Annotated in this window: 51 protein-coding genes (2 of these 51 only partly in view); 24 read left to right on the forward strand and 27 right to left on the reverse strand. The window is 72.8% G+C overall.

Going from position 1 to position 56,692, the window contains the following annotated elements; translation table 11 throughout:
* A protein-coding gene (locus tag B100_RS0105995) for a LysR family transcriptional regulator (RefSeq protein WP_024883537.1) crosses the window boundary here: on the forward strand, nt 1-401 show its 3' portion. Its footprint begins 484 nt before the window's first position; the window shows 401 of its 885 coding nt (coding positions 485-885); its start codon lies beyond the left edge, outside the window; it ends in the stop codon at nt 399-401.
* 24 nt (nt 402-425) lie between these two features.
* Here the strand turns inward: B100_RS0105995 and B100_RS0106000 are convergent, their stop codons facing one another.
* The 5 genes from B100_RS0106000 to B100_RS0106020 all read right to left on the reverse strand — a co-directional run bounded on the left by B100_RS0106000 (nt 426) and on the right by B100_RS0106020 (nt 5,731).
* Entirely contained in the window at nt 426-1,205 is a 780-nt protein-coding gene (locus B100_RS0106000; protein WP_024883538.1) for an SDR family oxidoreductase, read from the reverse strand.
* A 117-nt stretch (nt 1,206-1,322) separates the two neighbouring features.
* A complete protein-coding gene (locus tag B100_RS36915; RefSeq protein WP_158686705.1) occupies nt 1,323-1,499 on the reverse strand; it encodes a hypothetical protein in 177 nt (58 codons plus the stop codon).
* A gap of 71 nt (nt 1,500-1,570) precedes the next feature.
* Nucleotides 1,571-3,712, reverse strand: a complete 2,142-nt coding sequence (locus B100_RS0106010) for an EAL domain-containing protein (protein ID WP_024883539.1) — start codon at nt 3,710-3,712, stop codon at nt 1,571-1,573.
* Nucleotides 3,709-4,521, reverse strand: coding sequence for an SAM-dependent methyltransferase (locus B100_RS0106015; RefSeq protein WP_024883540.1), 813 nt, complete (start codon nt 4,519-4,521; stop codon nt 3,709-3,711). Before B100_RS0106015 ends, B100_RS0106010 begins: the two co-directional genes overlap by 4 nt.
* Nucleotides 4,522-4,804: 283 nt before the next feature.
* The gene (locus B100_RS0106020; protein ID WP_024883541.1) at nt 4,805-5,731 is read right to left on the reverse strand and encodes an SCO0930 family lipoprotein; all 927 of its coding nucleotides are present in this window, start codon (nt 5,729-5,731) and stop codon (nt 4,805-4,807) included.
* Between the two features lie 667 nt (nt 5,732-6,398).
* On the opposite strand from B100_RS0106020, the gene B100_RS37495 reads away from it, so the two are divergent.
* Both B100_RS37495 and B100_RS0106030 read left to right on the forward strand, forming a co-directional pair.
* Nucleotides 6,399-6,527 carry a hypothetical protein gene (locus tag B100_RS37495; RefSeq protein WP_037722489.1) on the forward strand — a complete coding sequence of 43 codons (129 nt, stop codon included), beginning with the start codon at nt 6,399-6,401 and terminating at the stop codon, nt 6,525-6,527.
* A gap of 45 nt (nt 6,528-6,572) precedes the next feature.
* Nucleotides 6,573-7,337: a bestrophin-like domain gene (locus B100_RS0106030; RefSeq protein ID WP_078540742.1), complete on the forward strand. Its 765-nt coding sequence runs from the start codon at nt 6,573-6,575 to the stop codon at nt 7,335-7,337.
* Between the two features lie 66 nt (nt 7,338-7,403).
* Here B100_RS0106030 and B100_RS34790 read toward each other — a convergent pair whose 3' ends face one another.
* Nucleotides 7,404-10,802 (reverse strand): S8 family serine peptidase, encoded by a 3,399-nt coding sequence (locus B100_RS34790; protein ID WP_024883543.1) that lies wholly within the window; start codon nt 10,800-10,802, stop codon nt 7,404-7,406.
* 223 nt (nt 10,803-11,025) lie between these two features.
* Between B100_RS34790 and B100_RS0106040 the strand changes: the two genes are divergently transcribed.
* Nucleotides 11,026-12,009: a helix-turn-helix domain-containing protein gene (locus B100_RS0106040; protein ID WP_024883544.1), complete on the forward strand. Its 984-nt coding sequence runs from the start codon at nt 11,026-11,028 to the stop codon at nt 12,007-12,009.
* A 111-nt stretch (nt 12,010-12,120) separates the two neighbouring features.
* Here the strand turns inward: B100_RS0106040 and B100_RS0106045 are convergent, their stop codons facing one another.
* Nucleotides 12,121-12,618 (reverse strand): hypothetical protein, encoded by a 498-nt coding sequence (locus B100_RS0106045; RefSeq protein ID WP_024883545.1) that lies wholly within the window; start codon nt 12,616-12,618, stop codon nt 12,121-12,123.
* A gap of 335 nt (nt 12,619-12,953) precedes the next feature.
* Between B100_RS0106045 and B100_RS0106050 the strand changes: the two genes are divergently transcribed.
* Nucleotides 12,954-13,619, forward strand: a complete 666-nt coding sequence (locus B100_RS0106050; protein WP_024883546.1) for a class F sortase — start codon at nt 12,954-12,956, stop codon at nt 13,617-13,619.
* Between the two features lie 30 nt (nt 13,620-13,649).
* Here the strand turns inward: B100_RS0106050 and B100_RS0106055 are convergent, their stop codons facing one another.
* A complete protein-coding gene (locus B100_RS0106055) occupies nt 13,650-14,486 on the reverse strand; it encodes a polysaccharide deacetylase family protein (protein ID WP_024883547.1) in 837 nt (278 codons plus the stop codon).
* A gap of 147 nt (nt 14,487-14,633) precedes the next feature.
* On the opposite strand from B100_RS0106055, the gene B100_RS0106060 reads away from it, so the two are divergent.
* Together B100_RS0106060 and B100_RS0106065 are read left to right on the forward strand one after the other, a co-directional pair.
* The gene (locus B100_RS0106060) at nt 14,634-15,095 is read left to right on the forward strand and encodes a universal stress protein (RefSeq protein ID WP_024883548.1); all 462 of its coding nucleotides are present in this window, start codon (nt 14,634-14,636) and stop codon (nt 15,093-15,095) included.
* 107 nt (nt 15,096-15,202) lie between these two features.
* Nucleotides 15,203-16,639, forward strand: a complete 1,437-nt coding sequence (locus B100_RS0106065; RefSeq protein ID WP_024883549.1) for an amino acid permease — start codon at nt 15,203-15,205, stop codon at nt 16,637-16,639.
* On the opposite strand, the gene B100_RS0106070 is transcribed toward B100_RS0106065, so the two are convergent.
* A complete protein-coding gene (locus B100_RS0106070) occupies nt 16,636-17,451 on the reverse strand; it encodes an alpha/beta fold hydrolase (protein WP_024883550.1) in 816 nt (271 codons plus the stop codon). The two genes, B100_RS0106065 and B100_RS0106070, sit on opposite strands and share 4 nt — an antisense overlap.
* Before the next feature lie 57 nt (nt 17,452-17,508).
* On the opposite strand from B100_RS0106070, the gene B100_RS0106075 reads away from it, so the two are divergent.
* The 5 genes from B100_RS0106075 (at nt 17,509) to B100_RS0106100 (ending at nt 22,349) form a co-directional block, all read left to right on the forward strand.
* Nucleotides 17,509-17,982: a MarR family transcriptional regulator gene (locus B100_RS0106075; protein ID WP_024883551.1), complete on the forward strand. Its 474-nt coding sequence runs from the start codon at nt 17,509-17,511 to the stop codon at nt 17,980-17,982.
* A 206-nt stretch (nt 17,983-18,188) separates the two neighbouring features.
* Nucleotides 18,189-19,235, forward strand: a complete 1,047-nt coding sequence (locus B100_RS0106080; RefSeq protein WP_024883552.1) for a cupin domain-containing protein — start codon at nt 18,189-18,191, stop codon at nt 19,233-19,235.
* A gap of 3 nt (nt 19,236-19,238) precedes the next feature.
* Nucleotides 19,239-19,919 carry a DUF1275 family protein gene (locus tag B100_RS0106085; RefSeq protein ID WP_024883553.1) on the forward strand — a complete coding sequence of 227 codons (681 nt, stop codon included), beginning with the start codon at nt 19,239-19,241 and terminating at the stop codon, nt 19,917-19,919.
* Nucleotides 19,916-21,121: an Nramp family divalent metal transporter gene (locus B100_RS0106090; protein WP_024883554.1), complete on the forward strand. Its 1,206-nt coding sequence runs from the start codon at nt 19,916-19,918 to the stop codon at nt 21,119-21,121. The genes B100_RS0106085 and B100_RS0106090 overlap by 4 nt, the downstream gene beginning before the upstream one ends.
* A 199-nt stretch (nt 21,122-21,320) precedes the next feature.
* Nucleotides 21,321-22,349: a DUF3533 domain-containing protein gene (locus B100_RS0106100; protein WP_486585592.1), complete on the forward strand. Its 1,029-nt coding sequence runs from the start codon at nt 21,321-21,323 to the stop codon at nt 22,347-22,349.
* A 206-nt stretch (nt 22,350-22,555) separates the two neighbouring features.
* Here B100_RS0106100 and B100_RS0106105 read toward each other — a convergent pair whose 3' ends face one another.
* Nucleotides 22,556-23,731 carry a CapA family protein gene (locus tag B100_RS0106105; RefSeq protein WP_024883556.1) on the reverse strand — a complete coding sequence of 392 codons (1,176 nt, stop codon included), beginning with the start codon at nt 23,729-23,731 and terminating at the stop codon, nt 22,556-22,558.
* Nucleotides 23,732-23,942: 211 nt separating this feature from the next.
* On the opposite strand from B100_RS0106105, the gene B100_RS0106110 reads away from it, so the two are divergent.
* The 3 genes from B100_RS0106110 (at nt 23,943) to B100_RS0106120 (ending at nt 25,971) form a co-directional block, all read left to right on the forward strand.
* Nucleotides 23,943-24,488: a sigma-70 family RNA polymerase sigma factor gene (locus B100_RS0106110; RefSeq protein ID WP_024883557.1), complete on the forward strand. Its 546-nt coding sequence runs from the start codon at nt 23,943-23,945 to the stop codon at nt 24,486-24,488.
* A gap of 134 nt (nt 24,489-24,622) precedes the next feature.
* Nucleotides 24,623-25,141, forward strand: a complete 519-nt coding sequence (locus B100_RS0106115) for a hypothetical protein (RefSeq protein WP_024883558.1) — start codon at nt 24,623-24,625, stop codon at nt 25,139-25,141.
* Between the two features lie 173 nt (nt 25,142-25,314).
* On the forward strand, nt 25,315-25,971 hold the full coding sequence (locus B100_RS0106120; protein WP_024883559.1) for a zf-HC2 domain-containing protein: 657 nt from the start codon (nt 25,315-25,317) through the stop codon (nt 25,969-25,971).
* Nucleotides 25,972-25,987: 16 nt separating this feature from the next.
* Here B100_RS0106120 and B100_RS0106125 read toward each other — a convergent pair whose 3' ends face one another.
* Both B100_RS0106125 and B100_RS0106130 read right to left on the reverse strand, forming a co-directional pair.
* Nucleotides 25,988-26,851, reverse strand: coding sequence for a DNA-formamidopyrimidine glycosylase family protein (locus B100_RS0106125; RefSeq protein ID WP_024883560.1), 864 nt, complete (start codon nt 26,849-26,851; stop codon nt 25,988-25,990).
* A gap of 31 nt (nt 26,852-26,882) precedes the next feature.
* Complete coding sequence (locus tag B100_RS0106130; RefSeq protein WP_024883561.1) at nt 26,883-28,997, reverse strand: SpoIIE family protein phosphatase; 2,115 nt, start codon at nt 28,995-28,997, stop codon at nt 26,883-26,885.
* 184 nt (nt 28,998-29,181) lie between these two features.
* Between B100_RS0106130 and B100_RS0106135 the strand changes: the two genes are divergently transcribed.
* Entirely contained in the window at nt 29,182-30,603 is a 1,422-nt protein-coding gene (locus B100_RS0106135) for a lipase maturation factor family protein (protein WP_024883562.1), read from the forward strand.
* On the opposite strand, the gene B100_RS0106140 is transcribed toward B100_RS0106135, so the two are convergent.
* The 3 genes from B100_RS0106140 to B100_RS0106150 form a co-directional block, all read right to left on the reverse strand.
* Entirely contained in the window at nt 30,546-31,589 is a 1,044-nt protein-coding gene (locus tag B100_RS0106140; protein ID WP_024883563.1) for an aldo/keto reductase, read from the reverse strand. The genes B100_RS0106135 and B100_RS0106140 overlap by 58 nt on opposite strands.
* 69 nt (nt 31,590-31,658) lie before the next feature.
* A complete protein-coding gene (locus B100_RS0106145; RefSeq protein ID WP_024883564.1) occupies nt 31,659-34,673 on the reverse strand; it encodes a glycoside hydrolase family 38 N-terminal domain-containing protein in 3,015 nt (1,004 codons plus the stop codon).
* 127 nt (nt 34,674-34,800) lie between these two features.
* The gene (locus B100_RS0106150) at nt 34,801-35,232 is read right to left on the reverse strand and encodes a DUF3291 domain-containing protein (protein WP_024883565.1); all 432 of its coding nucleotides are present in this window, start codon (nt 35,230-35,232) and stop codon (nt 34,801-34,803) included.
* 87 nt (nt 35,233-35,319) lie between these two features.
* On the opposite strand from B100_RS0106150, the gene B100_RS0106155 reads away from it, so the two are divergent.
* Nucleotides 35,320-35,979, forward strand: a complete 660-nt coding sequence (locus B100_RS0106155) for a MerR family transcriptional regulator (RefSeq protein ID WP_024883566.1) — start codon at nt 35,320-35,322, stop codon at nt 35,977-35,979.
* A gap of 221 nt (nt 35,980-36,200) precedes the next feature.
* The gene (locus B100_RS0106160) at nt 36,201-36,596 is read left to right on the forward strand and encodes a VOC family protein (protein ID WP_024883567.1); all 396 of its coding nucleotides are present in this window, start codon (nt 36,201-36,203) and stop codon (nt 36,594-36,596) included.
* Nucleotides 36,597-36,606: 10 nt separating this feature from the next.
* On the opposite strand, the gene B100_RS0106165 is transcribed toward B100_RS0106160, so the two are convergent.
* The 6 genes from B100_RS0106165 to B100_RS0106190 all read right to left on the reverse strand — a co-directional run bounded on the left by B100_RS0106165 (nt 36,607) and on the right by B100_RS0106190 (nt 44,615).
* The gene (locus B100_RS0106165; protein WP_024883568.1) at nt 36,607-37,089 is read right to left on the reverse strand and encodes a GNAT family N-acetyltransferase; all 483 of its coding nucleotides are present in this window, start codon (nt 37,087-37,089) and stop codon (nt 36,607-36,609) included.
* Nucleotides 37,090-37,150: 61 nt separating this feature from the next.
* Complete coding sequence (locus tag B100_RS36345; protein ID WP_106966952.1) at nt 37,151-37,324, reverse strand: hypothetical protein; 174 nt, start codon at nt 37,322-37,324, stop codon at nt 37,151-37,153.
* Nucleotides 37,325-37,738: 414 nt separating this feature from the next.
* Nucleotides 37,739-39,232, reverse strand: coding sequence for an SDR family NAD(P)-dependent oxidoreductase (locus tag B100_RS0106175; RefSeq protein WP_024883569.1), 1,494 nt, complete (start codon nt 39,230-39,232; stop codon nt 37,739-37,741).
* Between the two features lie 104 nt (nt 39,233-39,336).
* A complete protein-coding gene (locus B100_RS0106180; RefSeq protein WP_024883570.1) occupies nt 39,337-40,764 on the reverse strand; it encodes a wax ester/triacylglycerol synthase family O-acyltransferase in 1,428 nt (475 codons plus the stop codon).
* 766 nt (nt 40,765-41,530) lie between these two features.
* Nucleotides 41,531-43,381 (reverse strand): glycoside hydrolase family 3 protein, encoded by a 1,851-nt coding sequence (locus tag B100_RS0106185; protein WP_024883571.1) that lies wholly within the window; start codon nt 43,379-43,381, stop codon nt 41,531-41,533.
* Nucleotides 43,382-43,697: 316 nt separating this feature from the next.
* The gene (locus B100_RS0106190) at nt 43,698-44,615 is read right to left on the reverse strand and encodes a LysR family transcriptional regulator (protein WP_024883572.1); all 918 of its coding nucleotides are present in this window, start codon (nt 44,613-44,615) and stop codon (nt 43,698-43,700) included.
* A 93-nt stretch (nt 44,616-44,708) separates the two neighbouring features.
* Between B100_RS0106190 and B100_RS33705 the strand changes: the two genes are divergently transcribed.
* A complete protein-coding gene (locus B100_RS33705; RefSeq protein WP_106966954.1) occupies nt 44,709-45,719 on the forward strand; it encodes an EamA family transporter in 1,011 nt (336 codons plus the stop codon).
* Between the two features lie 188 nt (nt 45,720-45,907).
* Here B100_RS33705 and B100_RS0106200 read toward each other — a convergent pair whose 3' ends face one another.
* The 3 genes from B100_RS0106200 to B100_RS0106210 form a co-directional block, all read right to left on the reverse strand.
* A complete protein-coding gene (locus B100_RS0106200) occupies nt 45,908-47,146 on the reverse strand; it encodes an MFS transporter (RefSeq protein ID WP_024883573.1) in 1,239 nt (412 codons plus the stop codon).
* Nucleotides 47,147-47,314: 168 nt separating this feature from the next.
* Entirely contained in the window at nt 47,315-48,115 is an 801-nt protein-coding gene (locus B100_RS0106205) for a sugar phosphate isomerase/epimerase family protein (RefSeq protein WP_024883574.1), read from the reverse strand.
* Between the two features lie 193 nt (nt 48,116-48,308).
* On the reverse strand, nt 48,309-49,058 hold the full coding sequence (locus B100_RS0106210) for a helix-turn-helix domain-containing protein (protein WP_486585593.1): 750 nt from the start codon (nt 49,056-49,058) through the stop codon (nt 48,309-48,311).
* Between the two features lie 364 nt (nt 49,059-49,422).
* Here B100_RS0106210 and B100_RS0106215 point away from each other — a divergent pair, with 364 nt between their 5' ends.
* Together B100_RS0106215 and B100_RS34795 are read left to right on the forward strand one after the other, a co-directional pair.
* Nucleotides 49,423-50,397 carry an alpha/beta fold hydrolase gene (locus tag B100_RS0106215; RefSeq protein WP_024883576.1) on the forward strand — a complete coding sequence of 325 codons (975 nt, stop codon included), beginning with the start codon at nt 49,423-49,425 and terminating at the stop codon, nt 50,395-50,397.
* 97 nt (nt 50,398-50,494) lie between these two features.
* On the forward strand, nt 50,495-51,016 hold the full coding sequence (locus B100_RS34795; RefSeq protein ID WP_024883577.1) for a hypothetical protein: 522 nt from the start codon (nt 50,495-50,497) through the stop codon (nt 51,014-51,016).
* 351 nt (nt 51,017-51,367) lie between these two features.
* Here the strand turns inward: B100_RS34795 and B100_RS0106225 are convergent, their stop codons facing one another.
* Nucleotides 51,368-52,414 (reverse strand): LacI family DNA-binding transcriptional regulator, encoded by a 1,047-nt coding sequence (locus tag B100_RS0106225; RefSeq protein ID WP_024883578.1) that lies wholly within the window; start codon nt 52,412-52,414, stop codon nt 51,368-51,370.
* Between the two features lie 289 nt (nt 52,415-52,703).
* On the opposite strand from B100_RS0106225, the gene B100_RS0106230 reads away from it, so the two are divergent.
* Genes B100_RS0106230 through B100_RS0106240 form a run of 3 tightly spaced genes read left to right on the forward strand, consistent with a single transcriptional unit; the run spans nt 52,704 to nt 55,839 of the window.
* Nucleotides 52,704-53,855 carry a Gfo/Idh/MocA family protein gene (locus B100_RS0106230; RefSeq protein WP_024883579.1) on the forward strand — a complete coding sequence of 384 codons (1,152 nt, stop codon included), beginning with the start codon at nt 52,704-52,706 and terminating at the stop codon, nt 53,853-53,855.
* A complete protein-coding gene (locus B100_RS0106235) occupies nt 53,852-55,009 on the forward strand; it encodes a dihydrodipicolinate synthase family protein (RefSeq protein ID WP_024883580.1) in 1,158 nt (385 codons plus the stop codon). The genes B100_RS0106230 and B100_RS0106235 overlap by 4 nt, the downstream gene beginning before the upstream one ends.
* Entirely contained in the window at nt 55,006-55,839 is an 834-nt protein-coding gene (locus B100_RS0106240) for a sugar phosphate isomerase/epimerase family protein (protein WP_024883581.1), read from the forward strand. The genes B100_RS0106235 and B100_RS0106240 overlap by 4 nt, the downstream gene beginning before the upstream one ends.
* A 229-nt stretch (nt 55,840-56,068) precedes the next feature.
* Here the strand turns inward: B100_RS0106240 and rbsD are convergent, their stop codons facing one another.
* Together rbsD and B100_RS0106250 are read right to left on the reverse strand one after the other, a co-directional pair.
* A complete protein-coding gene (rbsD, locus tag B100_RS0106245; RefSeq protein ID WP_024883582.1) occupies nt 56,069-56,458 on the reverse strand; it encodes a D-ribose pyranase in 390 nt (129 codons plus the stop codon).
* Nucleotides 56,455-56,692, reverse strand: partial view of a ribokinase gene (locus B100_RS0106250; RefSeq protein WP_024883583.1) — the end only. It continues 668 nt past the right edge of the window; the window shows 238 of its 906 coding nt (coding positions 669-906); its start codon lies beyond the right edge, outside the window; it ends in the stop codon at nt 56,455-56,457. Before B100_RS0106250 ends, rbsD begins: the two co-directional genes overlap by 4 nt.

Genomic DNA, 56,692 nt, shown 5'->3' on the forward strand with positions numbered 1-56,692 from the left:
TGCTGCGCGAGGACCTGGTGGTCGTCTCCTCACCGGACGCCCCGCGCCCGGGTGGGGGGCGGCGCACCGTGCGCATCGCCGACCTGGAGGGCGAGCGCCTGGTGATGTTCCGGCACGGCTACGACCTGCGGGAGCTGACGGTGGCCGCGTGCCGGGCGGAGGGCTTCGAGCCGGGGTTCGCGGTGGAGGGCGGGGAGATGGACGCGGTGCTTGGCTTCGTCCGGGCGGGGCTGGGCGTCGCGGTGGTGCCCCGCATGGTGGCCGCCCGCTCCGGTCACGGCCTGCGCGTCACCCCCCTGGCCCGCCCGGGACTGCACCGCACGATCGCCCTGGCCCACCGCAGCGACGTGGCACCGCCGCGGGCGGCCAGGGAGCTGCAGCGGATGCTGCTGGAGCGGTGAGCGTCCCGGCCCCGCCCGAGACGCTCACCAGGTGGGGATGAAGCCTCCGTCGATGATCAGATCGCTGCCGGTGATGTTGCGGGACTGGTCGCCGGCGAGGAAGAGCACGAGGCCTGCGATCTCGGCGGGCCGGGAGAAGCGGCCGGTGACGGTGGCCTTGGACGCCTGGGCGACCACCTCCTCCGCGGTGATGCCCGCGGTGCCCGAGACCGTCCGCGCCACTCCCTCACCGCCCAGCCACAGCTCCGTCTCGACCGGGCCCGGGCTGACGGTGTTGACCCGAATGCCCTTCGGGCCGACCTCCTTCGACAGCGCCTTGGAGAACGCCACCAGGGCGGCCTTGCCCGCGCTGTAGTCGATCACCAGCGGATCCGGGAGGGTGGCGTTGACGGAGCCGACCGTGATCACCGAGGCGTCGCCGGCGTCCAGCATCACGGGCAGCGCGGCCCGAGTGACCCGTACGGCCGCCAGCAGGTTGAGGTCGATCGTGCGCCGCCAGTCCTCGTCAGTGACCGACAGGAAGCCGCCGGTGCGGGCGGGTGCCGTGCCGACGTTGTTGACCAGGACGTCGATGCGCCCGCCCGCCGCGCCGACGAGCTCTTCGGCCGCCCGCGGCTCGGCGAGGTCGACCGGCACCCAGGTCACCGAACCCTCCTTCACCAGGCTCTCCAGCCGCTCGGAGGTGGTGCGCGACCCCGCCACGACCTGAGCGCCGGCCTGTGCGAGTGCCTCGACGACCGCCAGGCCGATGCCCTTGCTCGCTCCCGTCACGACGGCGGTCCTGCCCTGCAGTTCCGTGCTCATGCTGTCCCACTCCGATCGGACCCGGGTGCCCCCTTGGGACATGCTGCCCCTTGTGGGGCAGGCCCGCCGCCCGAACGCCGGTCACCGGCGCACCGCCGACGCCCGTCGCACGCCGTGTCAGCCGCGGACGGTCAGCAGGTCCGGCATGCCGATGCGTTGGTAGGACTCGGCACGGACGGCGTCGGCGACGTCGCTGAACCGCTCTGAGCCGTCGTCGGCCGGGGCGATGGTGGTCCGGAACGGCCGTTCGCCCTTCGGGATGCCGACGACACGGACGGCGGCGCGGGCGACCACCGGACGTCGGCGTCGTCCGGTGCCAGGGCCGCCAGCGCCTGGCCCACGTCGTCCATGAGCCCGCCGTAGCCTCACCCCGTCGCGTCCACCAGCGCCAGGTCGTGCAGCCGCTCCGGTGGGCCCGGGCGGGCGTAGTACCAGCCCTGTGCCGTGTCGCAGCCGAGGATGCGGAGCTGTTCGGCCTGGGCGCCGGTCTCCACGCCCTCCACGGTGACCGCGAGGTCGAGGGAGTGGGCCAGCGAGACGATGCCCTCGACGATCTTGAGGTCGACCGGGTCGGCGGGGAACCGCTGCATGCTCTGCGTGAAGGAGCGGTCCAGCTTGAGGACGCTCACCGGGAGCCGGCGCAGGTTGGCGAGGTTGGAGTAGCCGGTGCCGAAGTCGTCCAGGGCGATGTCGACGCCCATCTCGGCGAGCCTGCGCAGCGGCTTGAGGAGGTCGTCGTCGGCGCCGATGAGCGCCGACTCGGTGACCTCCAGGCACAGCGCGTCGGGCGTGACGCCCGTGCGTTCCAGGATCTCGACGGTGTCCTGCACCAGGCCCGGGTGGGTGAGCTGGCAGGGCGAGAGATTCACGTTGATGCGCAGCGGGCCGAGCCGCTCGCCACCGTGGGCGTCGCGCCAGGCGCGGGCCTGCCGCACCGACTGCTCCAGCACCCAGCGGCCGAGCGGCACGATGAGGCCGGTGTGCTCGGCGAGCGGGATGAAGCGGTCCGGGGACAGCACCCCGTGCTGCGGGTGCAGCCAGCGCACCAGCGCCTCGGCGCCCCGGACGCTGCCGTCGCCGAGGTGCACCAGGGGCTGGTACTCGATGAAGAACTCGCCCCGGTCCAGGGCCGTGGGCAGCGCCGTGGTGAGTCCGTGCCGGGTGATGGCGCGGGCGTCGGCCTCCGGGTCCGCCAGCTCGAAGCGGTTGCCGCCGGCCGCCTTGGCCCGGTACATGGTGATGTCGGCGCTGCGCAGCACCTCCGCCGCGCTGCGTTCCCCGGCCGGGCCCTCGACGACGCCGATGCTGCCGCGCACGGTGAGGTCCCGGCCGTCGATGCTGATCGGCGCCAGCAGCGCGTTCATGATCCGGCCGGCCAGCTCGTCGACCGTGCGCCGGGTGTCGGGGCCGGTGGTGAGGGCCACGAACTCGTCGCCGCCGAGCCGGGCCACCATCTCGCCGGGCGCGGTGGCGCAGGACTGCAGCCGGTCGGCGACCTCGACGAGCAGGCGGTCGCCGGCCGCGTGGCCGAGGCTGTCGTTGACGGTCTTGAAGCCGTCCAGGTCGAGGTAGCACAGCCCGAACCGCTGGTCCCGGCCGGCCGAGAGCGCCTTCTCCAGGCGTTCGAAGAAGAACGTGCGGTTGGGCAGCCCGGTGAGCGCGTCGTGCGTGGCCTCGTAGCGCAGCCGGAGGTTGAGCAGCCGCCGCTCGGTGGTGTCCTCCATCAGCGCGAGCTGGTACTGCGGTGCGCCGTCGGCGTCGCGCAGCAGGGAGACCGTCAGGTTGGTCCACAGGACCGTTCCGTCGGGGCGGTAGAAGGCCTTCTCGAGGTGGTAGTGCTCGCGCTCGCCGCCGACCAGTTCCTCGTAGAGGCGCCAGGTCTGCGGGGCGTCGTCGGGGTGCGTCCAGTCCTTGACGTTGCGGCCGAGCAGCGCCTGCTCCGACAGTCCGAACATGCGCCGCAGCGCGTTGTTGACCTGGAGGATGTTGCCGTCGAGGTCGGCGATGCCGATGCCTATGGCGGCGCCCTCGAAGACCGCGCGGAACCGGGTCTCGGTGGCGTGCAGCGCCTGCGCCACCACGCCCTGCGCCTCCAGCGCGGCCTGGGCGATGGCCTCCTGCTCGGCCAGCGTCCGCTCGCGCAGGGCCTGCGCGAAGCCCGCGGCCATGGCGTGCTGGAGGCGGGAGCTGCGGGCCCTGAGGGTCTCCCGGTCGCCGTCCTCGCCGCAGTACAGGACCAGGTAGGCGTCCACGCAGTCCAGGGTGCGGCTGAGCGCCTCCGGGTCGGTGCAGTGGGCCGCCACCAGCGCGGCGCCGGCCGCGCGGCCCGTGTCCGCGTCGAAGGAGCGCGCCCGCAGCGCCTCGCTCAGCAGCCGGGCCACCGGCAGCAGCCGCTCCTCGAACTCCGGCCGGGTCGAGGCGGTCGAGGTGACCGGGTAGACGGCCCGGCTCCAGATCGTCGCGAACCGGCGCAGTCTGTCCTCCGGCCCGTCCGGCTCGCCGCTCACGCCGTACGCCCCACTCCCGCGAGACCGGAGAAGGCGTAGGGATCCTCGTCCTCCGGTGCGGTGTCCGGGCGCCAGCGCGGCATCGGCACCAGTCCGGGTTCCACCATGTCGTACCCCTCGAAGAACCGCGCGATGTCGTCGCGCGTGCGCATGATCAGCGGGTTGCGCATGTCTCGGTACACGTCCACCGCCCCCTCGGCCCGCTCCGGCGGCAACGGGATTCCCTCGTACGTGGCATGGCTGAGCACCAGCATGCTGCCGGGTGCCAGGGCCTCGCGCAGTTCGGCCACCGCCCCGTACGGGTCGTCCGCGTCTTCCACGAAGTGAAGTATGGCAACGAGAAGCAGCGCCACCGGCCGATTCAGGTCGATCAGCCGCGCGACTTCGTCACTGCCGAGGATCTCCTGCGGCTTGCGGAGGTCGGCGGCGAGGATGCCGGCGCCGTCGTTGCCCTCCAGCACCACCTTGCTGTGCGCGACCGCGACGGGGTCGTGGTCGACGTACATCACCCGGGCCCGGGGGTCGGCCGCCTGGGCCACCTCGTGCACGTTGCCGAAGGTGGGGATGCCGGAGCCGATGTCCAGGAACTGGGTGACGCCCTCGGCGACGGCGAACCGTACCGCCCGTCGCATGAACGCCCGGTTCGCCTGCATGACCTTGGGCAGTCCCGGCATGAACTCCATGGCCCTGCGGGCCGCTTCCCGGTCGACCTCGAAGTTGTGCGAACCGCCCAGGTAGTAGTCGTACATCCGGGAGACACTGGGCACCGTGATGTCGATGTTCCGAGGGGCCCAGGCGGGACGCTCCATCTAGCTCTCCAAGACGTAGGCGATCCGGTGTTCGAGCAGAGGCTACTGATCGCCCGCCAACAGGGCGACCCCAAACGGAAATTGACCATCCGTTCCCGGTCACTGCCTCTGGCACGTGCCGCTTTGCGGAAGCACAGGATTGTTACGTGTCGTGCCCGCACCGCTCCGGAGCGTTCCGGGGGACGCGGAGAGAACAGGGGAAAACGGCCCGCCCCTCCGCGGGCGGCGGAGGGGCGGGCACGGGGCCGGCGGTGTCGGAGTGGACGACACCCTGGGGAGGTTGCTACTTCTCCGACGCGCCGACCGGCTTTCCGTCGGGCCGTACGGCGTACCAAGTACCGCCGACGCCCTGACCGTTGGTGTCGCCGGGGGCCTTGTCACCGGCGAAGGTGTAGATGGGCCAGCAGTTGATCGTCTGCTGGTCGGCGCCGTCGGGACGGGTGAAGGTCATGTAGCCCTTCCTCTGGATGCCCTTGGTGTCACCGAAGGCGACCGGCGAGACCACCGGCCACTTCTTCAGGCAGTCGCCGGTGCAGGCCGACACGGGCTTCGGCCACGCCTCGTCCTTCATGAACCGGTAGACGGTCATGCCGTTCTTGTCGACGACGATCTCGCCGAGCTCGGAGTCCTCCCGGGTGGAGAGTCCGGGCTGGTCGGCCGACCGCGCCTTCTTCCCCTCGGGGGTGAACGCGAACCACTTGCCGCCGACACCCTGCCCCTTGACGTCACCGGCGTTGACGTCCTTGACGTACCGGTAGGCGGGCCAGCCGTCGACGGTCAGCTGCTTGGTGCCGTCGGCCCGGGTGACTTGGCCCAGCAGCGCCTTGTCGATGCCCTCGCCGGCCGAGGCGTCGTCCGCGGGCACCGGCGGCCAGGTCTTCGCGCAGTCCCCGTCGCAGTTGGTCTTCGGCGGGTTCGCCGAGTCCTGGTCGAAGCGGTAGAGCGTGAGACCCAGTTCGTCGGTCACGACCTTGCCGAGCTTGGCGTCGGTCGCCACGTTGAGCCGGCCCGCCGTGTTGGCCGGCTGGCTCGGGGCCGGGGAGGTCTGGCCCGCCTGCGCACCGCTGCCGACGCCGCCCAGGTCGCCCGGCGCCGTGACCCCCACGTTCTGGCTGGAGGGCGGCTGGCCGTCCTGACCGCACGCCGTCGTCAGGGTCAGCACCGCCGCGGCGCTCACCACCAGTGAGGCGGTCCGCCAGGAGGTATTCATCGTCAGCTCCAGATGATCGCAGAGGTGTTGCAGCGCCCTGCTGCGCCGCCGCTCGACGATGGGTACGCACGGGGGCACAGGTTGTGTTCAACGGCGGCCCGTATTTCTTTTCTTAACTCCTTCGGGGCATTCCCCGGGCTCCCGCGCGTGGCCGGGTCCCTGACGACTCATGATCTTCGTCGTGCAAGCACTCGTACCGACCCAAACCCGTACGGCGGCGCGCGCGTTGGCCGTGGCCGCGCTGCTGTGGGCCGTCGCCGGCGCACCCGGTCCTGCGGCGGCCGACGCCTGCGCGTACGCCTCGACGGGACCGGGCGGCACGGAGGCGGTGGCGATCGCGGGCAATGTCGCCTGGACGGACTTCCCGCCCTGCTCCCCGCCTCCGCCCTCCCCGACCCCTACGCCCACCCCCACGCCGACGCCGACCCCGCCGCCTCCTCCCCCACCACCGCCGCCCCCTCCGGAGCCGACCCCGCCACCGCCGCCGCCGAAGCCCAGCCCCACCCCGACTCCGACACCGCCGCCGCCCGCGGCCCGCCCGGCACCGCCCCCGCCCCGGCCCGCGCCGGCCGTCACGCCGACGCCGCGCCCGGTGCGCCCGGCACCGCCGCCGCCGAAGGCCCCGAAGCCGTCGGCCACCCCGGCGCCGCGCCCGTCGGTGCGGCCCGTGACCTACCCGCGCCACCGCGCGGTCGAGGTGAAGCGGCCGGCCCGGAGCACGACCTCGCCGCTCGTCTTCGTCCTGCTCATCACCCTCCCCGCGGTCGTCGCCGTCGCCGCTCTCCGCCCGCGCTGACGACCGCCCCGCCACCGACCGACCCTCTCTTCCTGGAGGCACCTCTTGCCGGAATGGCTTGTTCTCACCCTCGCCATGCTCGCCGCCTGTGCCGTCGTGGTGATCATCACGCTCCTACGGCACCGGAGGGCGGCCGAGGACGAGGACCCCAGCGAGACGCCGGACGTCATCGAGTACATGACGATGTGGATCGGCGTGGTGTACGCCATCGTCCTGGGACTCGCCATCGCCGGCGTCTGGGAGGGCCGCAGCGCCGCCCAGGACAACGTCCGGGCGGAGGCGGTCGCCCTGCACGAGGTCTCCGAGCGGGTGCGGGTCTACCCCGCTGAGATCCGTGACCTGATCCGGGACGATGTCAACGCCTATGTCGGACACGTCGTCACCACCGAGTGGCGCACCATGGCCGACCACGACCGGGTCACCGACGAGGGCACCGAACTCCTCGACCGGCTCCGCCGGGACGTCACCGACTACGAGCCGCGCAACGACTTCGAGGCGCAGGCCTACCAGCCGCTGGTGGACCAGGTGGCCGCCGCCGACCAGGCGCGCAGCGCGCGGGCGGAGTCGACCGGGGCGACCATGCCGGGCGTGGTGTGGTTCGGCCTGGTGACGGGCGCCGTCATCACGATCGGCATGATCTTCGCGCTGCAGATCCGGCGCACCCGCCGCGAACTGATCCTGGCCGGGCTGTTCTCGGCGCTGATCGCCTTCCTGCTCTTCCTGATCTGGGACTTCGACGCGCCGTACAGCCGGGGCCTCGCCGCGACCGCGGACCCGTTCCTGCGGCTGTTCCCCGACGTCAAGGGCTGACCGTACGGCTGCCGCCCCCTACCTCGGCGGTAGGGGGCGGCCGTCACGCGGGGGCCTTGCCGGTGTTCAGCGGCGTACGCCGAACTCCCCAGTCAGCGGGCCGATCCCCACCGGGTAGCTCCCCGTGGCCGCCCGGCGGACGGTGAAGCGCACCGTCACCTCCTGACCGGGGCGGACCGTGACGTCCTGGTGCTGCTCGGGCTCGCCCGCCACCGTCAGCACGGCGGTGTACGTGCCCTTCACCTCGCCCACGTTCCTCACCCGTGCCGTCACGTGCACCGGGGCGCCGGGGCGCGCCCGGGGCGGCGTCACCGTCAGACCGTACGGCGCGAACCGGGCCTCGGGGCCGGCGACCAGGTCGTGGACGAAGACGTCCGAGTGACGGTTGGTGTCGTCGCCGACGAGGTTGGCCGAGGTGCTCTCGAAGGCGACGTACCGGCCGTCGCCGCTGAGCGCGGGGAGCGCGGAGGCGCCGTCGCCCTCGGCGTCCTCCAGGCCGTCCGACACCCGCACCGTGGTGCCCGCCCGCCGGTCGCGCACGAACACGTCGGCCCGGCCGTTGGTGTCCCCGGGGGCGAGGTTGGCCGCGTAGCTGTAGAAGGCCACCTTCGTGCCGTCCGCGCTGAGGGAGGGCGCGTACCCCCACTGGTCGGCCGGTGTGCCGTCGCCGGCCACGTCCACCCGCTCGTTCTTCCCGGTGCGCAGGTCGTGGACGTAGAGCCGCCAGTCGTTGTCGAAGGCGACCGCGGTGCCGTCGCCGCTGATCCGGGGCGCGGTGTTCGCGCCGTCGGGGCCGTCCACCAGGCGCGTCGTACCGGTGAGGCGGTCGTGCACGAAGATGTCGGCGGTGCCGTCGGTGTCGCCCGGTACGAGGTTGTCCGCCGTGCTCTGGAAGGCGACGTACCGGCCGTCGGCGCTGATGGTCTGCTCGCGGGACGCGCCGTTGCCCGGTGTGGCGTCGGGGGCCTGGGAGACGCGGACGGTGGTGCCCAGTTCCCGGTCGCGGAGGAAGACGTCCGTGGTGCCGTTGGTGTCGCCCGCCACCAGGTTGTCGGCGTCGCTGTTGAACACGGCGTAGCGGCCGTCGGTGCTGAGCGCGGGCGCCGAGGAGAGGCCGTTGGCCGCCGCCCCGTCCGACGCGACCGAGAGCCGCTCCGTGGCACCGGTCGTCCGGTCGTGCACGAAGGCGTCGGTCTGGCCGTTGGTGTCCCCGGGCACGAGGTTGGCGGCACCGCTGCTGAAGCCGACGTACCGGCCGTCGGCGGTGAGGGTGGGGGTGAGGGAGAAGTCGTCGCCCTCGGTGCCGTCCGAGGCCACCGACACGCGCTCGGTGGTCTGCCGGTCCCGGTCGGTGACGAAGATGTCGAGCGTGCCGTTGGTGTCATCGGCCACAAGGTTGGAGGCCGGGCTGGCGAAGGCGACGATCCGGCCGTCGTCGCTCAGTTCGGCCCACCACGCGTCGCTGTTGGGCTGGTTGCCCTGGCTGGTCAGCGACGCCCGTTCGGTGGCGGACGGCGGGGGCAGCTCGAGGTCGGCCCCGCGGGCTCCGGCGGGGCCGGCCACGGTGACGGCCAGCGGCCGGGAGCGGGAGATGCCGGGGGCGGCCGCCCTGACCTGGTAGGCGCCGACGGGCACGTCGTGGACGGTGTAGCGGCCGTTGCGGTCGGTCACCGCCGTGAGGTCGTCAGGGACGCCGAGGACGCTGACCGTCGCACCCGGCACGCTCGTCCCGGTCGGCCCGTACGTCACCGTCCCGCTGACCGTCGTCCAGCGGGTGCGGGTGAGCTCCAGCGGGACGTCGGTGTAGCGGTCGGCGCGGACCCGCTGCCGGGTCGTGGTGTCGGCGTACCCGAAGCGGGACAGCGCCAGGTCGTGGGTGCCGGGCGCGAGCCTGAGGGAGAAGCGGCCCGAGGCGTCCGTGGTGACCGCGCGGCCGGTGTCGGTGCGCGCGACCGTGACACCCGCGAGCGGCTTGCCGCTCCGCCGGTCGGTCACCGTGCCGCGCACCCCGCTGCGCAGGGCCGCCTCGGCGACCGCCGCGTAGGCGTCGATGCGTCCGTGGCCGTAGCGGGCGTTGGGGAGTTCGCCGTACCGGTCGTCGGCGCGGGAGGTGCCGGTGAGGACGGCGAGGGCTTCGTCGGCCGTCAGGTCCGGCTGGGCCTGGAGCATGAGGGCGACGGTCCCGGACACGTGCGGGGTGGCCATGGAGGTGCCGTCGAGCGTGCCGTAGCCGCCGTCGGGGAGCGCCGAGAGGACGTCGACGCCGGGGGCGGAGACGTCGGGCACGACGTACGTGTCGGGCCACTCGGCGGGCGGGGCGCTCCAGTTGCTCTTGTGGACGACCTCGCCGCAGGAGAAGTCGGCAACGTTGTCGTCGGCGTCGGTCGCGCCGACGGAGACGGACTCGTAGACGTTGCCGGGACTGGCCGAGCCCTGGAAGCACTCGTTGCCGATGGCGAAGGCCGGGAAGATGCCGGCGCGCGCGATGTTGCGGGCCGGTTCGACGAGTTCGTCGGCGTAGCCGTCGGAGCCGAGCGACATGCTGACCACGTCGGCGGGCTTTCCGGCGGGAGTGCCGTCGGCGGCGTAGGGGGCGATCGCCCACTGCATACCGGCGATGACCTGGGCGAGGCTGCCACGGCCGCCGGGGATGACCAGGCCGCCCATCAGATCGGCGTCGGGGGCCACACCGATCTGCGTCCCGGAGGCGTCGCCTCCGGCGACGGTTCCGGCCACGTGGGTGCCGTGGTAGGCGCTGTCGTGCGGTACCGAGCCGGGGACCGGGCGCCCGTCGGCGTCGAACTCGATCCACCCGCCGGGGTGGGCGGGATCGGCCGGGTCGGCGCTGGTCAGCTTGCCGGCGAGGTCGGGGTGGGCGGCGTCGATGCCGGTGTCGAGGACGGCGACACGGACGCCGGCCCCGGTGATCTTCCGCTCGCTGTGCACCTTGTCGGCGCCTATCTTGCCCAGTCCCCAGGTGGAGGCTCCGGCGGTGGCGCGAGCCACGGTCCCCTCGCTGCTGTCCACCGTCTCGCCGGGCGGCGTCTCGAGGGTGAAGTTGGGGATGACGCGCTCGACGGGGGCCAGCGCGGCCAGGTCGCGCAGTGTGTCGGACGTGGCCCGCACCAGGACCATGTTCTTGAGCCAGAAGGTGTTGAGCACCCGGTCGCCCCGGGCTTCGACGAGGTCCACGACCGGGGCCTGGTCGGCGGCGGTGCCGCGGGCGAGCGAGCGGCGGACCTCCGCCGCGGTGTCGTCGGGAGTGACGGCCGGGGCGCCGTGGCGGAGGACGACGGCGGCCTCGACGCGTCCGTCGCCGCGTGCCTCGGCGGCGTCCATCCGCTTCAGCACGGCGGGATCGATCTTCGACTGGGCGGCCGCCGGGAGGGACGGGCCGGGAGGGGTGGCCTGCGCCGTCGCGGGAGCGGCGGTCAGCGCGGTGGCGCATATGCCGAGCACGGACACCAGCGATCTGTACCGGCGGTGTTGTCCGCGAGGCGGACGAGCCGGGAGCTGCATGGGGGCACTCCTTCTGCGACGCGTGTCTGCGCCATGGGTGGGGGCCGAGGTGGGGGCCGATCACGAAGCTCGTCGAACGCTGACATCCGCCGTCGGCGCCTGACAAGATCAACCGGCGGCGACTTCCCGACAGCCGACGGGAAGACGACAGGAGACGAGGGGGCGGACCGTGCTGGAACCGATCGGCCTGGACGAACGCGACGAAGCCGTGTACGACGCCCTGATCCGCAGGACCCGGGCCACGGCCGCGGAGCTCGCGGCCGACTGCGGGCTCACCCCGGGCGCGGCCGGCCGGGTCCTGCGGTCACTGGTCGGTCTGGGGCTCGCCTCCGCCGGTCAGGGACGGCCCGTCAGCTACGCGGCGGTACCGCCCGACAGCGCCCTGGAAGCCGTACTGCGGGAACGGGAGCAGGCGTTGAACGGCGTGCGCGCGCACGTCTCGGCGTTGATGTCCCTCTACCGGGCCGGCAGCCGTTTCGCGCACCCGGGCGACCTGGTCGAGGTGGTCTCGGGCCGCGAGGAGGTCAACCGCACCTGGGTGCAGATGCAGCGCGCCTCCCGCACACAGGTGCGCGGCTTCGACTGCCCTCCGTACGCGGCGTCCGCCGGCCACTCCGAGCCCAACCCCGTGGAACTCGAACTGCTCGCCCGGGGCGTCAAGTACCGGGTCCTGTACGACAGTTCGGTGCTGGAGCTGCCGGGATGGCTGGAGGACGTGTCCATCGGGATACGGCTCGGCGAACAGGCCCGCATCGCCACCGGGCTGCCGAGCAAGCTCGCGATCTGCGACGACCGGGTCGCCATGCTGCCCCTGCTGCGCCCGGGCGACGACACGGTGACCGCCTCGTACGTCATCCACCCCTCGCCGCTGCTGGACGCGCTGGTCGCCCTGTTCGAGACGGTGTGGGAACGCAGCGTGCAGATACGGCCCTCGACGCCGCCCGCGGACGTGGACCTGCCCGAGCGGCTGTCGGCGGAGGAGGAGAAGCTGCTGACGCTGCTGGCGTCGGGGGCCACCGACAAGGCGGCTGGCCGGGCGCTCGGGTGGAGCGAACGCACCGTGCAGCGGCACATCACCAAGCTGCTGCGGCGCTTCGGCGCGCAGACGCGCTTCCAGCTGGCCATGGAGGCCACCCGCCGGGGGTGGATCTGAAGGGGGCCCCACCGGCGCGGTGTGCGCACGACCGCGCCCCGGACACCGTGGGGGGTCCGGGGCGCGGCCTTCGAACACGTGCGAAACGGGGGACCGAGGGGGACGGCGGGCTCAGACCCGCTTCTCCGCCCGGCGGCGCATCCAGAAGATTCCGCTGCCGACAACCGCGGCGGCCACCAGCGACCCGCCGATCGCCACGTCGGTCGGCGACGCCCCGCTGGTGCTGCTGCCGCCGATGCCGCCGCGGACACCGCCGATGACGGTGAAGGCGGCCGGACGGGTCAGGCTCCGCCCGGAGCAGTGGACGGTGATGTCGTAGGAACCCGGGCGGGCGTCGTGGTCGATGGTGGCGGTGCCCTTGGAGGTGTCGTTGGCGCCGTTGATCGGCGTCAGGTTGGTCCGCGGGAACGCGTTCGAGGTGGCCGTACCGCCGTTGGGGCAGCCGTCGACCGTGATGGTCAGCTGGCCGCCACGGGCGATGACGCTGGGCAGGGCGACGATGTTGGACGGGTTGGGCACCCGTCCGCCGTCCGCGACGGCCGCGGGGGCGGCGACCCCCAGGACGGCGACCGCGGCGCCGGCGGCCGCAAGGGCACGTGTGTTGCGCATGTGATCCTCCGCGGGAGACGCCCCGGGTCCCGTCCCCGGTCCGATCGGCGAGAAAGCGCCTCCCAAACAGACCCTCAGTTGCCCTGCGCCACCGCGCATTTCGGGAGTGGTCCGTACCGGTGAGGGGCGGCCCCCGGGGGCCTGTGCACCGGGGTCATCGCCGCAGGTCACGGACCGTCAGAAGATCTTCGTCGGGGTTCACCCCGGATGGCGCACCCCGCCCGTCCGGAGGCCACCCGTTCGCCGCCGTCCCGTCGCCGGTGGCGCACCCTCCGCTTAGCGTTCACGTCATGCGCGAGTGACACGGCGACGGCCGTGTCGAGAGGGGAAGGCGAATGTCTGCTTTCGAGCCGGCCGAAGCCGAAGAGGAGGCACGCCCGAGGAGGCGCGCCCCGTGGGGCGTGATAGCGCTGGTCCTGCTCACCGGCCTCGCGCTGCTCCGCAACGGCTCCGGGGAGTTCGACGTGGGCCCGCCGCAGCCGGCCGGCGCCGCCGCCGCGGACAGCGCGACGCCCGGCGTGTTCGCCGGCACGGTCCAGGCGCTGCCGTACGCGGTGCCGGACCGGGTGCGGATCCCGGCGATCCAGGTGGACGCGCCGATCGTCCCGGTGGGGCTGGACGCGGAGGGCTGGGTGGACGCGCCGCCGCCCGAGGACCCCAACCTGGCCGGCTGGTTCACCGGCGCGGTCTCGCCGGGCGAGAAGGGCACGTCGGTCGTCGTCGGGCACGTCGACAACGCGCAGGGCCCGGCCGTGTTCTACGGGCTGGGCGCGATGAAGAAGGGCAACCGGGTCGAGATCGCGCGCAAGGACGGCAAGACCGCCGTGTTCGAGGTGTACGGCGTCGAGGTGTTCTCGAAGAACGACTTCCCGGGCGACCGGGTCTACGCCTCCAAGGGCACCGCGGAGCTGCGGGTCATCACGTGCGGCGGCGGCTTCACCCAGCAGGACGGCTACGACGGCAACGTGGTCGCCTTCGCCCGCCTGGCCGAGGTCCGCTGAGCGGTCCCCGTCCGGGCGGGCGGGGACCGCTCAGACGTACTCCCGGCGGGGCACGGTGACGTGGTACCCGGAGTCCAGCAGGTGCGGCAGGTAGGAACGCAGGGCCCGGACGGTCTGCGAGCGCTCGCCCCCGGCGTCGTGCGACAGCACCACGACGCCGGGGGCGGCGCCGTCCTCGACCCGCGCGACGATGGTGCGGGTGCCGGGCTCGGTCCAGTCGAGGGTGTCGACGGTCCAGGCCAGGGGTTCCATGCCCAGTTCGGCGCCGAGCTGGAAGGCGGCCCGGTTCCAGGCGCCGTAGGGGGCGCGGAACCATTCCGGGCGGGTGCCGCAGGCCTTCTCCACGATGTCGCTGGTGCGTTCCATCTCGGAGCGGATGCGGCCGCGGCGCAGGCTGGTGAGCAGGGGGTGGGTCCAGGTGTGGTTGCCGATCACGTGCCCCTCGTCGGCCATCCGGGCCACCAGGTCCTGGTTGTAGTCGGCCATCTCCCCGCACACGAAGAACATCGCGCGCACCTCGTAACGGGCCAGGGTGTCCAGGATGTCGGGTGTGTAGCGGGGGTCGGGCCCGTCGTCGAAGGTGAGCACCATGGTGCGGCCGTGCTCCGGCACCCGCAGCAGCGGCTCCTCGCGCACCGGGGTACGGCCGGGGACGGTGCGCGGCGTGCCGTAGCCGGTCAGGGGCCTGAGGCGGTACTCCGACGGCCTCAGCGGACGGCGCGCCGGGGGCGCCCCCGCGGCGGGCGGCGCCGACGCGCTCCGGTTCGCGGCGCCCGGGGCGAGCGCCGCGGCCAGCCCTGCCGCGCCCAGCGTGGCGGCACCGGCGAACAACGCCCGGCGCCGGGTGAGCAATGGATCCTTCTGCATGACTCATCAGTCGCCCCGCGGAGGTCCGGCGCAGCTCCGCGACACCGGTGCGGCGGCACGATTTCACCTGATCGGCGCAGCATACGGCGGAGATCCGCCGAGGACCGCGTGGTGGGCCGCGGGCGGGGCTCCGATAACCTCGCTGGCGTGACGGAACAGCAGGCCCATCGGTTCGAGCGGGGCACGGACGGTCCGAAGGTGATCGTGACCGGGGTGGACGGCTCGGACTCCTCGCTGCGCGCGGCGGCGTACGCCTCGGGCCTGGCCCGGCGCCAGGGCGCGCTGCTCGCCATCGTGTACGTGCAGCCGGTGCTGGCGGCCGGGGCGGCGCTGGGCGCGCCGGTGGCGGACACCACGGAGGAGATAGCGCAGGACCTGGTGACGCAGATCCGGGAGGCGATGGAGCGGATCAAGGGGATCTTCGACATCCGCTGGGAGTTCCACACCTTCCGCGGCGACCCCTACAACGGCCTGGTGAAGGCGGCGGACGACCTCAAGGCGGACGCGGTGGTGGTGGGGGCGTCCGAGCAGGCGGGCCACCGGTTCGTCGGTTCGGTGGCGGTGCGGCTGGTGAAGGCGGGGCGCTGGCCGGTGACGGTGGTGCCGTAGTTCCGTGAAGGCTCTCCCGCGGCTCGCGTGGTGTCTTCCTCCGGCGGTGCGACAGGGGCATCATGATCCGCCGTCAGCCGTTCGCCGATCGCGAAGAGGTGTCGCGCATGGCCGGGCTCCGGGCGGGCGAGGGCGTTCTCCGCCGCAAACCCATCGAGCACATCGAGGAGACAGAGGCCGGCCGGGGGCCGGGGCTGGAGCGCACGCTGGGCCTGTGGCAGCTCACCGCGATCGGTGTGGGCGGCATCATCGGCGCGGGCATCTTCACCCTCGCGGGAACCGTGGCCAACGGCACGGCGGGGCCCGCGGTGCTGATCTCCTTCCTGATCGCGGGTGTCGCGAGCGCCGCGGCGGCGCTGTCGTACGCGGAGTTCGCGGGCATGATCCCGAAGGCCGGCTCGGCCTACACCTACGGCTACGCGGTACTGGGCGAGCTGGTGGGCTGGTTCATCGGCTGGGACCTGCTGCTGGAGTACACGGCGATCGTGGCGGTGGTCGCCATCGGCATCTCCGGCTACTTCGGCTTCCTGGTGAACGAGATGGGCGCGGATCTGCCGGCCTGGATGCTGGGCGCGCCCGGCACGGGGGACGGCCACCGGGTCGATCTGTTCGCGGCGTTGCTGTGCCTGCTCATCGCGGCTCTGCTGAACCTCGGCATCAAGAACGCGGCGCGCTTCGAGACGGTCGTGGTGGTGCTGAAGGTGCTCGTCGTGCTGCTGGTGATCGGGGTGGGGGTGTTCCACATCGAGACCTCGAACTACCACCCGTTCTTCCCGTTCGGTGTGGGCGGGGCGTTCACCGGGGCGGCGACCGTGTTCTTCGCGGTGTTCGGCTACGACGCGATGTCGACGGCGGCGGAGGAGTCGAAGGACGCGCAGCGGCACATGCCGAAGGCGATCATCTACTCGCTGATCATCTCGATGGTGCTGTACGTGGCGGCCTGCCTGGTGCTGACGGGCATGCAGGACTTCAAGGACATCGACCCCGAGAGCGGCTTCTCCACGGCGTTCAAGTCGGTGGGGCTCAGCGGGCTCGCGGACGTGATCGCGGTGGGCGCCATCATCGGCATCCTCACCGTGATGTTCACCTTCATGCTGGGTGTCACCCGGGTGTGGTTCGCGATGTCCCGGGACGGACTGCTGCCCCGGTGGTTCGCCAAGACCCATCCGACCCGGCACGTCCCGACCCGGGTCACCTGGATCGTCGGGGTGGCGTCGGCCGCCATCGCCGGGTTCCTGCCGATCGGCGAGGCGGCCGAACTCACCAACATCGGCATCCTGCTGGCGTTCGTGGTGGTGTGCACCGCGGTGATCGTGCTGCGTTACCGGCAGCCTGAGCTGCCGCGCGCCTTCCGCACCCCGTGGATGCCGGTGGTGCCGACGGTGGGGGTGATGTTCTCGATCTGGCTGATCACCTTCCTGCAGTGGCAGACCTGGGCGCGGTTCGCCGTGTGGTTCGCGATCGGCCTGCTCGTGTACTTCGGCTACTCCTACCGGCGTTCGGAGCTGGCGCGGACGGACCCGAAGGCCACGGAGCGGCGCTAGAGGGACGCCAGGAAGTCGAGCAGGACTCCGGTGTACGCGGCGGGGCGCTCCATGGCGGAGTAGTGGCCGGTGCCCTCGACAATCGCGGTCCGGCCGTCGGGGACGGTGGTGGCCAGCCGCTCGGCGGCGGCGTGCAGGCCGGCCGGCTCCAGGGAGCCGTTGAGGGCGAGCAGCGGGACGCGGATGTCGCCGATCCGGTCGAGGGAGCCGGTCACCGGGACGAGCCAATCCTTCTCGTCCGGGGTGTGCTTGGAGATGGTGTGCAGGGCCATCTCGCGCAGCCGGCGCATCAGCTCCGGGTCGATGTCGTCGGCCGTGCGTTCCGGGCCGGGCACCAGCCGGAGGAAGGCGTCGAGCCAGCCGGCCACGTCCCCGGCGGCCAGCGCGCGTCCGGTCTCCTCCTGGAGGGCCCGGTGCCAGGTGTCGGTGTACCGGAAGTCCCCGGTCGCGGCGCCGGAGGTGACCACCGCGCGGACGGTGTCGGGGTGTTCGAGCACGGTGTCGGTGGCGATCACGCCGCCCATGGAGAGGCCGACGAGGACCGCGGGTCCGGCGTCGAGGTGGCGCAGCAGCGCGGCCAGGTCGTCGGCCCAGCGGAACGGCGCGGTGGCGTTGGCGGACCGGCCGTGACCGCGTGTGTCGGGGGCGATCACGCGGTACCGCTCGGCGAGGACGGGGACGTGGGCGTCCCAGACGCGGTGGTCGACGAACCCGGAGTGGAGCAGGACGACGAGATCACCGGATCCGGTGTCGCGGTAGGCGAGGTCACCGTCGGCGGACGGGAGGAAGCGCAGTTCCGAAGCACCATTCATGACAACCAAGGTGTCATCTTGGCGCCAGTTTGACAACCCAGATGTCATGATGGCCGGATGACGGATCACGGCACCCCCCTCCCCCCGGACGAGCTCGGCCACCGCCTCACCGCGGTGTACGACCTGGTCGGCACCCTCTACCGGCGCGCCCAGCGCAGCGTGGAGCAGGAGCTGACGGGCGGTGAACTCTCCCTGGGCGTGCGCGCCGTGCTGACGCTGCTGCACCGCAACGGCCCGATGACGGTGCCGCAGATGGGCAGGGCGCAGGCGATCAGCCGGCAGTTCGTGCAGCGCATGGTGAACGACGCGGCGGCGGCGGGGCTCGTGGAGAGCGTCCCCAACCCCGCCCACCGGCGGTCGTCGCTCATCCGCCCGACGGACCGGGGCACCGCGGCCATCACCGAAGTGCTGGACAGGGAGCACCGGTTGCTGCGGGAGACCGGTGGCGGGCTGACGGACGCCGACGTGACGGCCTGTCTGCGGGTCCTGGGCGAACTGCTCACGGCACTGGACCACGTCGCGGACGACTGACACCTCGCCCCCTTTCCGGCGGGCGCGTTGGGCGTTGCAGGCGGCGTTTCGACCGGTCTGCCGCATTGTCATCGGCGGGCGCGATTCCGCAACCGCACCACGGAAGGAGGCTCTCACCTCCGGCGGAGGGACCACAGCCATTCGAGATGCACCCTTCAACGACGTATGGCAACCATGGTGGGAACTCCTCCGAAAGGGTGATCGAGATGTCTCCGACGTCTCCGCACTGGGTTTCCCTTGCCAAAATCCCCCCGCTTTTCGAGAGCGATCTGGGCAGCGTCCAAGCGGTCGACCACCAGGCCTTTCCCCTGCTCAACGGCCTGTCGATCAAGCGTGTGGTGTTGGCGCCGAACACCCTGAGGGAACCCCAGTGGAATGTCAACGCCAACCAACTCGCCTATGTCGTAAGGGGCGAGGTTTTCGTATCGATGCTGGGCAGCGGTAACCAGTTCTCCTCGTTCGTGGCCGGCGAGGGGCAGATGTACCACGTGGAATCCGGGTCGGTTTACCATATCGAAAACCTCGCGGCAACCGAGGCAGAGGTCATCATCGCCCTGCGCAGCGAACAGCCCCAGCATTTCTCACTGCGGGACAGTTTCTCGGCGATGACCGATTCCGTCCTCGGCAACACCTACGACCTGCCGTCCTCGGCCTTCGACGCGTTCGCCCGGCCGGACGCGCAGCAGATCCTGCCGCGTCAGACGAACTCCTCGGTGAGCCCCACCGACCGGTTCCCCAACGCCCACCTCTTCGACGTCGAGGGACAGCACCCGCCGACCGCCTACGACTACGGGTCGGCACGGCTGGCCCGCAAGCAGTTCTGGGCGGCGCTCGAGGACCTCTCCATGTACTCCCTGCGGATCAAGGAGAACGGGATGCGGGACGCCCACTGGCACCCCGTGACCGCGGAGATGGGGTACGTGGCCCAGGGCCGCGCCCGGATGCGCGTCCTCGACCCCGACGTGACGCTCGACGAGTACGAACTCGACACGGGCGACGTCTACTTCGTCCCGCGTGCCTATCCGCACCACATCGAGGTGCTCGGCGACGAGGCGTTCCACTTCCTGATCTTCTTCGATCAGCCGACCCCGGGTGACATCGGCTACCGGACGACGGCGACCGCGTTCTCCCGCGAGGTGCTGGCGTCCACCCTGGGTGTGGACGAGCGGGACGTGCCCGACTTCCCGTTCACCACCACCGACCCCCTCATCGTGGGGCGCAGGAATCCGACCCCCGCGCCGAAGACCGCCTGACCCATGGCGGCGACTTCCGCGCAGGCGCCGACATCGGTGCGGCTGGGCGTCGTGGCCGCGCTCCTGTCCTACGCGGCGGGAGCCGGTGACGCGTTCGCGTTCGTGGAACTCGGAGGCGTGTTCACCGCCAACATGACGGGCAGTCTGGTCCTGTCGGGTCTGACGAGCCGGCCGGGATACGGCTCCCTGGTCTCGGGGGCGGCCGTGGCCCTCGCGGCGTTCCTGATCGCCGTGTACGCGGCGTCCAGGGCGACACCGAAACGGCCGCAGGCGCAGTGGAACAGGATCCGGGCCGTACTCGTGGCCGTGGTCGCGCTGGACCTCGTGGTGCTGATCCTGAAGTCCGTGAGTTCCACCCCCGGCACGGTTCTGCGGCTGGTGATGCTCGCGGTGTCCGCGGCGGCGATGGGCAGCCAGACCGCGGCCGCCAAGCGGGCCGCGGGCGGTTCGGGGGTGACCACGACCTTCGTCACCGGCACCATGACCAGCCTGGCCCAGGACGCCGCCGACGGCAGCACCCGGCACGCGGTCGTCCGTGTGGGCGTGGTCGTGATGCTGTTCCTGGGCGCCCTGACGGCGTCCGGGGCCATGGCGATCGACGCCCGGCTCGGCCCGGCCGTGGCGGCGGTCGGCACCACGGTGGCGGTCCTGGCCCTCCCGAGGGCGCGAGGACCGGCGTCGTGACGACGCCGGTCCTCGCGCCCTCGCCGCCCCGGTCGCGTCGCTCCGCGGTCCGGCTGCTGGGTCCCGCCTTCGTCGCGGCCATCGCCTACGTCGATCCGGGCAACCTGGTCACCAATGTGACGGCCGGCGCGCAGTTCGGCACCGGCCTGCTGTGGGTGGTGGTGCTGGCGACGCTGGTGGCGGGGCCCGTGCAGTACCTGGCGGCCAAGCTGGGCGCGACCACCGGCCTCACCCTTCCGCAGCTGGTGGGGAGGAACTGTTCCGCGCCCTGGCGGGTGGCCTACTGGGTGCAGGCGGAGATCGTCTCGATCGCCACGGACGTCGCCGAGGTGATCGGGGCGGCTTTCGCCCTGTACCTGCTGTTCGGGGTGCCGATGCCGGTCGGCGGGGTGATCGCCGCCGTGGTGGGCGGGGTGCTGCTCGCCGCGGGCGACCGGCTCGGCGAGCGGTTCCTGCAGGGCGTGGCCGTCGCCGCCCTCGGCGTCATCGGCGCGGCCTTCGTGTTCTGCCTGGCCTACCGGCCGCCCGCCCTGCACGAGCTGGGCAGCGGCATGGTCCCCGGCCTGCCGGGCGACGGAGCCCTCTACCTCGCGGCCGGCATCGTCGGCGCCACGATCATGCCGCACGCCGTGCACATCCACAGCGCCCTGGCCCGGACCCACCGGCGGCTCAAGGCGCACCGCGTCGACGTGTTCACGGCGATGCTGTTCGCCGGGGCCGTGAACGCCTCCATGCTGGTGGTCGGCGCGGGTGCCCTCTTCGGCCTGAGTGCCGACGACTTCGCGGGCATCGCCCACGGGCTGTCGGACCGGGTCGGGGGCGCCGCACAGACCGCGTTCCTGGTGGCGCTGCTCACCAGCGGGCTGACCTCCACCGCCGTCGGCACCCAGTCGGGCGAGGTGGTGATGAGCGGACTGATGCGCCGCCGGATCCCGCGGTCGCTGCGCCGGACGATCACCGTGCTGCCCGCGGTGGCCCTGCTGACGGCCGGCATCTCACCGGTCGGCGCGCTCATCGCCAGTCAGGTGATCCTCGCGATCGGCCTGCCGTTCGTCCTCGTCCCGCTCGGACTGCTGACCTCCTCCCGCCGTGTGATGGGCGACCAGGCCAACCGGCTCGCCGTGAAGATCGGCATCGGCGTGGTCGTCGCGGCCGTCACCGTGCTCGACGTGGCCCTGCTGATGGAGCAGTTCTTCCCCTGACCGAGCGTCCGTCGCCGGCGACCGCGCACAGGAGCGCCCGCCGTGGACCCGGCCCCCGGACACCGGCCCGCCCCCGACGGATCCGGCGCGGACGGACATCACCGACCAAGGAGTTGACATGGTCGAGCCCCCCACACCGGGTGGACCGCCACCCGGGAGCCCTCCCGCCTCGTCACCCGCCGCGCGGTTCCGCCGCGAGATGCGGGATGCGATCACACCACGCACCGGCCTCCTCATGCTGGGCGTCCTCATCATCGAACTGGCCTTCGTCGTCTCCTACATCGGAGCCTTCCACTCCCCCACTCCCGACAAGATCCCGGTGGCCGTCGTGGCTTCCGCCGCGGAGCAGGGGGCGGTGATCGAGAAACTGAACTCCATCCCCGGGAAGCCGCTGGAGGGACGGCCCGCCGACAACGCGGCGCAGGCGCGCACCATGGTGCTGGAGCGTGAGGTGGACGCCGCTCTGCTGGTCGCACCGCAGGAGCGGGGCGACCGGCTGCTGGTGGCCTCGGCCGGCGGCCCGTCGGGCATCCAGGCCCTGGAACTGGTCTTCCAGAAGGCCGACCCCTCGCGGCCGGTCCAGATCACCGATCTGCGACCACCGAACGAGGCGGACGGGCGTGGACTGGCCAGCTTCTACCTGGCGGTCGGCCTGGTCGTGGGCGGCTATCTGGCCTCCGCGGCGGCCTCCGCCTCGTACGGGGCCCGGCCACCCGATCCGCACCGCATGGTGATCCGGCTCGGCGCGCTGGCCGTGCTGTCGGTGCTGTCGGGACTCGGCGGCGCGATCATCGTCGACCTGATCTTCGACGCGCTGCCGGGCCACTTCGTCGCGATCTGGTGGATCGGCGCCCTCACCACGTTCGCCGCGGCGGCCGCCGGTATGGCCTTCCAGGTCCTGCTCGGGCCCATCGGCATCGCGCTGTCCGTGCTGATCTTCGTCGTGTTCGGCAATCCCAGTGCGGGCGGTGTGTATCCGGCGGCACTCCTGCCACCGTTCTGGCGGGACATCGGACCGGCGCTGCCGAACGGCGCCTCGGTCACGCTGATCCGCAACTACACCTATTTCGGAGGTCATCACACCGCCACGGCCTGGTGGGTGCTCTCCGCCTGGGCGGTGGGCGGCGTCCTGGTCAGCGCCCTCGTCGTCATGCTCCGCCGACGGCGCAAGGCGGCGGACGGTCCCCCGGCGCCCGCGGCGGCCGGGGGGACCGGAGCCCCGGCCTGACGGGCGGCACGGGTCCGCTCCGCGCGCGGCGCGGGCCCGCGGCCCCGTCGGCCTGTGCGGAGGGGGCCTCGGGTCCACCCGCCGGTGACGTGAGACGCGGACCGGCGCCGGAACCGCATACACGAACGGGGCGCCCATCGCATCCCTCGCGGTCCTGGCGCCCGGACGACCGCACTCCCGTCCCCGGCGCACCCGGCCCCGGCGCCTCAGTCGTCCCCCTTCCGTGTCCCGCCCGCCATCACGAGCCCGTCCTTCGCGGCGCCCCGGCCGAGCACCACGTCACGGATGCGGTCGCGGACGGCGTGCAGTTCGGCGCCGTCGGCCAGCGCCTCGTTGAGGTCGATCACCCGGCCGGCGTCGACGTCGTACAGCTGGGGGACGAACTCGGCGCGGGTCACCTCCCAGCGTCCGCCGGGGCGGGCCGGCGGGGCGAAGGTGAAGCGGCCCAGGGTGGACTGGTTGCCGCGCGGGTCGGTCACCCCCTCGGGGCCGGTCATCTCGCCGGCGATCTGGTCGCCCATGCCGTAGACCACCCAGGTGCCGTTGACCTTCTCGTACGCCTGCGGGACGTGGGCGTGGGTGCCGAGGATCAGGTCGATGTCCGGGCGGCCCCGGGTGGCGGAGGCGGTGAGGGAGCGGGCGAGGGTGAGCTGGAGGTCGTCGGGCTCGTCCTGCCACTCGGTGCCCCAGTGCAGGGAGACGACCACGACGTCCGCCCCGGCCTCGCGGGCGGCACGGGCGTCGGCGACGATCCGCCGCTCGTCGATCAGGTTGACGGCCCAGGGCCGGTCCTGCGGCAGCGGGAGCCCGTTGGTGTCGAAGGTGTAGGCGAGGTGCGCCACGCGTGCCCCGCCGGCGCGCAGCATCGTGGGTGTGGCGGCCTCCTGTTCGGTGCGGGCGGAGCCGGCGTGGCGCAGTCCCGCCTCGTCGAGGGCGTCGAGGGTGCGCCGGATGCCGTCCGCGCCGTCGTCCAGGGTGTGGTTGGAGGCGGTGGAACAGCCGTCGTAGCCGGTGGCGGCGAGGCCGGCGGCCACCTCGGGCGGCGACTTGAAGAGGGGGTAGCCGCTGTAGTCGCCGTCGGCACCGTAGACGGTCTCCATGTGACACAGGGCCAGGTCCGCCGGGGCGACCACGGGGCGGATGCCGGAGAGCATCGGGCGGAAGTCGTGACCGGTGCCGCCCGCGTCGAACTGGGCGCGTTCGATGACGGAGGTGTGGGGCAGCACGTCGCCGGAGGCGACCAGGGTGAAGCCGCGGTGGGCCGTAGCGGAGGGCGCGGGGCGCCCCTGCTGCGGCGGCCGGTGGTCGCCGGCCTGACAGGCGGCGCCCGCGGCGAGGACGGCGGTCAGGACGAGGGCCAGCTGTCTGCTGCGTGCGATCATCACGTCACCCCGCTGTGGTCGTATTTATGGATAAACAGGTAAGAAGCCTCATCTCGTCGAGCGGTGCTCCGACACGCTCTTTAGGCCGTCCGGCGTGCGGATACGGCCGTCTCGACCGTTCGTCGAACCGTTCGTCGACGCGATCGACCGTCCGCCGCACACTCCTGTGCGCGCCCTGTCCCCCGGCGGCGGGGTGCGTTGCCATACGGCCATGACGGCCGGAATGACACTCACGAACGGGACCACCGCCGAGCACGAGCTCGCCGCACTCCAGCGGGAGCACGGCCGGCCCCTCTTCGCGCTGCTGCTCCGGCTCTGCGACGGGGACCGGCAGCGCGCGGAGGACCTGGTCCAGGAGACCCTGGTACGGGCCTGGCAGCACCCGGAGGCCCTGCGCGCCGAGCACTTCGACTCCGTACGCCCCTGGCTGCTGACCGTGGCGCGGCGGCTCGCCATCGACGCCCGGCGGGCCCGGCAGGCCCGCCCGGCCGAGGTCGGCGACGCCGTGCTGGAGAACGCCCGGGTGATCTCCGACCACGCGGAACGGGCCGCCGCGACGCTCGACGTCCGGGAAGCTGTGAAGACGCTCACTCCCGAGCACCGTGAAGTCCTGGTGCTCGTGTACTTCCAGGGGGCGAGTGTGGCGGAAGCCGCGGCGGCCCTCGGGATCCCGCCCGGTACGGTGAAGTCCCGCGCGTACTACGCGCTGCGCGCCCTGCGCCGGGTGCTTCCCGGATACGCCTCCGACATGCGGTGAAACCGACCGTCGGGTCAAACCTCCGTAAAGCGCCTTGCCGACGAACCCGGTTGGGGATCGGCTGTCCTCATCCGTGTTACGGACCGGGGGCCCGGGTTCGGGCGACGCGCACGCACCGGAGGAGGCAGGAAGGGATGCTGCACAGAGGTCGAGAGAGCACGGACGGCACCGGGGACGGCGGGCCGGCCGTCCCCATGGCCTGGTTCTACGCCGAGTACATCGCCGACGAACTGCTGCGCACCGGCGATCTGATGCCGCCGACGTCCGTGGAGTTCCGGGCCGGGCGGGACGCGCTGGCGCTGACCGTCTTCCTGTCCGACACCGACGGCGAGCTGTCCGGCATCCGGGTCATCACCCAGCTGGAGACCTGGCTGTCGCTGACCGCCTACGACCAGCCCTGGCAGGAGTGGGTGCACCGCCGTCTGGACGACCTGGCCGCGGACGCCGCCGCGTCCGGCACGGGCGCACCGGAGCCGAACCTGGAGCTGGCGGCGGAGGCCTGGCGCTGGCTGCGGGAGACGGAGCTGCTGGCGCCCGACCTCAACGCGGTGCCCGGCGGCGGGGCGGCCGGCGAGGACGAGGGACCGAAGGTGTGGACGCCCGCCTGGCAGCTCGGACTGCCCCTGGGACACCTCGCCATCCACCTCTTCTAGGGCCCGCGTCCACCCTTCGGGCCGCCCCGGAAAGTGCCACCAATCCGCGGCCCCGAGGGCTCCGAACCGTTAGGTCACGATTCGGTGCGTGGCTTGAGTGATTCGGCTGCCTGGTGCGTACCGGTGGGAGCAAGGAGTAACCCCACCCGCACCCAACGGCACGAGGATTCGGCATGAGGTCCCTGGAGAGGCATCGCGACGTCGGCGCCTACGCGCTCGGCGTGCTGGACGAGGCGGAGGCCTTCCGCTTCGAGGACCACCTCATGGAGTGCCCCAGCTGCGCTGTCCAGGTGACCGAATTCGGCCCCGCGACACGTCAGTTGATGCTCTACCGCAGCGCCACCCCGCGCCCGGTCCACCCGATGGCCCAGCCCTCGCCGCGGATGCTGGACCGGCTGCTCGCGCAGGTGGCCGGACGGCGCCGCGCCGGGCGCCGCCGGCTGCTGCTGGCGCTGGCCGCCTCGGTGGTGATCGCGGTGTCCGCCCCCACCGCCCTCGTGCTGGCGCGGGGTGACGACGGTCCCCGCCCGCTGACCGTGGAGGCGACCGACGAGCTCTCCGGGGTGTGGGCCGAGGTGACCGTCGAGGACCGCGACTGGGGCAGCGCCGTGGAGCTGCGGGTCAAGGACGCGGCGGGACCGCGCGAATGCGTCCTCGTGGGCGTCGCCCGCGACGGCTCCGAGGACGTCATGACCAGCTGGGCCGTGCCCCGCCACGACGCCCGCCCGAACACGATCCCGGGCGGCTCCACCCTGCACTCCGACGACACCGTCCGCTACGAGGTGCGCACCACGGAAGGCGAGACCCTGGTGACGCTGCGCCCCGAGTGACCCCGGTGGCGCCGGCTCACTTCAGCAGCCGGGACAGCCGCCGGTCGGCCAGCGGCTTGCCCCCCGTCTGGCAGGTGGGGCAGTACTGCAGCGAGGAGTCGCTGAACGACACCTCGCGGATCGTGTCCCCGCACACCGGACAGGGCTCACCGGTACGGCCGTGCACCCGCAGGCCGGTCTTCTTCTCCGCCTTCAGCCGGCCCGCCGCCAGCCCGCGCGAGCGTTCGACCGCGTCGGTGAGGGTGGAGCGCAGGGCCTCGTACAGCCGGGTGGTCTCCTCCGGGGTGAGCGAGGAGGCCAGCTTGAACGGCGACATGCGGGCCGCGTGCAGGACCTCGTCGCTGTAGGCGTTGCCGACGCCCGCGATCAGGCTCTGGTCCCGCAGGGCGCCCTTGAGCCGGCGGCGCTCCCCGGACAGCAGGTCCGCCAGGCGCCGTTCGTCGAAGTCGTCGGCCAGCGGGTCCGGCCCGAGCCGCGCGACGCCCGGGACCTCGGCGGGATCCGCCACGACGTACGCGGCGAGCCGCTTCTGGGTGCCGGCCTCCGTCAGGTCGAAGCCGGCGCCGGTCTCCAGCGCGACCCGCAGCGCCAGCGGGCCCTTGCCGGGGCGGGGCGGGCCGCTGGGCAGCGGATCCCGCCAGTGCAGCCAGCCCGCGCGCGCCAGATGGGTGACGAGGTGAGGGCCGCCGTCCGTCGCCATGGCGAGGAACTTGCCGTACCGCCGCACGGCGGTGACCTCGCGGCCCTCGAGGGCGGTGAGCGGCGGGTCGTAGGTCTTCAGGACGCTGATCGCCACGGGCAGCGCCCGGACGATCTCGTGGCCGGTCAGGTGCTCGGTGAGGAAGTCCTTGAGCGCCTCGACCTCGGGGAGTTCCGGCATGCGTCAAGAGTGCCACCGCCGGCCCGCGTCCTCAGTCCGTGCCGGGGTCCTTCGGCATCACGAACTCGCTCCACACGCACTTGCCGCCGCCGCGCGCCTCCACGCCCCACAGGTCGGTCAGCGTCTCGACCAGCAGCAGTCCCCGTCCCGAGACGCCCGACTCCCCCGCCTCCCGGCGGCGCGGCAGGGCGCTGGAGGAGTCCTCGACCTCGACCCGCAGCCGCCGCTCGGTGCCGTCGAGCACGCTGAGGATCACCGCCGCGGACCCCTCCGTGTGCATCAGCACGTTGGTGATCATCTCGTCGGCGACCAGCTCGATCTCGTCCGCCCGGTCCCGGGCCCCCCAGGCGCCGGCCGCGGTGCGGATCATGCTGCGGGTGTCGGACAGCGCCTGCGGGTCGCCGGGCGGCACCAGCTGTTTGAGCCGCCCGCCGGAGCGCGGGCCCTCCGGCTGGCGGCGGCGCAGCAGGAGCAGCGCCACGTCGTCGTCGCCGCGGCGCTCCTCGGCGACGTCGATCAGCCGGTCGGCGAGGTCGCGCACGTCGTCGGGGCCGACGGCGATCAGCGCGGCGAGGGTCTCCACGCCGTCGTCGAGGTCGGCGCCGGGCTGTTCCACCAGCCCGTCGGTGCACAGCACCAGGGTGTCGCCCGGCTCCAGCTCTATCGTCCCGACCGGGTAGTGGAGACCCCCGAACTCGGCGGACAGACCGAGCGGCAGCCCGCCGGGGACGGACACCCGCCGGCAGGTGCCGTCGGCGCGCCGCACCATGGGGTCGATGTGGCCGGCCCGCACCACCTGGAGCACCCCGGTGGACAGGTCGACCTCGGCGTACAGGCAGGTCGCCGAGCGGTCGGTGTCGAGTTCGTGCAGGAAGACCGAGGCGCGGGCCATCACGGTGGCCGGCGGGTGCCCCTCGGCGGCGTAGGCGCGCAGCACGATGCGCAGCTGTCCCATGACGGCGGCGGCGTGCGTGTCGTGGCCCTGGACGTCCCCGATGACGGCGCCGACCCGGCCGCCGCCGGTGGGGCTGCCGCCGGGCAGCGGGATCAGGTCGTACCAGTCGCCGCCGATGTCCCGGCCGAAGCTGCCGCCGAAGGAGGCGGCGCGGTAGCGCACCGCGAGGTCGGCGCCGTGCACACTGGGGATGGTGCGGGGCAGCATGGCCTGCTGCAGCCCCTGGGCGAGGTCCATCTCCTGCTCGTAGAACATCGCGCGCTGCAGGCTCTGGGAGATGCTGCTGCCGAGGGCGACCAGGATGTTGCGCTCCTCGGCGGAGAAGCCGCGCCGGTCGCTGTAGAGCAGGCCCATCGCGCCGATGGGGCGGGCCTGCACGATGAGCGGCAGATAGGCGGCCGAGGTGATCTTCAGCCCGGTGATGCCCTGCCACAGCTCCGGGTAGCGCTCGGCGAACTCCTCCGGCGACTCGATGAAGCGGGGGCTGAGGGTGCGCACCGCCTCGCTCATCGGGTACCGCTCGTCGATCCGGGTGAGCTCGGTGCCGGGGACGAAGCTGCCCGCGGGCCCCTCCGCGATGAGCCGGATCCGGCCGGCCTCGACCAGTCCCATCACCAGACTGGTGGCGCCCAGATGGGTGAGGCCGTGGGTGTCCTTGAGGACGTCGATGACGTCCTGCACGGTCCGCGCGTGGGCGAGGGCGGCGGTGGTCAGCTGGACCACGTTGGTCTGCTGGCGGCGCAGGCTCTCCTGGAGGGCCTGCTCACGCCGGCCCTCGCTGTCGCGCAGCTCCTGGGTGGCGTCGCGGACGATGCCGATGATGCGGTGGGGCCGCCCGGACGCGTCCCGACGGATGTAGCCCTGGGTGTGGGTCCAGCGCAGGGAGCCGTCCCGGCGGCGGATGCGGAAGTAGGCGCCGTAGTTCTCCTGACCGGACTTGAGGGCCTGGGACACGACGGAGTCCAGGCGCCGCGCCTCGCCGGGCGGGACCCGCATGCCCAGGGTCTCCGGGCGGTCGTCGTACTCGTCGGGGCGCACGTCGAAGATCTCGTGCGCCTGGGCGTCCATCTGCATCACCCCGGCGTCCAGTTCCCAGTCGAAACTGCCCATGCGGTTGAGCGCCAGGATCGGATCCGGGTGTTCCGGCCAGTCGTCCGGGAGTGACAGGGGGCTCGCTCCCCGATCAGCCATGGGGCCACTTTGCCAGGGATCGGGTGATTCTTCGACCGCTGGGACACCTCGGGTCGCGGGTATCGCGCGCCGCCCGGTGGTACACGGGAAGTCACACGGAGTACGGAGTAACAGGAGCCCAGGAGCCGACGGCGGCCGGGTGTCCGAGAGTCCGGCGGGGCGGCGGAGGAAGGAGCGTGCGGACGTGGAGTGGTTCGGCGCGTCCGACTACTGGCTGAGCCGGCTGGTGTTCCAGAAGGGGCTGGCGGCGCTGTACCTGGTCGCGTTCCTGACGGCGGCACTGCAGTTCCGCGCGCTGATCGGGGAGCGGGGCATGCTGCCGGTGCCGCGTTTCGTGGAGCGGGTGCCACTGCGCCGCTCGCCCAGCCTCTTCCACTGGCACTACTCCGACCGCTTCTTCGCCGGCTGTGCCTGGGCGGGGTGCGCGGTGTCGGCGGCCCTGCTGGCGGGCGCCGACGCGCTGGTGCCGCTGTGGGCGGCGATGCTGCTGTGGCTGGTGCCGTGGGCGCTGTACCTGTCGATCGTCAACGTGGGGCAGACCTGGTACGCCTTCGGCTGGGAGTCGCTGCTGCTGGAGGTGGGGTTCCTCGCCGTCCTGCTGGGGAACGACGAGGTGGCGCCGCCCTTGGTCGTGCTGTTCCTGCTGCGGTGGGTGCTGTTCCGGGTGGAGTTCGGGGCCGGGCTGATCAAGATGCGCGGCGACGAGTGCTGGCGCCGGCTGACCTGTCTGGACCACCACCACGAGACCCAGCCGATGCCGGGGCCGCTGAGCTGGTTCTTCCACCGTCTGCCGAAGCCGCTGCACCGCGTCGAGGTGGCGGCCAACCACGTCACCCAGCTGGTGGTGCCGTTCCTGCTGTTCGCTCCGCAGCCGGTCGCCTCGGTGGCCGCCGCGCTGATGATCGTCACCCAGCTGTGGCTGGTGCTCTCCGGCAACTTCGCCTGGCTGAACTGGGTCACCGTCGTACTGGCCCTGCCGGTGCTGTCCCTGCCGTCCGATCCGCCGGCGGTGGACGACGCCCCGCTCTGGTACGTGGTGGTCGTGCTCGCGGTGTCCGCGCTGCTGCTGTGGCTCAGCCGGCGGCCGGTGCGCAACATGCTGTCCCGCCGCCAGGTGATGAACCGGTCGTTCGACCCACTGCACCTGGTCAACACCTACGGGGCGTTCGGCACCGTCGGCCGGGTCCGCCACGAGGTGGTCGTCGAGGGCACGTCCGACGAGGTGCCCCGGCGGGACTCCGACTGGCGCGAGTACGAGTTCAAGGGCAAGCCGGGCGACCCCCGGCGCTGGCCGCGCCAGTTCGCCCCGTACCACCTGCGGCTGGACTGGCTGATGTGGTTCGCCGCCCTGTCCCCCGCGTACGCCGGTCCGTGGTTCGGCGCGCTGGTGGAGCGCCTGCTGGAGAACGACCGGGACACCCTGCGGCTGCTGCGCCGCTCCCCCTTCCCCCCGGACCAGCCGCCGCGCCACATCCGCGCCCGCCTGTTCCGCTACCGCTTCACCACCTGGCGGGAGCTGCGCGAGACGGGCGCCTGCTGGGAGCGGACCTATGTCCGCGAGTTCCTGCCGCCGACCCGGCTGACCGGGCCCGCGCGGAAGCCCTGACAGGCGGCCGGGGCCGACGCCAGCAGGCCGCTTTCGCGCAGCTCGTCCCACAGGGCGGCGGGGACGGTCTCCGTGAACCGGTCGGCGCCGTCGTGGACCTCGGCGGCCGAGCGGGCGCCGACCAGGACACCGGCGACCGCCGGGTGCGCGGCGCAGTGGGCCAGGGCGGCGGCGCGCAGCGAGGTGCCGTGCCGCTCGGCGGTCTCCTTGATCCGCAGGGCGCGTTCGAGCAGGGCGGCGGGGGCCGCCGCGTAGTCGTACGTGGCTCCGGGCCGCGGGTCGGCGAGCAGGCCGGAGTTGAAGGCACCGCCGACGACGACGGACACGCCGCGTTCCCGTGCGGCGGGCAGCAGGTCGGCGGAGGCGGAGGCGTCGAGCAGGGTGTGGCGGCCGGCGCACAGCACCACGTCGACGTCGGTGTCGCGGACGAAGCGGGTGAGCATCGCGGTCTGGTTCATGCCGGCGCCGATGGCCCGGACGACGCCCTCGGAGCGGAGCTTCTCCAGCGCCGGGTAGCCCTCGCGGAACGCCTGCTCCTCGTGGTCGTCGGGGTCGTGCAGGTAGACGACGTCCACGCGGTCCAGACCGAGGCGTTCCAGGCTCGCCTCCAGACAGCGGCGCACGCCGTCGGCGCTGAAGTCCCAGACCCTGCGGTGGGTGGCGGGCACGGCGAACGCGTTGGCCAGGTCGTCGCCGCCCGCCTCGGACGGTTCGAGCCGGCGGCCCACCTTGGTGGACACGGTGTACGCGTCGCGGGGCAGGTCCCGCAGGGCGGCGCCCAGGCGGCGTTCGGCGAGACCGAGTCCGTAGTGCGGGGCGGTGTCGAAGTGGCGGATGCCACGCTCCAGAGCGGCACGCACCGTCGCGTACGCGTCCTCCTCGGCGACCTCGGTGTACAGGTTGCCGATGCCGGCGGTGCCGAGGGCCAGCGGGGTGATCCCTACGCCGCTGCGGCCGAGTTCCCTGAGGGCTCCGACGTCGCTCATGCCGGGTCGCTCCTTGTCGTACGGGGGGGGTTCACCGGGGCGGGGTGCCGCCGAGCATACGGGCCCGGGTCAGGCTCGCTTCAGCCGCAGGGTCGTCAGCTGGAACGGCCGCAGCCGCACGGTGATCCGCCCCTCGTCCACGGCGGGCGGGGGCGGGTCCGCGAGGGGGCGTTCCAGCAGGTCGGTGACCTCCACGCCGGCGACCGGGAAGGCGGCGGTGAGCGTGGCCCGCGCGCGGGCGCCGTGCGCCTCGTGGAAGCGGACCACGACGTCGCCGCTGCCGTCGTCGGCCAGCTTCACCGCCGTGACCACGACGGAGTCCCGGTCGACGGTCACCAGGGGCGCCACCTCGCCGGCCCCGGTGAGCCGCCGCTCGGGCAGGTTGACCCGCCAGCCCTCGCGTACCGCGTCCCCGACGGACGCCCCGGGGACCAGCGCGTGCCGGAAGCGGTGCACTCCCTGGTCGGTCTCGGGGTCGGGGAAGCGCGGGGCGCGCAGCAGGGAGACCCGGACCGTGGTGGTGGTGCCGCCGTCGGCGCGGACCGTGCGCGTCACATCGTGGCCGTACGTGCCGTCGTTGACGACCGCGACGCCCCAGTCCGGCTCCTGGAGATGCACGAAGCGGTGGTTGCACGCCTCGAACTTGGCGGCCTCCCAGGAGGTGTTGGTGTGGGTGGGGCGGTGGAAGTGCCCGAACTGCGTCTCGGAGGCGTAGCGGTCGGCGTGCAGGTCGAGGGGGAAGGCGAGCTTGAGGAACTTCTCCGTCTCGTGCCAGTCGACCTCGGTGTCCACCACCAGGCGCTTCTCCCCCGGCGGCAGCGACAGCACCTGCGTCACCCGGGAGTCGCCGAAGGTGCGGACGATCCGCACCGAGGCGCCGTCGTCGCCGGGGGTGACCTCGTCCGCGTCGGTCAGGTCGGTGACGGTGTTGCGGTAGAACGCGTCGACGTCCCAGGCGTCCCACATGTTCGGCAGGTCGTGGTGGAGCTGGAGCAGGTTGCCGGGCCGTCCGGGGGCGACGGTCTCGCGGTCGGCCTCGACGTCGTGGACGGAGTCCACCAGGCCCCGGGCGTCGACGGCGACCCGGAGCAGGCCGTTGTCCAGGACGTGTCCGCCGCCGGGGCGGTCCTCGCGGGTCGTCCGGCCCGTGGCCTCGGCCGGGCGCGCGCCGCCCGCCGGGACGCCTGAGCGGGGGTGCGGGGCCGCGTTGAAGACCAGCGGGAGCGTGCCCTCGCCGGCCAGGGCGCGCTGGGCGGCGTCGACGATGCCGTTCAGTTCGTCCGCGATCCGGGCGTAGGTGGCGCGGGCCTCGCGGTGCACCCACGCGATGGAGGAGCCGGGCAGGATGTCGTGGAACTGGTGCAGCAGCACCGTCTTCCAGATCCGGTCCAGGTCCTCGTACGGGTAGGGGAAGCCGGTGCGCACGGCGGCCGTGGCGGCCCACAGCTCGGCCTCCCGGAGCAGGTGCTCGCTGCGGCGGTTGCCCTGCTTGGTGCCGGCCTGGCTGGTGAGGGTGGCACGATGCAGTTCGAGGTACAGCTCGCCGACCCACACGGGCGGTTCGGGGTTCTCCGCCTCGGCCTTCGCGAAGAACGCGGCGGGGGTCTCCCAGGTCACCGTGGCCGACCCCTCCAGGTCGCGGAGCCGGGCGGCCTTGGCGACCATCTCACGGGTGGTGCCGCCACCCCCGTCGCCCCAGCCGGTCGGTGCGAGGGAGTGCCGGGCGGCCCCCTTGTCCTTGAAGTTGCGTACGGCGTGGGCGATCTCGGCGCCGCGCAGGGAGCAGTTGTAGGTGTCGACGGGCGGGAAGTGGGTGAAGATCCGGGTGCCGTCGATGCCCTCCCAGCGAAAGGTGTGGTGCGGGAAGCTGTTGGTGCGGGACCAGGAGATCTTCTGCGTGAGCAGGTACTTCGAGCCGGCCGCCTTGATGATCTGAGGCAGGCCTGCGGCGAAGCCGAAGGTGTCCGGCAGCCACGCCTCGTCGTTCTCGACGCCGAACTCGTCGAGGAAGAACCGCTTCCCGTACACGAACTGCCGGGCCATCGCCTCCGATCCGGGCATGTTGGTGTCGGACTCCACCCACATGCCGCCGGCCGGCACGAACCGCCCGTCCGCCACGGCCTTCTTCACCCGCGCCCACACCTCGGGCCGGTGCTCCTTCACCCAGGCCCACTGCTGGGCCTGCGACATGGCGAAGACGAAGTCGGGCTCGTCGTCGAGGAGCGCGGTCATGTTGGCGGCGGTGCGGGCGACCTTGCGTACGGTCTCGCGCAGCGGCCACAGCCACGCCGAATCGATGTGCGCGTGCCCGACCGCGCTGATCCGGTGCGCGGACGGCACGGCGGGAGCTGCCAGTACCTCGGTGAGCCGTGAACGGGCCCGCCGCGCCGTGCCGTTGACGTCCTGGAGGTCGACCGCGTCCAGGGCGTGTTCGACGGCGCGGAGGATGTCCCAGCGGCGGGGCGAGTCGACCGGCAGCTCGGCCATCAGCTCGCCGAGCACCTCCAGGTCGGTCACCAGGTCCCACACGGTCTCGTCGAGGACGGCGAGGTCCGTGCGGGCCAGGGTGTACTGCGGTGCGCCGCCCGCGGTCTCCCGGTCTCCCAGCGATGTCGGTGCGAAGGGGCGGTAGCCCATGATCACGGGGTTGGAGGCGGCCTCGATGTGCAGACGCACCTCCTCCATGCCCTGGACGGGCGCCCCGATCCGCACCCACTGGTTGCGGGGGTTGAGGCCCTTCACGGGGGTGCCGTCGGGACGGTAGACCAGTCCCTCGCACTGGAAGCCGGGCATGTTCTCGTCGAAGCCGAGGTCGAGGACCGCCTCGACGGTCCGTCCGGCCCACGCCTCGGGCACGGTCCCGGTCACCCGGAACCAGCTGGTGCCCCAGGGCGCGCCCCAGCGGGTGCCGACGGTCACCGGCTCGACGTCGGCGGCCAGCCCCTCGGCGACCGGGACCGGCTCCCCCGGTGCGTGCCACACCGCCACCTCCAGGGGCACGGAGTCGGGGTACACGGCGGGACGGATGCGCTCGTCGAGCACACGCCTGAGGCGGGCCTCGACCAGGGTGCGGTCGTCATGCATACGGCGCTCCATGGGTGTGGCCGGTTCGCTGCCGGACGGAGGACCCGCCCCGGGGAAGGGACCCCCGGGGTAACTCCCCTCTCACGGCCCCCGCGAACCACCGCCCGCCCCGCCACCGACCTGGGGTTCAGTGGGCGCCGGGTGTGGCTCCGCGCTTCTCCGCGTCGGCGCGGGCCTGCTCGTCGATCCGGCGTTCGGCCTCGTCCCAGTCGATGGGGAGCGCCTGGACGGGCACCTCCCAGAAGGTGAACGTCGACGTCCGCATCGTCGCCCGCAGGCCGGTCATGACGCTCTTGTGCGGTTCGGCCCGTGCGTAGGCGTACAGCGCCTCGCGGCTCTCCCACGCGGACAGGGTGAGGAAGACCCTGCTGAACGGCCGGGCGACCAGGGAGGCCCCGAGCGCACCGGGCGCCTTGCGGACCTGGCCCCAGGCGGCGAAGGACTTCAGAAGGAAGCGCGGGACGTCCTTCAGCGACCGCACCTCGAACCGGGAGGCCATGACGACGGCGCGCGTGTCGGGCCGTGCCGGGTTGGGTGTGACCCAGGGAAGAGTAGGCACGATAGTCTCGCCTCCACAGTTGGTGAGTAGCACTATCTATATTAGACAGTGCCACTACCCAATCGCTAGAGGATTGCGGGAACGCACGTGAGAATCTCGGAACTGAGCCGCCGCAGCGGGGTGCCCAACGCGACGATCAAGTACTACCTGCGCGAGGGACTGCTGCCGCCCGGCCGCGCCACGGCGGCGACCCAGGCCGAGTACGACGAGTCCCACCTGCGGAGGCTGCGCCTGATCCGCGCGCTGACCGGTGTGCGCGGGCTGTCCGTGGCCTCGGCCAAGCAGGTGCTGGACGCCGTCTCCACCCACGGTGACGACACGCACCGGCTGCTGGGCATCGTCTTCGGTATCTGGCCGTCCGAGGCGGGCCGGCCGGAGGCGCGGGCGGACGACGGGACGCCCGGTCCGAGCCCGGAGGCCGCGGCCCTGGTCGATGCGATGGGCTGGTCGGTGTCGGAGCACAACCCCGCCCGGCAGGTCGTCGACCAGACCCTGCGGACGCTGCGCGGCCTGGGCGTCGACTACGACTGGCGGGCGCTCCTCCCCTACGCCGAACTGGCCGCGCGCACCGCCCGGTACGACCTGGACCGCCTCGAGACGGTCACGGACCCGCTGGAGAAGGCCGAGCAGGCCGTCCTGCTGACCTTCCTGCTGGAGCCGGCGCTGATGGCCCTGCGCCGGCTCGCCCAGGAGGACGAGTCGACCACGCGCCACGGCCCCGACACGCCCCCGCCCGGCCAGGGGTGAACGGCCCCTCAGCCCGATTCCCGTTGCCGCGAACGGTGTTGCGGAACTAGTGTCGGCCCCGTGACTGCCGGGTCGGCCTCAGGCCTTACGAGAACGGTGCTCCCGGCTCCGGAGTGAGTCCGGGGCGGGCGCGGGCGCCTCCGCCGTCGGTCGTTCCTTCCGCCCGCCGCGCTCCACGCCGGCGGGGAGCGACGAACCGACCCCGGAGACGAGAGACAGCCATGTCCACAGCACCGCACGTCCAGTTGAACCACACCGCCGTCTACGCCCGTGACCGCAGGCGCTCCGCCGAGTTCCTCGCGGGGATCCTGGGGCTGGAGGTGGGGGCGCCGTTCGGCCCGTTCCTCCCGGTCGACCTGGGCAACGGCGTGACCCTCGACTACTACGAGAAGCGGGACGAACCCGTGCAGTCCCAGCACTACGCGTTCCTGGTGCCCGACGAGCGGTTCGACGCGATGATCGCGCGCCTGGAGGCGGCCGGGGTGACGTACTACGCCGACCCGCCGCACACCGAACCGGGCCGGGTGAACACGCTCTTCGGCGGCCGGGGCGCCTACTTCGACGACCCGGACGGCCACAACATGGAGATCATGACCCGGCCGTACGTCCGCCCCTGACGGGGTCCGGTCACAGCGGCCGGTACATGATGTGCAGCCCCACGCGGCCGTGCCGGGGGTGGCCGAACGCCTCGGGGACCGTACCGAGGACGGTGAACCCTAGCGAGGTCCACAGTGCCACGGCGGGGTTGGTCTCGACGACGGCGTTGAACACCATGCCCCGGTAGCCGGCGTCGCGCGCCGCGGCCAGCACGTGCTCGGCGAGGAGCCGTCCGACGCCCCGGCCGGCGTGGTCGGGGTCGACCATGAAGCCGGCGTTGGCGACGTCCCGGGCGGGTCCGCCGTAGTTGGGGGTGAGGTAGGCGGAGGCGACGACGGCCTGGGCGTCGTCCTCGACGACGTACACCTGCTTCGCGGGGCTCATCCACAGGGCCCGGGCTGCCTCCTCGGAGGTGCCCGGGTCCCAGGTGTAGGTCTCGCCCGCGGCGACGATGCGGTGCCAGAACGGCCAGATGCGCGGCCAGTCGTCGGGGCTCGCTTCCCTGATCAGCATGGACGCGAGTCTGGCACGCCCGCGGACGGGGGTGCGGGTGCGGGTGCGGGGATGGGGTGTGTCAGTCGACGCTGGGGAGGATGTGCGGCTCGGCGAGGTCCTCCTCGTAGCCGGCGAGGCGGATCGGGGCCGAGCGGGCCCACACGTCGAGGCTTCCCAGTTCCCCCGGCCGGCGGCCGGAACGCTGCGTGCGTTCGTCGGGGCGCTGTTCGAGTTTCGTCTGCTCCGGTGTCACCGCGCACTCCTTATGTGTCGGTCACCCTCGGGACGTACTGCGTCGGCCCTGTGCCTGCGCACGCCGTCCGATCGGGTCTGTGTCCAATGCCGTCGGACGCGGTGGCGCCGGTCGTTCGAGGGAGAGCAGGCCGTGGTGAACCGGCGGTCCCATGACGGATCGTGGGTGCGGGTAGGACCCTTGCTGCTGTCCGTCCGACTCAGATTAACCAAATGAGCGGCCCCCTGCTCGATGGGGCTGGAAACTGGCTGTAACAATCACATGACGGATCGCCCATCATCAGGGGCTATTTCCGGGCACGTCGTGACAGACTGCACAAAGAAGCTCACTCGATCGGAGTACACGAGTGCCGATGTGCCGGACAAGTCCGGACGGCCGGGGCGCCGTTCGGCAGTCCCCGGCCGTCCGCGCGGGTCACCAGCGGCCGGGCGCGTAGTCCTTCAGGAACACCCCGTACAGGTCCTCGCCCGCCTCGCCGCGCACGACCGGGTCGTACACCCGGGCCGCGCCGTCGACCAGGTCGAGCGGGGCGTGGAAGCCCTCCTCGGCGAGGCGCAGCTTGTCGAAGTGCGGGCGCTCGTCGGTGATCCAGCCCGTGTCGACCGAGGTCATCAGGATGCGGTCGGCGTCGAACATCTCCTGCGCGCTGGTCCGCGTCACCATGTTCATGGCCGCCTTTGCCGCGTTGGTGTTGGGGTGGCCGGCGCCCTTGTAGCCGCGGGCGAACACGCCCTCCATCGCGGAGACGTTGACGACGTAGGCGCGCTTCGAGGACGAGCGGCGGGCCGCCTCGGCCATCGCCGGGCGCAGCTTGCTGATCAGGATGAACGGCGCCGTGTAGTTGCACAGCTGGGTCTCCAGCAGCTCCACCGGGGAGATCTGCTCGATGGTCTGCACCCAGGTGTTGGAGTCGACGACGTCCGGCACCAGACCGCCCGCGTCGATGGCGGTACCGTCGCGGTGCCGCTCGACGCTGGCGTTGCCCGCGACCAGGGCGAGGTCGGCCACCGCCTGGGCGTCGAGGCCGCCGACCCCGGCGGGCAGCGCGGTCAGCCCGTCGACCGCGCCCGAGTTGAAGGCGCCGATGACGTGGTGGGCGGGCAGCTCACCGGCCGGCAGCGGGGCGCTCTCACCCTCGACGAGCGCGGCGTACGCGGAGGGCAGCCGGCGCACGGTCTGGGTGGCGTTGTTGATCAGGATGTCGAGCGGCCCCTGCTCGGCGACCTGGTCGGCGAGCGCGACGGCCTGGCCCGGGTCGCGCAGGTCGATCCCGACGACCTCCAGACGGTGCATCCAGTCCCCGGAGTCGTCCATGGCCTTGAACCGGCGGATGGCGTCCTTGGGGAAGCGCGTGGTGATCGTGGTGTGGGCGCCGTCGCGCAGCAGCCGCAGCGCGATGTACATGCCGATCTTGGCGCGCCCGCCGGTGAGCAGCGCCCGCTTGCCGGTGAGGTCGGCGCGGGCCTCGCGCCGCGTCCGGTTCTCGTCGGCACACGTCGGGCAGAGCTGGTGGTAGAAGTAGTCGACCTCGACGTAGCGGGTCTTGCACACGTAGCAGGAGCGGGGGCGCTGGAGTATCCCCGCGATCCGGCCCTGCTCGACGCGGGAGGAGGGCAGGATGCCCTCGGTCTCGTCGTCGATGCGCTCGGCGGAGCCGGTGGCGGTGGCCTCGGTGACCGCCTTGTCGTGCGCGGTCTTGGCGGCCCGGCGCTCCTGGCGGCGGCGCTGCTTGACCGTGCGGTAGATGTGCGAGGTGGCCCGGCGGACCGCGATCGCGTCCGGGTGGTCGACGTCGATGCTGTCGAGTTCCTCGAGCACGCTCAGGCAGACGGCCAGCCGCTCCGGGTCGATGCCCGGCCCGTACGCCACCTCGTCCGTGGTCCCGGGGCCGTCCTGTGTCACCGTCATCGCCGCTGCCGTTCCCGCTTCGGTTCGCGCGGCGCTCCGTTCGCGTCCGCTGTCGAACGGGGGATTTTACGGAGCGCCGGGCCGCAGCACCAAAACCGCTGCGCTCAGTGAGCGCAGGCCACGGTGAGTGCCGACACCTCCTCGGTCACCGCGCGGGCCAGCCGGTCGAGGTCCTCGACCGCCGCACCGTCGGCGACCAGGCCGTAGTGGACGCGTCCGCGGTAGGTGGAGACGGCGACCGCCAGGGAGTGGCCGGGGGCCAGCGGGGCGAGCGGGAACACGGCGCCGAGCGGGTCGCCGCCGAGCCGCAGGCCGAAGCCGGGCAGCGGCACGCTGGTGACCAGGACGTCGAACCAGAGCCGGGCCGCCTGGCCGAGCAGCGGCCCGCCGAGCCGGTGACCGAGCGGCGGCACGTGTTCGGCGAGCAGGGCGACGGCGCCCGCGCCGCGGTGCGGGCCCGCCTCCTTGTTGCGGTCCATGGCGGTGCGTACCCGGCTGAGCCGGGCGAGCGGGTCCCGCTCGTCGACCGGGAGCTGTATCAAGTACCCGGACAGCCGGTTGCCCTGTGGGTGGGCGGTGCGCGGGCGGCGGCGGGAGACGGGGACGAGGGCGCGCGGGGCGACGCCGTCGCTGCCGTCGCCGCGTGCGTCGAGCCAGCGGCGCAGCGCGCCGGCGACGACCGCGATGAGGACGTCGTTGACCGTGCCGCCCGCGCTCTTGCGGATGCGGTGCACGTCGTCGATGTCGACGACGACACCGGCGGTGCGGCGGGTGCCGCTGGGCGCGCAGGTCAGCGCGGGCGAGGAGCGCATGTCGAGGGTGGACCTGGCGACGGCGGCGCCGATGTCCAGGGCCCTGCCCGCGTCGGCGAAGGCCTCGCGCACCAGGCCGGGCACCTCACGCACGTCGGGGACGAGTCCGCGGGGCGGTTCCGCGGGGCGGGGGCGGGGCGTGGGCAGGTCCATCGGGTCCATCAGCGCGGCGGCCAGGGTGAGGGCGCGCAGGCCGTCGGCGAGGGCGTGGTGGAACTTGAACAGGACGGCGAAGCGGGCGCCGTCCTCCCCCGGCAGCACATGCGCCTCCCAAGGCGGCCGGGTGCGCTCCAGCGGGTGTCCCATCAGCTCGCCGGCGGCGGCGTGGAAGTCGGCCGTCGCCGGGTGCAGCCGGACGTGGTTCAGCGGGTCGAAGCCGGGGTCGGGTTCGCGGGTGGCGCCGCCGAAGGCGAGGGAGCGGCGCACGGCGGAGGCGAGCGGCCTGCGCAGCGCGGCCGTCAGCGGTTCGCCGGTGGCCGGCCAGGTGCGGCTCGGCGCGGACAGCGACCGCCGCAGGCCGAGCGGCTCCCAGGTGTCCCGGATACGCATGCGCAGTCCGGGGACGGCGGCCGCCCGGGCGGCCAGCAGGTCCGTCGCGTGGGCGGCCGCGGAGGGCGATCCGGCCGTGAAGACTCCGAGCGCCGCGAGGTGCATCGGATGCCCGGCGGACTCGATGTTCCAGAACGCCAGGTCCAGGGGGGCGAGCGGGTCAGCGGTCATGAACGGCCTCGCGTCGACGTCGGGAACGGATCAGCAGTCAATCGCTCCCGGCCGATTACGGTCAAGTACGATCTGGCTACACATAGTTAACAGCATGTGACGTCTCCGCCCCTTCTGCCACTACGGCAGAAGGGGCGGAGACGTCAGTGACAGCGAGGGCTACGGCGGCGTCACGCCCGTCCGGCGGGGCGACGGACGCCACCCGGACGCACGCCACCCGGACGGGCGCCCCCCACCGCCGGAGCCGGTCATTCGGCGGCCGGGCAGCCCGCGGGGCGGGCCCGGGAGGCGTCCCGGATCAGGTCCCGCTGTGCGGCCCGCACCCTCGGCACGTCGGGCTTCATCACCCGACGGTCGTAGGTGAGCAGNGATCACCGTGCCCCCACCCGTGTCGATGCGTGCCGGCCCCAAGGACGGGAGCCGTTCTCGCGCATCCACGTTATGCAGACCTGCCGCCCGCGAGCGGCCGGACATTGCGCCCGGCCGGGCGGTGGTCGGACCTCTGATCAGCGTCTCCGACGGCACCCCTCGGACCCGGTGACACCACCCCCCAGGTCATCCCATCGACAGGGGGCAACAGTCATGCCGGGCCCGGAGGCCAGCGGCCCTCTTGCAGGACCGCGAAAAAGATAACGGGGTGTGCGTGCGAGCCGCGGAGCTCCTGCCCTGCCCGGTCGTGGACCTCGTCGAACCGCTCCGGAGCCGGCGCACGTCACCCTCGCACCGGCCGCCTGCCGGTGCGAGGGTGAGGTGGCGTTCGCGGCTGTTAGTACGTCAGCCCGTACCCGACCGGGTAGAGCGCCGTGGCCGGGTCGTCCGCGCGTTGCACCGGCACCGGCAGCGTGCCGCGCGGGCGGACCTTGCCGGCGATCGCGCGGGCCGCCGCGCGCACCTCGACGTCGGTCCAGGAGTACGACGCGAGGAACGCCTTCACGCCGGGCAGGTGGGCCACGTCGTACGGGTTGCGGATCGCCACCGCGACGACCGGCTTCCCGGTCGCCAGCAGCTGCTCGACGAGCGTCTTCTGGCTGCTGGCCGCGGTGACGTTGTACGTCCCGACGACCACCGCGTCCACGTCCCCGGCGGCCGTCACGGCCTTGGCGATCGTCGCCGCGGAGGGAGCCGTGCCGGTGGACAGGGCGGTCGCGGTGAAGCCCAGCTCCGTCAGGGCGTCCGCGAGCACCCCGGTGGGCGGGCCCGTGGTGCCGGAGGGGGAGGCCGGGTCGGCGCCGACCACCAGCACCTTGGGCGTGCGGCGGCGGGACAGCGGCAGCAGCCCGCCCTCATTCACCAGCAGGGTCGTGCCGTGCTCGGCGATCCGGTCGGCTGCGGCCAGGTGCGCCCGGGTGCCGACGGTGCGGTCGACGCCCGCGTGGCTGACGTACGGGTCGTCGAACAGGCCCAGGCGGGCCTTCAGCCGCAGCACACGCAGGATCGATTCGTCGAGCCGGGACTCCGTCAGCTCCCCTTCCCGCACGGCCCGCAGGACCGCGTTCCACGCGACGTCCAGGGACGGCGGGTTGAGCAGCTGGTCCACGCCGGCCTGGAGCGCCAGCACCGGCACCCGGTCGTCACCGTACTTGGTGCGCACCCCCTCCATGCCGAGGGAGTCGGTCACCACGACGCCGTCGTAGCCCAGTTCCTCGCGCAGGATCCCGGTGAGGATCGGGCGGGAGAGGGTGGCCGGGTCCTCCGACGGGTCGAGCGCGGGCACGACGATGTGCGCGGTCATGATGGAGTCGATGCCCGCGGCGACCGCCGCACGGAACGGCGGCGCGTCCAGCTCCTCCCACTCCTCGCGGGTGTGGTGGATCCACGGAAGCGCCTCGTGGCTGTCGGTGACCGTGTCGCCGTGCCCGGGGAAGTGCTTGGCCGTGGCCGCCACTCCGGCCGACTGGTAGCCCTTCACCTCGGCCGCGACGAGCCCGGCGACGGACGCGGGGTCGGAGCCGAAGGAGCGGACGCCGATGACGGGGTTGGCCGGGTTGACGTTCACGTCGGCCACGGGGGAGTAGTTCTGCCGGATGCCCAGGGCGTGCAACTCCCGTCCGGCGATCCGGCCCAGGTTGCGCGCGTCGGAGCGGGAGCCGCCCGCGCCGACGTTCATCGCGCCCGGCAGCAGCGTCGCGGGCTCGCCCACGCGGGCCACGATGCCGTGCTCCTGGTCGGTGGAGATCAGCACGGGCAGACCGCGCGGGAGCCCCAGGGAGGCCTTCTGGATGCCGTTGGACAGGTCGGCGATCTGGTGCGGGTCGCGGGTGTTGTGCGCCCAGGCGAAGTAGATGATGCCGCCGACCCGGTACTTGGCGACCAGCTCGGCGGCCGTACGCACCCCGATCTCGTCGAGGTTGGCGTCGATGTCGGCCTGGTCCGGTTCGGTGGCGGAGTGGCCGTAGACCCGCATCACGAACAGCTGGCCGACCTTCTCCTCCAGCGTCATACGGGAGATGAGGGCGCGCAGCTTTCGGTCGTCGGGGCGGTGCGTGCCGGTGGCCGCGTGGACGGTGCCGCCGGCCGCCAGGACGGAGGTGACGCCCGCCGTCGCGGCGAGGACGGTACGTCTGGACGGACGGGCGGTGCTTGCCGTGCTGCCGGTGCCGGGGCTGCTGTCGGGCACGTGCGCTCCTTTGGGAGGTGATCCGCGGGGGGCCGGGGATCCGCTGAAGGAAACTGCCAGGAGGTCACCAATATCCGGGAAGTTTCTGCCAGTCAAGGGCATGTGCAGCAAACGGAAGGGCCGTCGTCGGCGCGGCGGGAGGGGGGCGGCGCCGACGACGGCGGGCCACCGGGCCGGGGTGCGGTGCTGAGGGGGGTCAGCGGTCGCGGCGCGACCACCCCGGGGGGACTCGTCCGGCAGCCTGCCCCTGGGACGTACGAGGGCGGCCGCGGGTTCCCCGACGGGACCGGACTCCGCCGGTTCGGGACCGGCGCGGTCAGCGCGGCCCGTGGGCCGACACGGCGGGCCAGTGCGCGACCAGCGTGCGGACGGTCTCCGCGATGGCGGGGCGGCGGGCCGCGCCCGTGCGCCACAGCGCGTACAGCCGCCGTACGGGCAGCGGGTCGAGCGGCACCTCCACCACGCCGGCGGGCAGCGGACCGCGCCCCAGCCGGGGGATCAGCGCGATGCCCAGGCCGGCCGCGACCAGGGCGACCAGGGTGGGGTTCTCGTCGGCCTGGTGCACGATGTCCGGCTCGTGCCCGGCCGCCCGCAGCGTCCGCACCAGCCACTCGTGGCAGACCCGCCCCGGCGGCTGGCAGATCCACCGCTCCCCGCCCAGTTCCTCGCGCCGCACCGCCGCCCGCCCCGCGAACCGGTGCCCCTCGGGCACCAGCAGATCGCACAGGTCGTCCCCGACCACCGTCTGCTCCACACCCGCCGGGGCGGGCAGCGGCGCGATGTCCCAGTCGTGCGCGACCACCAGGTCGACCGCGCCCTTGGCGACCAGGTCCACGGACAGGTGCGGGTCCACCTCGGTGAGCCGGGTGTCGAGCGCGGGGTGCCGGCGGGCCAGGTCGGCCAGCACGGGAGGCATCAGCCCGCGCGCGGCGGACGCGAACGCCGCGACGGTCAGCCGCCCGGCCGGCACCCCGCGCCGCTCCTCCAGCTCCGTCTCCGCCCGCTCCACGATGGCGATCAGTTCGCGTGCGGCGCGGACCAGTTGGTGCGCCTCGTCGGTCAGCCGGACGCCCCGGCCCTCCCGCTCCAGCAGCACGGTCCGCGTCTCCCGCTCCAGCTTGGCGATCTGCTGCGACACGGCCGACGAGGTGTAGCCGAGCGCGGTGGCGGCGGCGCCGACGGTGCCGTGCACCGACACGGCGTGCAGGGCGCGCAGACGCTGGAGGTCGAGCATGACGGCGGCTCCCCGATCGGTTAGCGACGCTTCATCCAACCATGCAGGAATCGTCGCTGGTGCTGAAGTGTCGTCACCGGTGATCCTCGACGTATGCGACCGTCACACGTCCTCCTCGCCGTCCTCGTCGCCGCCGTGTGGGGAGTGAACTTCACCGTCATCGAGGTCGGGCTCGACCACTTCCCGCCGCTGCTCTTCTCCGCGCTGCGCTTCCTGGTCGCGGCCCTGCCCGCCGTGTTCCTCGTCGGGCCGCCCAAGGTGGCGTGGAAGTGGATCGTGGGGGTCGGACTGGCGCTCGGGGTGGCCAAGTTCGGGCTGCTGTTCATCGGCATGGACACCGGGATGCCGGGCGGGCTGTCCTCCCTGGTGCTCCAGGTCCAGGCGGTGTTCACGGCCCTGTTCGCGTTCGCCCTCCTCGGTGAACGCCCCACCCGCGTACGGCTGCTGGGGATGGCGGTGGCGCTGGCCGGCATCGGCGTGGCGGCGGTCGACGAGGGCGCCTCGGGCCCGTTGACCGGTTTCGCCCTCGTCGTCGCGGCGGCGGCCTGCTGGGGCGTCTCCAACATCCTCACCCGCCGGGCGTCGCCCCCCGACGCCCTGAACTTCATGATCTGGGTCAGCACGGTCCCGGTGCTGCCGCTGCTCGCCCTCTCTTTGCTCCTCGAGGGCCCGTCGGCGGACCTGGCCGCGCTGCGCTCCCTGGACTGGTCCGGCGGGGCCACGGTCCTGTACGTCGCCTGGGGCGCCACGGTGTTCGGCTTCGGCGCCTGGGGCTGGCTCCTGCACCGCCACCCCGCCTCCACGGTCGCCCCGTTCTCCCTCCTGGTCCCGGTCTTCGGCATGACGTCGGCGGCCCTGTTCCTGGGTGAGTCCGTCACCCCGCTGCGGTGGTGCGCGGCGGCGCTGCTGGTGGGCGGGGTGGCGCTGACGTCGCTGAGCCGCGGCGGGACGGCGGGGGGCACCCCGGCGAAGGGCACCCCGGCGGAGGCCGCCACGGAGCCCGTCACGGACCCCGCACGGCCCGCCGGGGCCCACTCCGAGGGGGCCCTGCCGGGGGAGCCGCCGGAGCCGGCGCAGGGGTCGGGAGCTGCGCTCCGCGCGTGACGCGTGCCTCGCGGCGCGGGCGGACGGTTCCGGTGCGCGGGAGTGAAGGCGCGAGGGTGCGGGGGCACCGGGGCGCGGTGGCGGTGTGTGCGGCGGGGGCGCTGGAGCCGACGGCGCGTCCCGGCCCGCCCCGCCCGGCGCGGACCCCTGCGGGTCCGCGCACCGGCGCGTCCCGGTCGGGGGTGCGGTCAGGGCGACTCCAGGGCGGGGACGCCGCCGCGTAGTTCGCGTGTGCTCGTGGCGACCCAGGCCACCGCGAGCAGGCACAGCAGCCCGCCCGACACCAGCGCCGTCGCACCGGAGGTCGCCCCCGCCACCAGCCCCGCCCGCATGTTGCCCAGGTGCGGGCCGGCCTGTCCGACGATCTGCTCGGCGGCGGTGACCCGGCCCAGCAGGGCGTCGGGCGTGCGGGTCTGCACGATCGTGGTGCGTGAGAGCACCGAGAGGGCGTCGGCCGCCCCGGCCAGGACCAGCAGGCCGAGCCCCGCCCAGGGGCTGCTCATCATGCCGAACGCGGCCAGCGCGGCCCCCCAGACGCCGGCGCCGCACAGCATCACCAGGCCCGGACGGTTCAGGTGGGTCACCGTCCCGGACAGCGCCGACGCCGTCACCCCGCCGATCGCGATCGCCGACGTGAAAAGACCCAGTGTGCGCGGGTCACCACCGAACCGCTCCTCGTTGATCAGCGGGAAGAGGCTGGCCGGCATGGACAGCACGGTGGCCGCCAGGTCGGTGACCAGCGCGCCCCTCACCACCCGGTGGCCGGCCAGGAAGCGCAGCCCGTCCAGCACACCCTGCACACCGGTCCGCGACGGCTCACCCTCGGGCGGCAGCGCGGGCAGACCGAACGCGCCGTAGAAGGCGATGAGGAAGCTCAGCGCGTCCAGCAGGTAGCAGACGCCCAGGCCGAACCAGCCGAGCATCAGCCCGCCGAGCGCGGGGCCGATCAGCATCATCGACTGGGCGGTGACCTGGTAGAGGGCCAGGCCGGAAGCCACCTGCTCCTTGGGCAGCACCCGGGGCACGAACACGCCGGCCGCCGGACCGCCCACCGCCGCGCAGGCGGACTGGGCGGCCACCAGAGCCAGCACACCGGCCACCGGCACGTGTCCGGTGAACCCCTGCACCGCCAGCAGCAGCGAGCACACCGCCTGGCCGACCGTCGCGGCCAGGTAGATCCGGCGCCGGTCGCCCCGGTCCACCCAGGCCCCGGCGAACAGGCCGAAGCACACCAGCGGCAGGGCCTGCGCGAGACCCACCGCACCGCTCCAGGCCGCGCTGTGCGTCATCTCCCAGACCTGGTACATGACGGTGACCATGGTCATGAAGCTGCCGAGCACGGACACGGTCCGCCCGATCAGCAGCCGTCGGAAGACGCGTGAGGTACGCAGCGGACGCACGTCGAGGAACGTGCGGGACACGCTCACGAGGGCATGACAGGGCGGCGGAGGGCAGGCTGAGGCACGGCGGGGACGTTATCCGCCCGCCCGCGGCCCAGGCCAGTCGTTTTCCCCGCCGCACGCACGCACGCACGCACGCAAGCAAAGCAGCACGCCCGCCCGGCCGGCACGCCGTCGGCGGGCCGCCCGTGGCCGTCAGGCCGATTCGTTCAGCAGGCGCGCCAGGTGCTCGTGGCCGGGGGCGAGGAGGCCGGGCAGCGGCGCGGCGTCGGCGTACCACCGCTTCTCGTACTCCCAGCACAGCCACCCGTCCCAGCCGTTCCGGGAGAGCACCTCGACGACGTCGGTCAACGGCAGCACCCCGGCCCCCAGCGCCAGCGGCGTCGTGTCCTGCGTCGAGGCGATGTCCTTCACCTGGACGTACCCCAGGTGCGGCGACAGCGCGGCGAAGGTGTCCACCGGCTGCTCGCCGCCCAGCCACGTGTGCATCACGTCCCACAGCGCGCCCACCTGCCGGTGCCCCACCAGCCCCAGCACCCGCATGGCGTCCGCGCCGGTGCGGTGCGAGTCGTGGGTCTCCAGCAGGATCCGTACGCCCCGGTCGGCCGCGTACTCCGCGGCCGTGCCCAGCCGCCGGGCGGCCGTCGCGTCCGCCTCCTCGGCGCTCTGCTCGTCGCCGCCGCCGGGGAAGACCCGGACGAACGGGGCGCCGATGTCGCGGGCGAGGTCGAGCAGCGCCCGCACCTCGGTGAGCACCGGCTCGTCGTCGCCGGGGGCGGCCACCCGGGCGTATCCGGCCACCCCCAGGACGTCGACCCCGGCCGCCTTGAACTCGGCGGCCACGTCCGCCCGCTGCTCGGCGGTGAGGCCCGTGTGGACGGGCTCCTCGGGGTGGGCGCGCAGCTCGACACCGTGGTAGCCGTGCGCGGTCGCCAGGGCCGTCACCTCGGGGAGAGGGAGGCCGGGGACGCCGAGAGTGGAGAACGCCAGTTTCATGGATACGGGACTACCCGTGACCGGCGCGGGCGATTCCTCCCTCACTCCGGTGCCGCAACGTCGGCGGCGCCTTCTGCGAGCCGTCGCCTCGGGATCAGCCGGTGTGCGAGGCGGCCGCCCACCACAGGCAGCCCCCGGTCGACGTTGCCCATGGGGGCCGGCGAGGTGGCAGGTGAGCCAAGACGTCGGAGGTCTACCGCACGGTCCTGGCATAGCCACCTGCGCTCATGCCGAACTCCCGCCGGAAGTGCCGGTTGAGCTGGCTCTGGTCACAGTAACCAAGCTCGGCGGCGGTCTCTGCCACGGATCGTCCCGCTGCCAGCATGGACTTGGCGCGTGCCAGGCGCAGCAGGGTCCGGTAATGGTGCGGTGGAACCCCGTAAGCCTGCCGGAAACTTCTGATCAAGTGGCGTTTGCTGCAACCGGCGACTGCCGCGAGGTCGTCGAGCGCGATGTTGGAGTCCAGTTGGCTGTGGAGCATCTCCCGCACTTGACGAAGCGCGCGAGGCCGAAGTGCCGGACTCGCTGTGCCGGGAGCATCCGCATGCCTGGCGAGCAGGCTGTTCAGCAGGAGGATCAGCGAGGACTCGAGGTCCAAGCCGTCCTCGCCGTCCGCCAAACCCCTGTGCAGCGCAGCGATGCCGTTGAAGAGGCCGCGGTCTGCGTAGGCCACCGCGTGGAAGCGCGGCCGGCCTGTGCCGACCGGCAGGAGAGCGGCATCGATGAACATCAGTTGCACGAGGGCCCGGCCGTCAGCGGCGGCCTTGTCCTGAGCGAGGCAGCTCACGACCTCATGGGGCTCGATCACCGTCACCGCGCCGGGCACAGGGGGGCCCTGGGTTCGCCCGAGGTACTGAAAAGGGGGTGCGGAGCCGCCGTGCGTGATCTTGACGGTGTACCCGCTGTTCACGACGGTCGGGAAGGCGCCGTCGGCAACGCGCACGGTCAGGCTCTCGACTCCGAACCGTGCTCTTCTGCGATGCCCGTCGCTAGCGGACTCAGCCATGTCATTTTCGCCCTAGTTCGGCTTGTCCGATTGATCTTACTGTTCAGGGCAGGACAAGGGCATCCGTCGGGCCAGGGAGGTACGACAGCCGAAGGCCGAGTCGGTCGCCCTCCCTCCGCCGTCGGACCGCGGGACGAACACCTGCCGATTTCTGTGCACCATCGCGGAGATCACGGTCCATACCGACCCGGAGGCCGGGCGGCCGTCCCGACCCCTGGGGCTCGCGGCCACGACCGCCGTTTCCCTGCCTACCGCCACTTACGACAGGCGCCATGTCGACACCGATCTCGAAAGGGCTCCGATGAGCAACCCGTACAGCGACGCCGCCGACATCCCGGTCAACGCGTCGCAACCCGTCCTCACCTACCACCCTGTCACCCTCGACGTCCCCGGCCGGCCCGTGCCGCTGGAGGTCAAGGTGTCGATTCCCGCGAACGGCACCGACCTGCCGCTCATCCTCCTGTCCCACGGGCACGGGTTGGCGAACTTCCTGTCCTCCTACAACGGCTACGGGCCGCTGGCGAACTTCTTCGCCGCCCACGGGTTCGCGGTCGTCCAGCCGACCCACCTGGACTCGACGGCCCTCGGTCTGCGCGACACCGATCTGAGGGACGCGCCCCTGTTCTGGCGTGACCGCGCCACCGACATGCACACCATCCTCGACCGCCTCGACGACATCGAGGCCGCCGTCCCCGGTCTTGCCGGACGGCGGATCGACAGGGACCGTGTCGGCGCCGTCGGACACTCCCTGGGCGGCAACACCGTCTCCCTCCTCCTCGGCGCCCGGATGCTGGACCCGGAGGACGACCGGCCGAAGGACCTCTCCGACTCCCGTGTCAAGGCGGGGGTGCTCATCGGAGCTCCGGGCATCGGCAACGACGAGCACTTCGCCGAGTGGGCCAGGACGAACTACCCGGTGCTGTACTACACCGACTTCGAGCACATGACAGGCACCGGCCTGATCATCGTGGGCGATCAGGACCTCAACCCCAACTTCTCCAATCGGCTCAGCTACCGTGCTGACGCCTACTCGGCCAGCCCCGGCGGCAACAAGACCATGGTGACCATGTACGGCGCCGGTCACATCTTCGGTGGCATCTCCGGATACGACGCTGCGGAGACGGACGACGAGAATCCCGAGCGCGTGGCGACTCTGCGGGCTCTCGTGTGGGCCTACTTGCGCAGCCAGCTCTATGCGGCCGACCCGTCCTGGAAGGACGCGGTGAACGCCCTGGAGAACGGTGAGGACCCGATGGCCATGGTCGAAACGAGGTAGTTCCGCGGAGTGGGCGGCGGCGCGACGGCCGCCGCCCGCCGCACTTCATCGCACCGGGACCTGTCCCCCCAGCGCAGACCGCACAGGAGCAACCGCCATGTGGACCACGTTCGCCGCGACCGTCGGCGGAAGCGCCGCCGGCCTCACCGGCCTCACCTTCATCGTCGTCGCCTTCCGCTTCGACGTCGTCGCCACCTCCCAGGAATACCGCAACCGCGCCGCGCAAACCGTCTCCCTGTTCCTGACCACCACAGTCACCGCGTCGCTGGTCACCCTGCCGCAGCCGACCTGGGCGCTCGGGGTCGAACTGCTGGTCGCCGCGGCAGCAAGCGCAAGTCTGCTCTCGGTGCTCGACCACGCGGCCCGCCGTGGCACGTCCCAGCATGCGCGGCCCATCCTCGTCGTCGCGCTCGTCGTGTTCGCGGCAGGTATCGCCGCCGCCGGACTGTTCGCCACCGCCGGTTCCACCGCCGGACTGGGCTTCTACGCCGCGAGTTCGCTGCTCGGCCTCACGTGGGGCGTCTACGGGACGTGGGTCTTCCTCACCCAGGCGGGCACAGATCAGAGCAACGCGGCAGCGAACGGGCATGACCGGCCCGGCACCGTGCCGGCCGCCTGACCGGCCCCACACAGCGAGGCGGTGGGGGACTGTGACGGTGCGTGCTCCCAGTGATCATTGAGCATGCATGCTGCGAACACGTCGGTGGGAAGGGTGCTTTCGGGGTTGTCGGCGTCGGTCATCGAGGACGACGCGGCCCGCTTCGGTGGCCTGGTGCCGGTCGTAGCGGGAGCGGGAGACCCCCCGCCTTCAGCGGCCTGGCGTTCTCGGCCACAGCCGGGCCGGATCATCAGCCTGACTCCCCGGGTCACTCCTGCCTGGCCCGTCCAACTGAGCCTGCAGCCTTGTCTGGCTGGCTGCGCTGTCTCCGAACCTCATCCTGAAACGGTCAGTCAGGGGCGCACTGCCGCTTCAGGTCCGTGGGCCCGTCGTCGAGCCCCGGACCATCAACTCGCCCCGCACGGACGCGATCCCCCCGGGCGGGGCGTCCTCGCGGCCCATGGCGATCCGGCCCGCCCGGGCGCCCGCCTCCGCGAGGGGGAGTCTGACCGTGGTCAGTGACGGCACCGCGTCCATGCTGAACGGCAGGTCGTCGAAGCCGGCCACCGACACGTCGTCCGGGATCCGCAGTCCCGACTCCCGCAACGCCGCGCAGGCGCCCAGCGCGACGGAGTCGTTCGCCGCGACCACCGCCGTCAACGACGGGTCGCGCCGCAGGAGTTCCACGGTCGCCTCGTACCCCGACCGCCGGTCGTACCGTCCGTACACGGTCCAGCGGGGGTCCTCCTCGACGCCGTGCGCGGCCAGCGCGGCCCGGTGGCCCTCCAGACGGTGCCGGGTCGTGGTGCGCTCCTCGGGGCCCGCGATGTACCCCAGCCGCCGGTGCCCGAGCCCGATCAGGTGCTCGGTGAGTTCCTGCCCGCCGCCCCGGTTGTCGAAGGTCAGCGCGATCGCCCCGGTCTCCGGCGCCGGCGGCCGCCCGCACAGCACCACCCGCGTCCCGGCGTCCCCCATTTTCCGCAGCTTCCCGTCCATCGCCGCCTTGTGCCGCGCGTCCTCGATCGCCCCGCCGGTCAGCACCACGGCCGCCGCCCGCTGCCGCTGGAGCAGTGTGAGATAGGTCAGTTCGCGCTCGGGCGAACCCCCCGTGTTGCACACCACGGCGAGTCTCTCCCCGCCCGCGCGCCCGCCGGGACCGCCGATCTCCGACTGGATGGCGCTCGCCATGATCCCGAAGAACGGGTCGGCGATGTCGTTGACCAGGATGCCGACCAGGTCGGAGGTGGCGGCGGCGAGGGAACTGGCGGGGCCGTTGAGGACGTAGTCCAGTTCGTCCACGGCCTTCAGCACCCGTTCCCGCGTGGACGCGGCCACGGGATAGTTCCCGTTGAGCACGCGCGACACCGTCGCGGGTGAGACCTGCGCGCGTGCCGCCACGTCCGCCAGGGTCACCGTCATGTCTCGTCCTCCGCCTCGCCGCCGTGCCGTCCGCCCGTGCCGTACGCCGTCGCAACCACCACGCCCGCACCGGTGGTTCCGAGCAGACCCTACGGCCATCCGCCCGGTTGTTCGCCCCCTCGAACGAGTCGGGGCCGGCGGTGGTCTTGTCCGCACCGCGGTCCAGAGGCTAGCTTCTGTCTGCATAGAAAGCGCTTGCTGTCACGTCCACCGGTCCCGCCGCCCCGCGAGGGGCAGGTGAGGCGGGTGCGGCGAACGCGGCGCGCGGACCGCGTACGAAGGGAACGACGTGACACGCAAGACGGTGCGTATCGCCATGAACGGTGTGACCGGGCGCATGGGTTACCGGCAGCACCTCGTCCGCTCCATCCTGGCCCTGCGCGAGCAGGGCGGACTCGACCTCGGCGACGGCACCGTGCTGTGGCCGGAGCCGGTCCTCGTCGGCCGCCGCGAGCACGCGCTGAGGGCGCTGGCCGAGCGCCACGGCCTCGAACACCTCTCCACCGACCTGGACGCGGTCCTCGCCGACGACAGCGTGGACATCTACTTCGACGCCCAGGTGACCTCCGCCCGCGAGGAGGCGATCCGCAAGGCGATCGCCGCCGGCAAGCACGTCTACACCGAGAAGCCCACCGCCACCGGCCTCGACGGCGCCCTGGAACTGGCCCGGCTCGCCGCGGAGAAGGGCATCAAGCACGGCGTCGTCCAGGACAAGCTGTTCCTCCCGGGCCTGCTCAAGCTGAAGCGTCTGATCGACGGCGGCTTCTTCGGCCGCGTCCTGTCCGTGCGCGGCGAGTTCGGCTACTGGGTCTTCGAGGGCGACTGGCAGGAGGCGCAGCGCCCGTCCTGGAACTACCGCGCGGAGGACGGCGGCGGCATCGTCGTCGACATGTTCCCGCACTGGGAGTACGTGCTGCACGAGCTGTTCGGCCGCGTCCGCTCCGTGCAGGCGCTCACCGCCACCCACGTCCCGCAGCGCTGGGACGAGAACGGCAAGCCCTACGACGCCACCGCCGACGACGCCGCCTACGGCGTCTTCGAGCTGGAGGGCGGCGCGATCGCCCAGATCAACTCCTCCTGGGCGGTCCGTGTCCACCGCGACGAACTGGTCGAGTTCCAGGTCGACGGCAGCGAGGGATCCGCCGTCGCGGGCCTGCGCACCTGCCGCGTCCAGCACCGCTCCGCCACACCCAAGCCGGTCTGGAACCCGGACATCCCCGCCACCGAGGTCTTCCGCGACCAGTGGCAGGAGGTGCCGGACAACGGTGAGTTCGACAACGGCTTCAAGGCCCAGTGGGAGCTGTTCCTCAGGCACGTGTACGCCGACGCCCCCTACCACTGGGACCTGCTGGCCGGCGCCCGCGGCGTCCAGCTCGCCGAACTCGGCCTGAAGTCCTCCGCCGAGGGCCGCCGTCTCGACGTACCGGAGATCGCCCTGTGACCCTCCACCTTCCCGGCGCGCACGGCGCCCTGCGCGCCTACGAGCCCCGCACCGAGCCCCTCGCCCTCGCCCCCGGCGCCCCCCTCACCTCCCGTACGGTCTTCTCCGCCGCGCACGTCGTCGCCGACCCGTACGCCGACACCACCCCCGACTCGCCCGCCGCCGTCGACTGGGACGCCACCCTCGCCTTCCGCCGTCACCTGTGGGCGCACGGCCTGGGCGTCGCCGAGGCCATGGACACCGCGCAGCGCGGCATGGGCCTGGACTGGGCGGGGGCGGCCGAGCTGATCCGCCGCTCCGCCGCCGAGGCGAAGGCGACCGGCGGCCGGATCGCCTGCGGCGTCGGCACCGACCAGCTGACCGGCGGCCCGGCGACCCTCGCCGAGGTCCGGGCGGCCTACGAGGAACAGCTCGCGGTCGTCGAGGAGTCCGGCGCGCAGGCCATCCTCATGGCCTCCCGCGCCCTCGCCGCCACCGCCCAGGGCCCCGAGGACTACCTGGAGGTCTACGGCCACCTGCTCCGCCAGGCCGCGGAGCCGGTGATCCTGCACTGGCTGGGCCCGATGTTCGACCCGGCGCTGGAGGGCTACTGGGGCTCGGCCGACCTCGACGCGGCCACCGACACCTTCCTCGACGTCGTCGCCGCCCACCCCGACAAGGTCGACGGCATCAAGGTGTCCCTGCTGGACGCGCGGCGCGAGATCGACATCCGCCGCCGCCTCCCGAAGGGCGTGCGCTGCTACACCGGCGACGACTTCCACTACCCGGAACTGATCGCGGGCGACGAGCAGGGCTTCAGCCACGCCCTGCTGGGCATCTTCGACCCGCTCGGCCCGCTGGCCGCGGAGGCCGTCCGGGTCCTCGACACCGGCGACACGGACGGCTTCCGCGCCCTCCTCGACCCGACCGTGGAGCTGTCCCGCCACCTCTTCCAGGCGCCCACGCGCTTCTACAAGACCGGCGTGGTGTTCCTGGCCTGGCTCGCGGGCCACCAGTCGCACTTCACGATGGTCGGCGGCCTCCAGTCCGCCCGCTCCCTGCCCCACCTCGCCCGCGCCTACGAACTCGCCGACCGCCTCGGCCTGTTCCCCGACCCCAAGCTGGCCGAGGACCGGATGAGGACCCTGCTGCACCTGTACGGAGTGACCCCGTGAGCGACCTGACCCGCTTCAGCATCAACCAGATGACCGTCAAGCAGCTCACGCTCCCCGACCTGGTCGCCGCCTGCCGCGACCTGGGCGTCCCGGCGGTCGGCCTGTGGCGGGCACCGGTCCAGGAGTACGGCGTGGAGGCGGCGGCCAAGCTCGTACGGGACGCGGGTCTGGCGGTGACGACACTGTGCCGGGGCGGCTTCCTCGCGGCGGTCGACGCGGACGAGCGGGCGGCGGCCCTCACCGACAACCGCCGGGCGGTCGACGAGGCGGCCACGCTCGGCACGGACACCCTGGTCCTGGTCTCCGGCGGGCTCCCGCCCGGCTCGAAGGACCTGCGGGCGGCCCGGGAACGCATCGCGGACGCGTTGACGGAACTGGCCCCCTACGCGGAGGACCACGGGGTGAGGCTCGCGATCGAGCCGCTGCACCCGATGTTCGCCTCGGACCGCTGCGTGGTCTCCACGCTCACCCAGGCCCTCGACCTCGCGGAACGCTTCCCCGCCCACCAGGTCGGCGTCACGGTCGACACGTACCACGTCTGGTGGGACGACACGGCTCCCGAGGCGATCGCCCGCGCGGGCGCCCAGCACCGCATCCACACCTTCCAGCTGGCCGACTGGATCACCCCGCTCCCCGAGGGCGTCCTCAACGGCCGCGGCCAGATCGGCGACGGAGCGATCGACATGCGCGAGTGGCAGGGGTACGTGGAGGCGGCCGGCTACACGGGCCCCATCGAGGTGGAACTCTTCAACGAGGAGCTGTGGGCGAGGGACGGCCGCGAACTCCTGGCGGAGACGGCCCGGCGATGGCAGGAGAACGTGGACGTGTGACCCGGGCCGGAAGGCAGTCGCCGAGGCGCCTCCGACCCGTCCGCAAAAAAATTCCGCCGACCGTACAACCCTCCCCCCACCCTGCCTGTCTACGTAGCGTCAGGACTTCCGGGTGGGGACCCGGGGGGGGATACAGGGAGGTCCTGGCGGGGGAGGGAAGCGAGGGGCTCGGTCGACGGACCGGGCCCCTCGAAGTTCGTCCGGGCGCCTGTCGGAAGGCAGGAGTCCCTCAGAAGAAGACCCCGCACCGCAGCAGCACGTTCGCGTACGGGCTCGCCTCGCCCGTGCGGACCACCAGCCGCGCCCCGGACGTCAGTTCCTTCAGCCGCTCGTGCGTGACGTACGCCAGGTCCGGGAAGTGGCCGGCCAGCAGCGACGCCGCCGCCGGGTTCGCGTCCCGTACCTCCTCCGCCGCCGTCGCCCCCTCGACGGCCAGCTCCGCGAGCAGTCCCTCCAGCACTTCCGCGAACGACGGCACCCCGGCCCGGAAGGCCAGGTCCACCACGCGCGGCCCGGCCGGTATCGGCATGCCCGCGTCGCACACCAGCACCCCGTCGGTGTGGCCGAGTTCGGCGAGGGCGCCGGAGAGGTGCCGGTTCAGGATCCCGTGCTTCTTCACAGCGCCGCGACCTCCGCCGCCGTCGGGAAGGACACCTGCGCCCCCTCCTTGGTGACCGCCGCCGCGCCCACCCGGGCCGCGTAGGCGGCGGCCTCGGCGAGCGGCTCGCCCGTGCCCAGCCGCCAGGCCAGCGCGGCGGTGAACGCGTCCCCGGCACCGGTGGTGTCCACGGCCTCCACCTTCACCGACGGCACTCGCGTGACGCCCTCCGCGGACGCCACCAGCGCGCCCTCG

This window comes from Streptomyces sp. CNH189 (genome assembly GCF_000527195.1).

What these genes read in the sequence shown, in the direction of transcription:
- B100_RS0106110 (WP_024883557.1), top strand. Translation starts at nt 23,943, where the DNA reads ATGACGGCCGGAATGACACTCACGAACGGGACCACCGCCGAGCACGAG.
- B100_RS0106080 (WP_024883552.1), top strand. Translation starts at nt 18,189, where the DNA reads ATGTCTCCGACGTCTCCGCACTGGGTTTCCCTTGCCAAAATCCCCCCG.
- B100_RS0106065 (WP_024883549.1), top strand. Translation starts at nt 15,203, where the DNA reads ATGGCCGGGCTCCGGGCGGGCGAGGGCGTTCTCCGCCGCAAACCCATC.
- B100_RS0106215 (WP_024883576.1), top strand. Translation starts at nt 49,423, where the DNA reads ATGAGCAACCCGTACAGCGACGCCGCCGACATCCCGGTCAACGCGTCG.
- B100_RS0106190 (WP_024883572.1), bottom strand. Translation starts at nt 44,615, where the DNA reads ATGCTCGACCTCCAGCGTCTGCGCGCCCTGCACGCCGTGTCGGTGCAC.
- B100_RS0106145 (WP_024883564.1), bottom strand. Translation starts at nt 34,673, where the DNA reads ATGCATGACGACCGCACCCTGGTCGAGGCCCGCCTCAGGCGTGTGCTC.
- B100_RS0106125 (WP_024883560.1), bottom strand. Translation starts at nt 26,851, where the DNA reads ATGCCGGAACTCCCCGAGGTCGAGGCGCTCAAGGACTTCCTCACCGAG.
- B100_RS0106070 (WP_024883550.1), bottom strand. Translation starts at nt 17,451, where the DNA reads ATGAATGGTGCTTCGGAACTGCGCTTCCTCCCGTCCGCCGACGGTGAC.
- B100_RS0106225 (WP_024883578.1), bottom strand. Translation starts at nt 52,414, where the DNA reads ATGACGGTGACCCTGGCGGACGTGGCGGCACGCGCGCAGGTCTCACCC.
- B100_RS0106055 (WP_024883547.1), bottom strand. Translation starts at nt 14,486, where the DNA reads ATGCAGAAGGATCCATTGCTCACCCGGCGCCGGGCGTTGTTCGCCGGT.
- B100_RS0106075 (WP_024883551.1), top strand. Translation starts at nt 17,509, where the DNA reads ATGACGGATCACGGCACCCCCCTCCCCCCGGACGAGCTCGGCCACCGC.
- B100_RS0106160 (WP_024883567.1), top strand. Translation starts at nt 36,201, where the DNA reads ATGTCCACAGCACCGCACGTCCAGTTGAACCACACCGCCGTCTACGCC.
- B100_RS0106120 (WP_024883559.1), top strand. Translation starts at nt 25,315, where the DNA reads ATGAGGTCCCTGGAGAGGCATCGCGACGTCGGCGCCTACGCGCTCGGC.
- B100_RS0106015 (WP_024883540.1), bottom strand. Translation starts at nt 4,521, where the DNA reads ATGGAGCGTCCCGCCTGGGCCCCTCGGAACATCGACATCACGGTGCCC.
- B100_RS0106045 (WP_024883545.1), bottom strand. Translation starts at nt 12,618, where the DNA reads ATGCGCAACACACGTGCCCTTGCGGCCGCCGGCGCCGCGGTCGCCGTC.
- B100_RS0106020 (WP_024883541.1), bottom strand. Translation starts at nt 5,731, where the DNA reads ATGAATACCTCCTGGCGGACCGCCTCACTGGTGGTGAGCGCCGCGGCG.
- B100_RS0106175 (WP_024883569.1), bottom strand. Translation starts at nt 39,232, where the DNA reads ATGACGGTGACACAGGACGGCCCCGGGACCACGGACGAGGTGGCGTAC.
- B100_RS0106050 (WP_024883546.1), top strand. Translation starts at nt 12,954, where the DNA reads ATGTCTGCTTTCGAGCCGGCCGAAGCCGAAGAGGAGGCACGCCCGAGG.
- B100_RS0106205 (WP_024883574.1), bottom strand. Translation starts at nt 48,115, where the DNA reads ATGAAACTGGCGTTCTCCACTCTCGGCGTCCCCGGCCTCCCTCTCCCC.
- B100_RS0106180 (WP_024883570.1), bottom strand. Translation starts at nt 40,764, where the DNA reads ATGACCGCTGACCCGCTCGCCCCCCTGGACCTGGCGTTCTGGAACATC.
- B100_RS0106130 (WP_024883561.1), bottom strand. Translation starts at nt 28,997, where the DNA reads ATGGCTGATCGGGGAGCGAGCCCCCTGTCACTCCCGGACGACTGGCCG.
- B100_RS0106100 (WP_486585592.1), top strand. Translation starts at nt 21,321, where the DNA reads ATGCGGGATGCGATCACACCACGCACCGGCCTCCTCATGCTGGGCGTC.
- B100_RS0106085 (WP_024883553.1), top strand. Translation starts at nt 19,239, where the DNA reads ATGGCGGCGACTTCCGCGCAGGCGCCGACATCGGTGCGGCTGGGCGTC.
- B100_RS34795 (WP_024883577.1), top strand. Translation starts at nt 50,495, where the DNA reads ATGTGGACCACGTTCGCCGCGACCGTCGGCGGAAGCGCCGCCGGCCTC.
- B100_RS0106140 (WP_024883563.1), bottom strand. Translation starts at nt 31,589, where the DNA reads ATGAGCGACGTCGGAGCCCTCAGGGAACTCGGCCGCAGCGGCGTAGGG.
- B100_RS0106165 (WP_024883568.1), bottom strand. Translation starts at nt 37,089, where the DNA reads ATGCTGATCAGGGAAGCGAGCCCCGACGACTGGCCGCGCATCTGGCCG.
- B100_RS0106115 (WP_024883558.1), top strand. Translation starts at nt 24,623, where the DNA reads ATGCTGCACAGAGGTCGAGAGAGCACGGACGGCACCGGGGACGGCGGG.
- B100_RS0106000 (WP_024883538.1), bottom strand. Translation starts at nt 1,205, where the DNA reads ATGAGCACGGAACTGCAGGGCAGGACCGCCGTCGTGACGGGAGCGAGC.
- B100_RS0106105 (WP_024883556.1), bottom strand. Translation starts at nt 23,731, where the DNA reads ATGATCGCACGCAGCAGACAGCTGGCCCTCGTCCTGACCGCCGTCCTC.
- B100_RS33705 (WP_106966954.1), top strand. Translation starts at nt 44,709, where the DNA reads ATGCGACCGTCACACGTCCTCCTCGCCGTCCTCGTCGCCGCCGTGTGG.